The sequence below is a fragment of the Rhodococcus sp. JCM 9793 genome, assembly GCF_055380405.1.
This window is the reverse complement of record NZ_AP043721.1, coordinates 5,455,555-5,512,443: the sequence shown is the minus strand read 5'-3', so window position 1 is coordinate 5,512,443 and position 56,889 is coordinate 5,455,555. Positions and strand designations below refer to the sequence as shown.

At 65.3% G+C, this 56,889-nt stretch carries 52 protein-coding genes (1 of these 52 only partly in view); 33 read left to right on the top strand and 19 right to left on the bottom strand.

The window, feature by feature from the left end; genetic code table 11:
• Together ACZ46K_RS27620 and ACZ46K_RS27615 are read left to right on the top strand one after the other, a co-directional pair.
• Positions 1–1,335, top strand: the 3' portion of a protein-coding gene (locus ACZ46K_RS27620; RefSeq protein WP_054810060.1) for an AAA family ATPase. 108 nt of this gene lie to the left of the window's left edge; 1,335 of the gene's 1,443 nt are visible here — the last part of the coding sequence; its start codon lies beyond the left edge, outside the window; its stop codon occupies positions 1,333–1,335.
• Between the two features lie 53 nt (positions 1,336–1,388).
• Positions 1,389–2,111, top strand: a complete 723-nt coding sequence (locus ACZ46K_RS27615) for a VIT1/CCC1 transporter family protein (protein WP_054806154.1) — start codon at positions 1,389–1,391, stop codon at positions 2,109–2,111.
• 69 nt (positions 2,112–2,180) lie between these two features.
• Here the strand turns inward: ACZ46K_RS27615 and ACZ46K_RS27610 are convergent, their stop codons facing one another.
• Both ACZ46K_RS27610 and ACZ46K_RS27605 read right to left on the bottom strand, forming a co-directional pair.
• Positions 2,181–3,074, bottom strand: a complete 894-nt coding sequence (locus tag ACZ46K_RS27610) for a universal stress protein (RefSeq protein WP_464745899.1) — start codon at positions 3,072–3,074, stop codon at positions 2,181–2,183.
• Positions 3,075–3,207: 133 nt separating this feature from the next.
• Complete coding sequence (locus ACZ46K_RS27605; protein ID WP_464745897.1) at positions 3,208–4,734, bottom strand: CYTH and CHAD domain-containing protein; 1,527 nt, start codon at positions 4,732–4,734, stop codon at positions 3,208–3,210.
• A gap of 186 nt (positions 4,735–4,920) precedes the next feature.
• Here ACZ46K_RS27605 and ACZ46K_RS27600 point away from each other — a divergent pair, with 186 nt between their 5' ends.
• Positions 4,921–5,445 carry a flavodoxin domain-containing protein gene (locus tag ACZ46K_RS27600; protein WP_054806151.1) on the top strand — a complete coding sequence of 175 codons (525 nt, stop codon included), beginning with the start codon at positions 4,921–4,923 and terminating at the stop codon, positions 5,443–5,445.
• An 18-nt stretch (positions 5,446–5,463) separates the two neighbouring features.
• Here ACZ46K_RS27600 and ACZ46K_RS27595 read toward each other — a convergent pair whose 3' ends face one another.
• Together ACZ46K_RS27595 and ACZ46K_RS27590 are read right to left on the bottom strand one after the other, a co-directional pair.
• Positions 5,464–5,970: an SRPBCC family protein gene (locus ACZ46K_RS27595; RefSeq protein WP_054806150.1), complete on the bottom strand. Its 507-nt coding sequence runs from the start codon at positions 5,968–5,970 to the stop codon at positions 5,464–5,466.
• Between the two features lie 38 nt (positions 5,971–6,008).
• Positions 6,009–6,920: a pseudouridine synthase gene (locus ACZ46K_RS27590; protein WP_464745895.1), complete on the bottom strand. Its 912-nt coding sequence runs from the start codon at positions 6,918–6,920 to the stop codon at positions 6,009–6,011.
• A 145-nt stretch (positions 6,921–7,065) separates the two neighbouring features.
• On the opposite strand from ACZ46K_RS27590, the gene ACZ46K_RS27585 reads away from it, so the two are divergent.
• Both ACZ46K_RS27585 and ACZ46K_RS27580 read left to right on the top strand, forming a co-directional pair.
• Positions 7,066–8,058: an alpha/beta hydrolase gene (locus ACZ46K_RS27585; RefSeq protein WP_464745893.1), complete on the top strand. Its 993-nt coding sequence runs from the start codon at positions 7,066–7,068 to the stop codon at positions 8,056–8,058.
• Positions 8,048–8,917 (top strand): oxidoreductase, encoded by an 870-nt coding sequence (locus tag ACZ46K_RS27580; protein WP_464745891.1) that lies wholly within the window; start codon positions 8,048–8,050, stop codon positions 8,915–8,917. Before ACZ46K_RS27585 ends, ACZ46K_RS27580 begins: the two co-directional genes overlap by 11 nt.
• Before the next feature lie 13 nt (positions 8,918–8,930).
• Here the strand turns inward: ACZ46K_RS27580 and ACZ46K_RS27575 are convergent, their stop codons facing one another.
• From ACZ46K_RS27575 to ACZ46K_RS27565, 3 genes are all read right to left on the bottom strand, one after another.
• A complete protein-coding gene (locus tag ACZ46K_RS27575) occupies positions 8,931–10,067 on the bottom strand; it encodes an RNA polymerase sigma factor (RefSeq protein ID WP_464745889.1) in 1,137 nt (378 codons plus the stop codon).
• Positions 10,068–10,164: 97 nt separating this feature from the next.
• Positions 10,165–10,800 carry a response regulator gene (locus ACZ46K_RS27570; protein WP_464745887.1) on the bottom strand — a complete coding sequence of 212 codons (636 nt, stop codon included), beginning with the start codon at positions 10,798–10,800 and terminating at the stop codon, positions 10,165–10,167.
• Positions 10,797–11,990 carry a histidine kinase gene (locus tag ACZ46K_RS27565; protein ID WP_054810630.1) on the bottom strand — a complete coding sequence of 398 codons (1,194 nt, stop codon included), beginning with the start codon at positions 11,988–11,990 and terminating at the stop codon, positions 10,797–10,799. Before ACZ46K_RS27565 ends, ACZ46K_RS27570 begins: the two co-directional genes overlap by 4 nt.
• A gap of 178 nt (positions 11,991–12,168) precedes the next feature.
• Here ACZ46K_RS27565 and ACZ46K_RS27560 point away from each other — a divergent pair, with 178 nt between their 5' ends.
• The 4 genes from ACZ46K_RS27560 (at position 12,169) to ACZ46K_RS27545 (ending at position 15,968) form a co-directional block, all read left to right on the top strand.
• Positions 12,169–13,212 (top strand): ABC transporter permease, encoded by a 1,044-nt coding sequence (locus ACZ46K_RS27560; protein WP_054807554.1) that lies wholly within the window; start codon positions 12,169–12,171, stop codon positions 13,210–13,212.
• Positions 13,209–13,892: an ABC transporter ATP-binding protein gene (locus ACZ46K_RS27555; protein WP_054807553.1), complete on the top strand. Its 684-nt coding sequence runs from the start codon at positions 13,209–13,211 to the stop codon at positions 13,890–13,892. Before ACZ46K_RS27560 ends, ACZ46K_RS27555 begins: the two co-directional genes overlap by 4 nt.
• A 74-nt stretch (positions 13,893–13,966) precedes the next feature.
• Positions 13,967–15,016 (top strand): YeiH family protein, encoded by a 1,050-nt coding sequence (locus ACZ46K_RS27550; protein WP_464745885.1) that lies wholly within the window; start codon positions 13,967–13,969, stop codon positions 15,014–15,016.
• A 61-nt stretch (positions 15,017–15,077) separates the two neighbouring features.
• The gene (locus ACZ46K_RS27545; RefSeq protein WP_054810629.1) at positions 15,078–15,968 is read left to right on the top strand and encodes an oxidoreductase; all 891 of its coding nucleotides are present in this window, start codon (positions 15,078–15,080) and stop codon (positions 15,966–15,968) included.
• A gap of 14 nt (positions 15,969–15,982) precedes the next feature.
• On the opposite strand, the gene ACZ46K_RS27540 is transcribed toward ACZ46K_RS27545, so the two are convergent.
• The gene (locus ACZ46K_RS27540; RefSeq protein ID WP_464745883.1) at positions 15,983–18,280 is read right to left on the bottom strand and encodes a DEAD/DEAH box helicase; all 2,298 of its coding nucleotides are present in this window, start codon (positions 18,278–18,280) and stop codon (positions 15,983–15,985) included.
• A 129-nt stretch (positions 18,281–18,409) separates the two neighbouring features.
• Here ACZ46K_RS27540 and ACZ46K_RS27535 point away from each other — a divergent pair, with 129 nt between their 5' ends.
• The 8 genes from ACZ46K_RS27535 (at position 18,410) to ACZ46K_RS27500 (ending at position 28,541) form a co-directional block, all read left to right on the top strand.
• Positions 18,410–20,836, top strand: a complete 2,427-nt coding sequence (locus tag ACZ46K_RS27535) for an ATP-dependent Clp protease ATP-binding subunit (protein WP_464745881.1) — start codon at positions 18,410–18,412, stop codon at positions 20,834–20,836.
• A 93-nt stretch (positions 20,837–20,929) separates the two neighbouring features.
• Positions 20,930–21,811, top strand: a complete 882-nt coding sequence (locus tag ACZ46K_RS27530) for a glycosyltransferase (protein ID WP_054807342.1) — start codon at positions 20,930–20,932, stop codon at positions 21,809–21,811.
• A gap of 293 nt (positions 21,812–22,104) precedes the next feature.
• A complete protein-coding gene (locus tag ACZ46K_RS27525) occupies positions 22,105–23,289 on the top strand; it encodes an acyl-CoA dehydrogenase family protein (RefSeq protein ID WP_464745879.1) in 1,185 nt (394 codons plus the stop codon).
• Positions 23,280–24,635, top strand: coding sequence for a phosphotransferase (locus ACZ46K_RS27520; protein ID WP_464745877.1), 1,356 nt, complete (start codon positions 23,280–23,282; stop codon positions 24,633–24,635). Before ACZ46K_RS27525 ends, ACZ46K_RS27520 begins: the two co-directional genes overlap by 10 nt.
• 99 nt (positions 24,636–24,734) lie before the next feature.
• Positions 24,735–25,448 carry a siderophore-interacting protein gene (locus ACZ46K_RS27515; RefSeq protein ID WP_054807893.1) on the top strand — a complete coding sequence of 238 codons (714 nt, stop codon included), beginning with the start codon at positions 24,735–24,737 and terminating at the stop codon, positions 25,446–25,448.
• Positions 25,449–25,712: 264 nt separating this feature from the next.
• On the top strand, positions 25,713–26,798 hold the full coding sequence (locus ACZ46K_RS27510) for a 3-deoxy-7-phosphoheptulonate synthase (RefSeq protein WP_464745875.1): 1,086 nt from the start codon (positions 25,713–25,715) through the stop codon (positions 26,796–26,798).
• 52 nt (positions 26,799–26,850) lie between these two features.
• Entirely contained in the window at positions 26,851–27,684 is an 834-nt protein-coding gene (locus ACZ46K_RS27505; protein ID WP_054809800.1) for a MerR family transcriptional regulator, read from the top strand.
• A complete protein-coding gene (locus tag ACZ46K_RS27500; RefSeq protein WP_464745873.1) occupies positions 27,681–28,541 on the top strand; it encodes a hypothetical protein in 861 nt (286 codons plus the stop codon). Before ACZ46K_RS27505 ends, ACZ46K_RS27500 begins: the two co-directional genes overlap by 4 nt.
• Here the strand turns inward: ACZ46K_RS27500 and thpD are convergent.
• Entirely contained in the window at positions 28,525–29,412 is an 888-nt protein-coding gene (thpD, locus tag ACZ46K_RS27495; protein ID WP_464745871.1) for an ectoine hydroxylase, read from the bottom strand. The genes ACZ46K_RS27500 and thpD overlap by 17 nt on opposite strands.
• 167 nt (positions 29,413–29,579) lie before the next feature.
• On the opposite strand from thpD, the gene ACZ46K_RS27490 reads away from it, so the two are divergent.
• Positions 29,580–30,005: a VOC family protein gene (locus tag ACZ46K_RS27490; RefSeq protein ID WP_464745868.1), complete on the top strand. Its 426-nt coding sequence runs from the start codon at positions 29,580–29,582 to the stop codon at positions 30,003–30,005.
• 23 nt (positions 30,006–30,028) lie between these two features.
• Here ACZ46K_RS27490 and ACZ46K_RS27485 read toward each other — a convergent pair whose 3' ends face one another.
• Entirely contained in the window at positions 30,029–31,033 is a 1,005-nt protein-coding gene (locus ACZ46K_RS27485; RefSeq protein ID WP_464745866.1) for an AraC family transcriptional regulator, read from the bottom strand.
• 2 nt (positions 31,034–31,035) lie between these two features.
• The gene (locus tag ACZ46K_RS27480; RefSeq protein ID WP_054806306.1) at positions 31,036–32,247 is read right to left on the bottom strand and encodes a pyridoxal phosphate-dependent aminotransferase; all 1,212 of its coding nucleotides are present in this window, start codon (positions 32,245–32,247) and stop codon (positions 31,036–31,038) included.
• Between the two features lie 112 nt (positions 32,248–32,359).
• Here ACZ46K_RS27480 and ACZ46K_RS27475 point away from each other — a divergent pair, with 112 nt between their 5' ends.
• On the top strand, positions 32,360–32,950 hold the full coding sequence (locus ACZ46K_RS27475) for a carboxymuconolactone decarboxylase family protein (protein WP_464749493.1): 591 nt from the start codon (positions 32,360–32,362) through the stop codon (positions 32,948–32,950).
• Between the two features lie 23 nt (positions 32,951–32,973).
• Here the strand turns inward: ACZ46K_RS27475 and ACZ46K_RS27470 are convergent, their stop codons facing one another.
• Positions 32,974–33,897: a sigma-70 family RNA polymerase sigma factor gene (locus ACZ46K_RS27470; protein ID WP_464745864.1), complete on the bottom strand. Its 924-nt coding sequence runs from the start codon at positions 33,895–33,897 to the stop codon at positions 32,974–32,976.
• A gap of 96 nt (positions 33,898–33,993) precedes the next feature.
• On the opposite strand from ACZ46K_RS27470, the gene ACZ46K_RS27465 reads away from it, so the two are divergent.
• Together ACZ46K_RS27465 and ACZ46K_RS27460 are read left to right on the top strand one after the other, a co-directional pair.
• Positions 33,994–34,611, top strand: coding sequence for a GyrI-like domain-containing protein (locus ACZ46K_RS27465; protein ID WP_464745862.1), 618 nt, complete (start codon positions 33,994–33,996; stop codon positions 34,609–34,611).
• Positions 34,608–35,099: an NUDIX hydrolase gene (locus ACZ46K_RS27460; protein WP_054806307.1), complete on the top strand. Its 492-nt coding sequence runs from the start codon at positions 34,608–34,610 to the stop codon at positions 35,097–35,099. The genes ACZ46K_RS27465 and ACZ46K_RS27460 overlap by 4 nt, the downstream gene beginning before the upstream one ends.
• Positions 35,100–35,135: 36 nt before the next feature.
• Here ACZ46K_RS27460 and ACZ46K_RS27455 read toward each other — a convergent pair whose 3' ends face one another.
• The 3 genes from ACZ46K_RS27455 to ACZ46K_RS27445 are packed head-to-tail and all read right to left on the bottom strand — an operon-like array spanning position 35,136 to position 38,608.
• Positions 35,136–36,149, bottom strand: coding sequence for an MBL fold metallo-hydrolase (locus ACZ46K_RS27455; RefSeq protein ID WP_054809795.1), 1,014 nt, complete (start codon positions 36,147–36,149; stop codon positions 35,136–35,138).
• A gap of 7 nt (positions 36,150–36,156) precedes the next feature.
• Entirely contained in the window at positions 36,157–36,939 is a 783-nt protein-coding gene (locus ACZ46K_RS27450) for an enoyl-CoA hydratase/isomerase family protein (protein WP_054809794.1), read from the bottom strand.
• Positions 36,940–36,985: 46 nt separating this feature from the next.
• The gene (locus ACZ46K_RS27445; RefSeq protein ID WP_464745859.1) at positions 36,986–38,608 is read right to left on the bottom strand and encodes an AMP-binding protein; all 1,623 of its coding nucleotides are present in this window, start codon (positions 38,606–38,608) and stop codon (positions 36,986–36,988) included.
• 165 nt (positions 38,609–38,773) lie between these two features.
• Here ACZ46K_RS27445 and ACZ46K_RS27440 point away from each other — a divergent pair, with 165 nt between their 5' ends.
• The 4 genes from ACZ46K_RS27440 (at position 38,774) to ACZ46K_RS27425 (ending at position 43,010) form a co-directional block, all read left to right on the top strand.
• The gene (locus ACZ46K_RS27440; protein ID WP_464745857.1) at positions 38,774–39,631 is read left to right on the top strand and encodes a helix-turn-helix transcriptional regulator; all 858 of its coding nucleotides are present in this window, start codon (positions 38,774–38,776) and stop codon (positions 39,629–39,631) included.
• A gap of 143 nt (positions 39,632–39,774) precedes the next feature.
• On the top strand, positions 39,775–41,136 hold the full coding sequence (locus ACZ46K_RS27435; RefSeq protein ID WP_054809792.1) for an MFS transporter: 1,362 nt from the start codon (positions 39,775–39,777) through the stop codon (positions 41,134–41,136).
• 45 nt (positions 41,137–41,181) lie between these two features.
• Entirely contained in the window at positions 41,182–42,006 is an 825-nt protein-coding gene (locus ACZ46K_RS27430; protein WP_464745855.1) for an amidohydrolase family protein, read from the top strand.
• 23 nt (positions 42,007–42,029) lie between these two features.
• Complete coding sequence (locus ACZ46K_RS27425) at positions 42,030–43,010, top strand: NAD(P)H-dependent flavin oxidoreductase (RefSeq protein ID WP_464745853.1); 981 nt, start codon at positions 42,030–42,032, stop codon at positions 43,008–43,010.
• 673 nt (positions 43,011–43,683) lie between these two features.
• Here ACZ46K_RS27425 and ACZ46K_RS27420 read toward each other — a convergent pair.
• On the bottom strand, positions 43,684–44,097 hold the full coding sequence (locus tag ACZ46K_RS27420; RefSeq protein WP_054806160.1) for a VOC family protein: 414 nt from the start codon (positions 44,095–44,097) through the stop codon (positions 43,684–43,686).
• A gap of 286 nt (positions 44,098–44,383) precedes the next feature.
• Here ACZ46K_RS27420 and ACZ46K_RS27415 point away from each other — a divergent pair, with 286 nt between their 5' ends.
• Genes ACZ46K_RS27415 through ACZ46K_RS27395 form a run of 5 tightly spaced genes read left to right on the top strand, consistent with a single transcriptional unit; the run spans position 44,384 to position 49,605 of the window.
• The gene (locus tag ACZ46K_RS27415; protein ID WP_054809803.1) at positions 44,384–45,475 is read left to right on the top strand and encodes an ABC transporter substrate-binding protein; all 1,092 of its coding nucleotides are present in this window, start codon (positions 44,384–44,386) and stop codon (positions 45,473–45,475) included.
• Entirely contained in the window at positions 45,472–46,326 is an 855-nt protein-coding gene (locus ACZ46K_RS27410; RefSeq protein WP_054806161.1) for an ABC transporter ATP-binding protein, read from the top strand. The genes ACZ46K_RS27415 and ACZ46K_RS27410 overlap by 4 nt, the downstream gene beginning before the upstream one ends.
• A complete protein-coding gene (locus ACZ46K_RS27405) occupies positions 46,313–47,185 on the top strand; it encodes an ABC transporter permease (protein WP_464745851.1) in 873 nt (290 codons plus the stop codon). Before ACZ46K_RS27410 ends, ACZ46K_RS27405 begins: the two co-directional genes overlap by 14 nt.
• 46 nt (positions 47,186–47,231) lie before the next feature.
• Positions 47,232–48,578 carry an LLM class flavin-dependent oxidoreductase gene (locus ACZ46K_RS27400; protein WP_464745849.1) on the top strand — a complete coding sequence of 449 codons (1,347 nt, stop codon included), beginning with the start codon at positions 47,232–47,234 and terminating at the stop codon, positions 48,576–48,578.
• A 40-nt stretch (positions 48,579–48,618) separates the two neighbouring features.
• On the top strand, positions 48,619–49,605 hold the full coding sequence (locus ACZ46K_RS27395; protein ID WP_054806162.1) for an LLM class F420-dependent oxidoreductase: 987 nt from the start codon (positions 48,619–48,621) through the stop codon (positions 49,603–49,605).
• A gap of 21 nt (positions 49,606–49,626) precedes the next feature.
• Here ACZ46K_RS27395 and ACZ46K_RS27390 read toward each other — a convergent pair whose 3' ends face one another.
• Together ACZ46K_RS27390 and ACZ46K_RS27385 are read right to left on the bottom strand one after the other, a co-directional pair.
• Entirely contained in the window at positions 49,627–50,190 is a 564-nt protein-coding gene (locus ACZ46K_RS27390; protein ID WP_464745846.1) for a GNAT family N-acetyltransferase, read from the bottom strand.
• 17 nt (positions 50,191–50,207) lie between these two features.
• Entirely contained in the window at positions 50,208–50,876 is a 669-nt protein-coding gene (locus ACZ46K_RS27385; protein WP_464745844.1) for a DUF3239 domain-containing protein, read from the bottom strand.
• A 231-nt stretch (positions 50,877–51,107) separates the two neighbouring features.
• Here ACZ46K_RS27385 and ACZ46K_RS27380 point away from each other — a divergent pair, with 231 nt between their 5' ends.
• Genes ACZ46K_RS27380 through ACZ46K_RS27370 form a run of 3 tightly spaced genes read left to right on the top strand, consistent with a single transcriptional unit; the run spans position 51,108 to position 54,884 of the window.
• Positions 51,108–52,499 carry a CitMHS family transporter gene (locus tag ACZ46K_RS27380; protein WP_464749491.1) on the top strand — a complete coding sequence of 464 codons (1,392 nt, stop codon included), beginning with the start codon at positions 51,108–51,110 and terminating at the stop codon, positions 52,497–52,499.
• A 49-nt stretch (positions 52,500–52,548) separates the two neighbouring features.
• The gene (locus ACZ46K_RS27375) at positions 52,549–54,219 is read left to right on the top strand and encodes an ATP-binding protein (RefSeq protein WP_054806163.1); all 1,671 of its coding nucleotides are present in this window, start codon (positions 52,549–52,551) and stop codon (positions 54,217–54,219) included.
• The gene (locus ACZ46K_RS27370; RefSeq protein WP_054806164.1) at positions 54,201–54,884 is read left to right on the top strand and encodes a response regulator transcription factor; all 684 of its coding nucleotides are present in this window, start codon (positions 54,201–54,203) and stop codon (positions 54,882–54,884) included. Before ACZ46K_RS27375 ends, ACZ46K_RS27370 begins: the two co-directional genes overlap by 19 nt.
• 10 nt (positions 54,885–54,894) lie before the next feature.
• On the opposite strand, the gene ACZ46K_RS27365 is transcribed toward ACZ46K_RS27370, so the two are convergent.
• Entirely contained in the window at positions 54,895–56,553 is a 1,659-nt protein-coding gene (locus ACZ46K_RS27365) for a DNA repair helicase XPB (protein ID WP_054810714.1), read from the bottom strand.
• Positions 56,554–56,889 lie beyond the last annotated feature (336 nt).

The following is a 56,889-nucleotide window of genomic DNA, read 5'->3' as shown; positions in this document are numbered from 1 at the left end:
GAGTGGATCTGTCACCGGGAGGTGGAACTCAACCGGCGTCTTGCCCCGGACGTGTACCTCGGCGTCGCCGACATGCACGATCCGGGCGGCGAGGTCTGTGAGCACTTCGTCGTCATGACGAGGCTTCCCGATGATCGGCGTATGGCCGCGTTGATCGAACGGGGCGAAGACATCGGTGCCTCCGTCGAAGATGTGGCGCGGCAGGTTTCGGCGTTGCACGCTGCGTCGCCGCTCGACCCCGACATCGATCGGTGCGCGACTGCAGAATTCGTAGCCCAACTGTGGCAGCTGAGCCTCGATCATCTCGACCGACTTCGGATCGGTCGGGAGGCCGGAGCTGCTCTGGCCCGGATCCGCAGCGCGTCCGAGCGTTATCTGCAGGGACGCACGGCGTTGTTCGACGAGCGCGTCGCGGCCGGCCGGGCGGTGGACGGGCACGGAGACATGCTCTGCGACGACATCTTCTGTATGGATGACGGCACCCGCATCATCGACTGCCTCGAATTCGACGACGAACTGCGCTACGGAGATGCTGTCCTCGACCTTGCTTTTCTGGCAATGGATTTAGAACGCCTGGGGGTACTCGATGCGGCACGCACATTGCTCGATGCGTACGCCGTCCATGCGCACGATCACCCTCCCGTGTCGCTGGTGCACCATTACATCGCCTACCGAGCATTGGTGCGCGCCAAGGTGACTGCGCTACGTCACGAACAGGGCGACGCTGACTCACGCGCCGCCGCCCTCGGCTTCCTTGCGCAGGTCGAGCGCAATCTCGACCGTGGACGGGTGCGGCTCGTCCTCGTCGGTGGTGTTGCTGCAACCGGGAAGTCGACGTTGTCGCGGGCTGTCGGGCGCCATCTCGGGGCGACCGTCCTGCGAAGTGACGTGATCCGCAAAGAACTCGCCGGGATGGCCCCGACCGAACGTACCGGGGACGGAGTGGGCTCGGGTCTGTACTCCGCGGAGAGTACCGAGGTCACATATCGGGAACTGTGCCGGCGTGCCGCCGAGTTGCTTGCACGGGGTGAATCGGTAGTGCTCGACGCGACGTGGCTGGCGGAGGAGCATCGTGGCGCTGCGCGGGAGGTCGCGGCTTCGACGACTGCAGATCTGATCGAGGTCGAATGCACAGCCGACCGGGAGGTGCTGGTGCAGCGCATCGAATCTCGTACCGCACGCGGAGACGACGCCTCGGATGCGACTCACGCGGTGCTCGACGAACAACTGCGCCGACGCAACGACTGGCCGGATGCTGTGGTCGTCGACACGACCGAGGGTTCCCCAATCGGTACCGACTGGCTGGAAAGGGAACTCGGCCACGCGCCGTGGTGAGGTGAGCCTGACCGTGCTATCGGAAGCTCTCTGCGAGTTCTACTGTGGAGATCATGTCGATACCGGAGTCAGTGTCCGATCATGCCGCGGAGCCGCACACCAGTGGTCTCGCCACCAAACTGAACTGGTTGCGGGCCGGGGTGCTCGGCGCGAACGACGGAATCGTCTCCACGGCGGGCCTCGTCGTCGGCATTGCCGCAGCCACCACAGACCGGTCGACGATTCTCGTTGCCGGTGTGGCAGGGCTGGCCGCGGGCGCGGTCTCGATGGCGTTGGGGGAGTATGTGTCGGTGAGTGCGCAGCGCGACACCGAACGAGCCGCGTTGCGGACCGAACGCCGTGAGCTCGAGGCGATGCCCGAAGCGGAACTCGAAGAACTGACCGGCTTGCTCGAGAGCAAGGGGCTGTCGAGAGCTACTGCGCATTCGGCTGCGGAGGAACTGACCGCCCGCAACGCCCTGCGCGCCCACGCGGAGATCGAGCTGGGAATCGATCCGACCGAGCTCGCGAACCCATGGGTTGCGGCTCTGTCGTCTGCGGTTGCGTTCACAACGGGTGCGTTGGCACCTCTTCTGATGATCGTGTTCGTGGCCGAATCTGTCCGGATCCCAGTGACATTCGTTGCGGTGTTGCTCGCGCTCGCCGCGACCGGCTCGGTGGGTGCCTGGCTGGGAGGCGCGCGACCGGGACGTGCGGTGGTACGCGTCGTGCTCGGGGGTGCACTCGCCATGGCGGTGACGTACGGACTCGGCGCAGTATTCGGCGTTGCACTCTGAACGACTCGCGTATCAGGCCCACGTCCCGCAGTGGGGCGTGGGCCTGATCGCCTTCGGTTCGATGCTCGGTCAGGGCCTGCGTGCGACCAGAACGGGGCAGGGCGCGTTGTGCAGAAGGTTCTGGCTGGTGGAACCCAGCAGGGCGGCGGCGAACTGGCCCCGACCGTGGCTGCCGACGACGGCGAGCTGCGCGTCCTGCAGGTGGTTCAGCAGTACCTTCGCGGCCGGCCCGCGATCGATGACACGGCTGACCTCGACGTCCGGATACTTCTCATGCAGTCCCGCGAGGGACTCGGCGAGTACGGCCGTCTCCGACTCCGCGACGGAATCCCAGTCGACCAGCGCGGCGGTGGCGCCGACGCCGAGTGCGGCGTCGCCGATCCACGAATGCACGGCCGTGAGCGGTGCTCCGAGGGTCTGTGCGTACTCGAACGCGTATTCCACTGCTGCAGCGGAGAGTTCGCTGCCGTCCACGCCCACGACGATGGGTTCGGTGCTGGGGAGCGGGTTGGTGGTGTCGCCTCGCCACACCACGACCGGGCACGATGCGTGGTTGGAGACGCGTACGACTGTCGAGCCGAGCAGGAAGTTCTCGACCTTGCCTGCGCCCGTGGCGCCGAGGACGATGACGCGAGCGTCTTCGGCGGCCTCGAGCAGGGAGGTGGCGGCGGGCCCGGGACCGATGAAGCTCTGCACCTCGAGGCCGGGGTTGTCGGCGCGAACGAGCTCGGCGACGTCGGAGAGGACCTGCTTACCGTCCTTCTCGAGCTGTTCGACCATCTGGGACTGGATCAGGACAGCAGCTTCGCTGTAGAAGATCCCTTCGCTGGGCAGAGAATGAACGAGATGAAGGGGCGCCTCGAGGCGCGCGGCGAGGGCGCCTGCCCACCGTGCAGCTGCCGCTGCGGTCTCGGAACCGTCGACGCCTGCAACGACGGGCTTGCGGGTACTCGATGTGCTCATCGATGTCTCCTTCATTTGTACGGCGACCTGCGGGGACGGGCGATCGATCGGCTACGGATGTCACGTTACGCCATACGAATCCAGCGCATACTCGGGAATGTCGGCGCGTCGTGACAGGGCCGAAGGTCCCGATTCAGCGCCACAACGTTCGGGCGGACTTGTATGCCTTCTTCCATGCCGACTCGAGGTGTACGGCCTGTTGTGTGCCGATCTCGGCCTCGAGCTGGTGCAGAACACCGAGTCCGAAACTGGACTCGGCGGAGTGCCCTTGCTCGGACGCGAGATCGAGTAGATGGTCGCGGGCGACCACGGAGTCCTGGAACTCGCCCAGCAGATCCTGGAACTCGTCGAACCTGTCGAGTGCGTGCTCGGCGCGCTTCGGGTGCAGTGGCGCGATCACCTCGATCGCGTAGCGCAGCCGCTTCGACCCCTTGCGTGCGCGATGCATCCGTTCGTCGCGCTCGGCATCGCCGGGCGCGTCGGCCACCCGGTCCACACGCTTCGACACCTTCTTGGCGAGGTGCTCGATCGATTCGGCGAGTTTCGCGGGTTTGGGACGGTGCTGTTTGTCCCGTTTCTCCGGCGTGGCAGACAGTTCGCCGATCAGCGTGTCGAGGCTGTCGATCAGCGCCAGATACCGATCGGAATCGAGGGTCGTGATCGCTTCGGCGCGCGCAGCAGTCGACTTGGCCGTGAAGTACTCGTCGATGCGTGCCCGTGTGGCCTCGCGATACTGCTCGACGTCGATGTCCGCGACCCGATCGACGAGTCGTTCGTGTTGAACTTCGAGATCGCGAGAGGGGCTCAAACATCTTCCGAGCCAGCGCAGTTCCTCGACGAGTGTGGTGTCGATGGCAAAATCGTCGGCGTAGGTCTGCAGGGCGCTGCGGATTCGGCGGGCAGCCTTGCGCATGGTGTGCACGGCATCGGGTGCGTCGCGGCGCACGGCGATGTCGGACATCAGCAGTGTCTGTCGTTCATGGGCGAGATAGTCGCGCAGATAGCCCGCGGTACCGCGAAGGTGTCGGGGTGCCGGGATGAGATCGCCGAGTACCCGGTGCACCTTCGATGGGCTCGGGGAGCGCGTGATGCCCTCCGCTACGAGGAGCTCCTCGACGGAATCGAGGATCGAGGGGTCGGCGCCCGGCCCGAGTTCGACCTCGATCTCCCGCCATTGCGGTTCGGCGTCGTCGATGCTGCGGATCGCGGTCACGTCGTCGACGACCACTTCGGCGAGCAACGCACCGTCGGTCCCGCGGAGCCGATGCCGACGGCGTCGGGTGTTCAGAAGTGCGGCGAGAGCCACCGTGCGGTTCCGTCGGACGCCGCGGAGCAGCCCGAGCAGTGCATCAGGCACCACATCGGTGGGGCCGTCGGTCGTGAACGGGTGCAGCAGCTCGGTCCGGGTGTCGCCGCCGGAGGGGAGCTTCGAGTGCCAGCCGGCGTCTTCGCCGCCTTCACGACGGCGAAGAGTGACCTTCGACTGCAGTAATTGCAGGTCGGCAGTGTCGAAGTACTGGGCGGACAGATCGACCGTGTCGACGTCGATCGACGTGACTCCCGCGACTCCCGATAGATCGGGCAGCTCCTGGTCGGGTGTCGCCGTGTACTTGCGTTCGGTCTCTTCGGACGTCGATGTGGTCGATCTCGCCGGTGTCATGGTCCTCCTGTCCGGTGGGTGTGCACCGAGTGCTCCCTGGAGTGCAACTGTGCCATCGAGTTCCCGATATGTCGCGAGTGCGGGATGTGAACTACAACAGAAGTTCACGAGAAGGGCACTTGGGCTCTGGTCTTATGCCGATTTCCGGGTGATCATGGGGAAACGCGGGGCCTCCGGAGGGTGAGAATGAGGATTTTGGTGGCGGTGGCGAGCAAGCATGGCTCCACTGCGGAACTCGCAACGGCCTTGGCTGCGGGCCTGCGTCATCACGGCGCCGACGTCGATGTCCGCACGCCGGGCGCAGTATCGAGCGTCGCCGGTTACGACGTCGTGATCGTGGGTAGCGCTGTCTACCGCAACCGGTGGTTGCGCGCGGCCCGAGATTTCCTCGACGGGCACTCCGGGGCGCTGCGAAGTCGGGAGGTCTTCCTCTTCTCGTCCGGCCCGATCGCCGAACAGGGGCGTCCCGTGAACAATCATTACGATGTCGCGCCCGCGATGGCACGTACGGGCGCCCGTGAACACCGGACGTTCGCCGGCAAGATAGATCCCGCCGTACTCAACGCCGGTGAGCGTGTGGTCGTCCGGATGACAGGGGCTCAGCTCGGCGACTTCCGGGATTGGGATGAGATCGGTTCGTGGGCGTCGAAGATCGTCGCCCAGGTGTCCGACCGCACCGGCGTGCGCATGCCCACCGAGCACACCCGATAGCCCGGCCATCGGTCCGCTTCAGCTGTCCGGGTTGCGGTAGTGCTCCGCGAGTTCCTCTGCGCGGTCCCACATCGACCAATCGATCGCTCTGCCGTCGAGCTGGGCTTCGACGACCTCGAACCCGGCATGCCAACCCGCGCCGTGCGCGTATGCGTCGTCCTCGGTGTCCGTCGTGTGGGTGAGGGTGAGCCAGCAACCGCCGGATCCGTCGGGTGTCAGCTCCCAATGCAGGACATCGGAATCCCACATCAATTCGAGTATCTGCCCGGGGTGTACGACGAGAACCGAACCGCTCGCGGTGTGACCGGGAGGAAGACCGAAGCGGCTCACCTGTTCGTCGGTTGTGCGGAACTGTAGTTGCGCACCCGGAGTGAGGTCCCAATCGACGGCCGCAGGGAACCAGGCGTCGAGGTACTCGGGATCGGTGATGACGCCCCAGACCTTCTCCGGAGCGTGGGGGAAAGCGCGTTCGAAGCGCAAGGCCACTCGGCCGTCATAAGTACGAGAAACGCTGCCGAGACTCATGGATCCTCCAAGACGAGAAGCCCGCGCTGTCAACGGGGTCAAGAGGTGTTGTGATCCCATGCTGCCAGGTTTCTGCGGCTTGTGAAGCGAGTCCACCGACCCGTGATCGGATCGTCGAATTCGATCGCGCGAGCGAGTAGCTGGAGTGGTGACGAATAGTCGTCACGTGCAACGTCGTACACGTGCGGATAGAGAGGATCGCCCACGATGGGAATGCCGGTGGAGTTCATGTGTACGCGCAATTGATGTGTCTTCCCGGTTCTCGGTAACAGTCGGTACAACGCATGTTCGCCGTCGACACCGTGCACGTCGATGCGGGTGACGGCGTTGACCTCGCCCGGAACTTCACGAGCCTGGAGGACCCCGCGTTCCTTCACGATGCGGCTGTGCATGTCGAAGGGGAACCGGAGGTGCGGCGCGGCGGGTGCGACCGCTTCGTACTCCTTCTCGACCGCCCGGGTCTCGAAGAGCATCTGATACGCGCGGCGTGCCTCGCGGCGAACCGTGAAGACCAGTACTCCCGCGGTGAGGCGGTCGAGTCGGTGCGCAGGTGTGAGTTCAGGGAGGTCGAGTTCGCGGCGTAGTCGCACGAGTGCGGTTTCCGCGACCCACGAGCCCCGTGGAGTGATGGGAAGAAAGTGAGGTTTGTCGACGACGAGCAGATTGTCGTCACGGTAGAGAATGTCGATTTCGAACGGTATGCGTGTCTCGATCGGCGGATCGCGATAGAGGAACACGAACGTGCGAGGGACATACGGACTTGTCCGTGAGATCACAGTTCCATCACCGGCGAAAACCTCACCGGAGTCGATCTTCTCCTCGATCCGCGCGGCGTCGTCGGGGAAGCGGGCGCACAGAAACTCCGCAACCGTATCTGACATGCAGTTTTCCGGAAGTCGAAGGCGGGTCGGATTCAGCCCGTCTCGGACGGGCAGGGGAGCATCGGGCATGTGACGACACGGTAGCCGCCGAGACATCGGTTTCGGTTTCGGCTTTGCAGGATAACGATTGTGTGCAAGCCTGCTTAAGTCTCGCTCCCACTTATATCGTGTGACGAGAGTGATTCCTGGGGAAAAAGTTTAAGGAGAGCTTGGTGTGACGAATTCGTCCGAAAACGGAACGCGGCGGGGAGCGCGCGCCCTGGTGCGGCTTCTCGTGGCAGCGATCGTGGTTCCGCTCGCGCTCGTATTCGCAGGTATCGGCGCGGGTACCGCGTCGGCAGATCCGTACACCCGATTCTCCGAGGACTGGGTTGCCGCACCCGGCGGCGTCGGACAGATCAAGGTTCGCATCTGGCACGCGAACAACGGCAGCAACAAGGCCGTGTATCTGCTCGACGGCCTGCGCGCCACCGACGATGTCAGCGGCTGGGAGCACGAGACCAACGCCGCATGGCTCGCCGACAACGGCATCAACGTCGTGATGCCGGTGGGTGGACAGTCGAGTTTCTACGCCGATTGGTACTCGCCGAGCAACTTCAACGGCCAGCAGTACACCTACAAGTGGGAATCGTTCCTCACACAGAACCTGCCCGATCATCTCGCGGCCGCATACGGCATCTCCCGCAGCAACAACGCGGTCGTCGGGCTGTCGATGGGCGGGAACGCCGCCCTGATCCTGGCGGCCTACCACCGCGACCAGTTCGGCTTCGCCGGCTCCCTGTCCGGGTACCTGAACCTGTCCGCACCAGGTATGCGCGAAGCTATCCGAATCGCCATGCTCGATGCCGGCGGATTCAACTCCGACGCCATGTGGGGCCCCCCGTGGAACTCTGCGTGGCTGCGCCACGACCCGTTCGTCGCGGCACCGAACATGCGCGGTCTGCCGATGTGGATCGCCGCCTCGAGTGGTCTTCCCGGCGAACACGACCGCCCGAATTCCGCGATCGGCGTGTTCAACACCGCCAACGCCATGGGCCTCGAAGCGCTCGCACTTGCACAGAACCGCGCATTCCAGGTTCGCCTGGCCACGCTCGGTGTCGACACCGCACACTTCTCCTTCCCCTCCACCGGCACCCACACGTGGGGCTACTGGCAGGACGAACTCTGGGAGATGCTCCCGATGATGAAGGCGTCGATTGGCGCCTGAGCCCGCAGCACCACTGGTAGCGCCGGTCACCGTCTTGGTGACCGGCGCTACCAGTGGTGTGGGGGAGGCAACCGCTCGTGCACTCGGCGCGGCCGGGGCCACGGTCCTGCTCGCCGGACGCAACACGGCCAAGGGCGAACGGATCGCATCGGAGATCGGCCCCGATGCGTCGATGCACCGGCTCGATCTGGCCGACCTCGGTTCGATCCACGAGTTCTCCGACAACCTCGGCAAGCGCACGATCGACGTACTGGTCAACAACGCGGGCGTCATGGCGTTGCCACTGTCTCGGACCCCGGACGGGTTCGAGACACAGTTCGGTACGAATCACCTGGGGCATTTCGCATTGACCGGGTTGTTGCTCGACCGCATCACCACGCGCGTCGTCACCGTGTCCAGCGCCGCCTACCTCCTCGGCCGGTTGGATCTCGACGACCTCAACTGGGAGCACCGCCGCTACAGCAGGGCGGGCGCCTACGCACAGTCCAAGCTCGCGAACCTCATGTTCAGCCTGGAACTCGAGCGGCGCCTCGCGGAGACCCGTTCGTCGTTGCGTGCGATCGCAGCCCACCCCGGGTACGCCGCGACGGAGGTCGGGAGCAACACCGGCACCTGGTTCGACGGCCTTTTCGGTTTCGGCAAGAAGGTCCTGCAGCGCACCCCCGCGCAGGGCGCCGAATCGGTGGTGTGCGCGGCGGCGGATCCGTCGATGACCGGTGGCCTGATCGGACCGGGCATGCTCCTGTACGGCTCACCGCACCAGGCCCGGATCGCGCGCAGGGCGCGCGACCGTGACGCCGCACGCAGGCTGTGGGAGCTGTCGGAGAAGTTCACCGGAGTGACATTCCCCCTGCAGTGACACCCCCTCCGATCTATTCGTTCGACAGGCCGGAGGGCACCCCGGGTTCGAACGTGAACAGCGGGGGTGCCGTTGTCGTCGAACCACCGCCGTTCCCGCCACCACTGCTTCCATCTGTTTCCGAGCGCTCGGATTCGTCGTCGGAGTCGTTGTCGCGGGATCGGTCGCGTCGAGACGTCCACCCGGTCTCGGTGGTCGTGGGGGAGGCCTCGCTCATGGGCGACGGGTCGGGGGTGGTCTCCGTCGCGGATGTCTCCGTCACCGCCTCGGTTGTCGTTGCCGGGACCGGGGGAGCGCTCGTCGTGCTCGTCTCCGGCGCCGTGGTGGTCGGTGTAATCGTGGCCGGAGTGGTGCTCTGCGGGTAGTCTCCGAGGTCCAGGCGCAGGGTCGCGCCGCTCGGACTCGGGGCACTCTGTTCGGCGGGCGCACGATCGGCGAACGCGAACACCGCGACGGCGACCAATGCTGCGACCGCGGCTCCGGACGCGCCCCACGCGACGATCGCGCGTCGTGGTTGCCCGGGCGCGGGAAACCCTGCGCGATCGACAGGATCGATCCGCCGCCCCATGCTGGTGCGTTCCGCGGCGGAGGGCGGCGCGGTGAGCATCCGGTTGCGCAGGTATGGCGGTGGCGGTGTCGTCGGCAGTCGAGCGAGTTGTCCGGCCGGGTCGGTGGAGGCAGCGCTTGCACGCTCGAGCGCGGCGCCGACATCGAACCCCCTGCCGATGATCCCGGCGACCTGGTGGCCGGTGAACCCGTGCCGAACGGTGAGGTCCACCGCTTCGAGATCTGTGGGATCCAACGCGTGCACCGGAGCGAGGACAGTGGTCTCACCGTCGACGTCCGCTTCGGGGCCGGCGGGGACGTAACCCAGCGCGGAGCCGCTGGAGGCGCGCACGCACTCCGCCCGCGCGATCGCATACAACCATGGCCGGAACGTGTCGGGATCACGCAGCGTCCGGATCCGTTCGATCGCGATCCACACCGCATCGTGCACCACATCGGAGGCGGTGGACGGATCCACGAACCCGCGCACATACCCGTACAGCGTCGCGGCGTGCAGGTCGTAGACGTCAGCGGCACCGTCGCCGACCTGTGTACGCAGCGCCGAGACGAGCGAACGATCTGTCTCCCCCGAATGCCGGCTCAATCGTCGAACCTTCCGCATGTTGGATCGGTCGTGTCGTTCGGCGCAGTCTACGAGGAAACCTGCGCGTCGGTCGCCCGGACCTCCACAGGGGATCTGTTCAGCGGCGGATGTATCCGAGTTCGGTCGCTGCCGCGACTGCGGAGGTGCGGGAATCGACACCGAGCTTGGTATAGATGTGCGCGAGGTGCGATTTGACGGTGCCCTCGGTGAGGTGCAGCCGACGCCCGATCCTCTGGTTGGACAAACCCTCTGCGACAAGGGAGAGGACTTCGACCTCACGTCGGGTCAGCGCTGTGCCCGGGTTGCGCAACCGGGTGACGAGCCGATCGGCAACGGTCGGCGCCAGCGTCGTGCGTCCGGCCGCAGCCGTCCGGATTCCGGCGGCGAGGTCTTCGGGAGCTGCGTCTTTGAGGAGATAGCCAGTCGCGCCGGCCTCGATCGCAGGCAGCGTGTCGGCGTCGGTGCCGTACGTCGTCACGACGAGGATCCGCGGTGCGTCGGGGCGCGCGGTGATCGCCGCGGTGGCCTCTGCGCCGGTCATTCCGCCGCCGAACTGAAGGTCCATGACGACGACGTCGATGTCGCCCTCGGCCGCGCGGGCGACCGCGTCCTCGGCCGTTGCGGCCTCGGCCACCACCGTCATGCCCGGTTCGGTGTCGAGCACCGCGCGTAATCCGGCGCGCACGACCGGATGATCGTCGGCGAGCAGCAGTCGGATCGGTTCGTCGTTCACGAATTCACCTCGATCGTGGGGAGCGGAAGACACGCGGCGAGAGCAGTGCCGGTCCCAGGTTCGGATTCGACCGTGAATGTGCCCCGAAGATCGAGTATCCGTGCCCGCATCGCAGCCAGCCCGAAACCGTCCCCGTCCGGCCCCGGAGGGGGTACCGCACCGGGATCGAATCCGATGCCGTCGTCGACGATGTCCACAGCGACCTGGTCGTCGAGGAAACTGAGGGTGATCTTCACGGCCGTGGCGTCGGCGTGGCTCACGATGTTCGCGAGCGCGGACTGCGCGACACGCAGCAACGCCACCTCGTGGGCGGTGGGCAGGGGCACGTAGGTCCCGGTCAGGGCGAACCGGGCATCGAGACCGTGCCGCGCCGATGTGGTCGCGCAGAGGCGATCGAGTGCATCGGCGAGAGTCGTGTTCTCCAGTGCCGGGGGAGTCAGGGCAGCGACGAACCGTCGAGCCTCTGCCAGGTTGTCCACAGCGGCGGTCCGGGCCTGCACAACGAGGTCGGCAGCGGTATCGGTGCGATCCGGCAGCGCACGTTCGGCGGCGCGCAGCAGCAGTTGGATGCTCGACAGCCCCTGAGCGAGAGTGTCGTGGATTTCGCGCGCCAGCCGTTCACGCTCCTGGAGAACACCCGCGCGGTGCTGCGCGGCCGCCAGGTCGGCTCGGGTTGCGGTGAGCTCGTCGATCAGTATCCGTCGCTGCTCGCTCTCGCGGTACAGGGTCCGGTAGCCCCACACGACCGCGACGGCGACCGCGGCGCCGAGCGCCGGACCGATCACAGCAGCGGGTGTCACCGAGTCCTGATGGACGGCGAACCCGGCGACGGCGGCAACTGCGGTGAGGACCACAGCCACCAGCCCGGCGCGGCGCGGCAAGAGGTGGAGTTGCACGAAGTACAGGGGGAAGGCCAGCCATACACCTTCTGCGGACTGTGTCAGCAGAACCAGCCACACGGCACCGACAGCGGTGAGCCAGAGCGCAGCCGCGCGCGGCGACCGGGCGACGACCGGCAGCATCGGACCGATGGCGTACGTCGACGCGAGGACGACGGCCAGTGTCGCCACTGCGCCCGCATCGGGGTCGTTCCCTGCCACCGCGCGCACGACCGTCAGCGCGAGCAGACCGATCACGAGCAGATGCAAGCACCAGGCCAGGACTCTGGTGGTGGTCGTCGAGGTGTTCACTGTCGTGCCAGTTTACGGATCTCGGGCGTGCGTGGGCATCTGTCGAAAGGTGGAGGCACAAGGCTGTCGTTCGACCCGGAAACCCACCACTGAGGCCGGATGTCTGTGGGCAGTGCGACGACGACAGTGGACGGCATCGACATTTCGACATCATTCGACCGAGGAGAATGGCCGCACCGTGTTCGTTGCCTGGAGAGACCTGAGATTCGCCAAGGGCCGATTCGCACTGATGGGGGCAGTCATCGTCCTGATCACCCTCCTGGTCGGGTTGCTGTCCGGCCTCACGGCCGGTCTTGCCCGGCAGAACATCTCCGCGATCACGGATCTGAATGCCGACCGCATCGTCTTCTCGGATCCCGGCGGCGACGATCTGTCGTTCTCGACTTCCGCCCTCACCCGTGAGCAGTGGCAGCGGTGGTCCGACGCGCCGGGAGTGACGGGCGCCGAACCTCTCGGCATCTCCACTGCGCGGGCAACGGCCGGAGCGTCGAGAGCCGCGGTGTCCGTGTTCGCCGTCGGGAGCGGTTCGACGCTCGTGCCGGGTGGTGAACCGATCTCCGCCGGAACCGCGGTGTTGTCGGAGACGGCCGCCGAAGATCTGGACGCAGGTCCCGGAGACCCTGTTTCGGTGAACGGAGAGGACCTGACGGTGACGGCAGTCCGTGGCGACGACTCCTTCGGCCATACACCCGTCGTGTGGACCACCCTCACCGAACCGGCTGCCACAGTGATCGCGCTGACCACCGCAGACGGATTCGACGGCGCCGCCACGGATCGGCTCGTCGGTACGAAGACCGTCTCGAAGGGCGACTCGCTGTCCGCGATCGGCTCGTACACCTCGGAGAACGGTTCGCTGCAGTTGATGCGGGGGTTCCTGTTCGTCATCTCCGCGCTCGTCATCGGTGCGTTCTTCACCGTGTGGACCGTTCAGCGCAGCGGCGATATCGCAGTGCTGAAAGCTTTGGGAGCTCCCACGTCCTTCCTGCTGCGTGACGCACTCGGGCAGGCGGTGGCCCTGCTGACCGTCTGCACCCTCGTGGGCACCGGTCTCGCCGCGACGCTCGGCGCGCTGATCTCCGGTTCCGTCCCCTTCGACCTGTCGTTCTCGACAGTCCTGATTCCCGCCGTGGTGATGATCGCTCTGGGTGCCGTCGGTGCAGCCCTCGCGGTCCGCCGCGTCACCTCCGTCGACCCTCTGATCGCCCTGGGAAGTGCCCGATGAGCCTGAACCTGACCGATATCACACTCACCTATCCTGACGGCGACGATCGTCTTGTTGCGCTCGATCGCGTCACCCTCGACGTAGAGGCCGGAAACATCACGGCGGTCGTCGGCCCGTCGGGTTCCGGGAAATCGAGCCTGCTCGCCGTCGCCGCGACCTTGATCGCACCGGATTCCGGCACGGTCACCGTCGCTGGGACGTCCACGACCGGTATGTCCCGAGGCGCGCTGGCAGATCTGCGGCGCAAGAGAATCGGCATCGTGTTCCAGCAGCCCAATCTTCTGCCCTCGCTGACCGCCGTCGAACAACTCCAGGTCACCGCTGCGATCGACGGACGGTCTGTATCCGCGGCCCGCGGCCGGGCTCTGGCTCTCCTCGACGCGGTGGGGTTGGCCGGTTACGCGGAACGGCGCCCGCATCAGCTCTCCGGAGGACAGCGCCAACGCATCAATATTGCGCGCGCGTTGATGAACGAGCCCCCGATTCTCCTCGTCGACGAGCCGACAAGTGCTCTCGATCACGAACGCGGCGCCGAGATCGTCGACCTCATCGTCGGGCTCACCCGTCGGCAGGGCACTGCGACCGTCCTGGTCACCCATGATCGTGCCCATCTCGTCGGGGTCGACGAAGTCGTGGAGGTAGCGGACGGTCATGTTGTAGGTGCATGCCCGCGAACATAGACATATCAGTTCGATATGCACACATGCTCGAGTGACGTCTATCGGCGTGCGCCGATGCAGCGCAGAGTCGACGTATGCAGACATCCACGGCCACCGTGCCCTCATCCGAGGCTCCGACCCGACTCTCGAGCCGGGTATCGGCGGCGACCGACCTCGCACCCGGGCTTGCGCTGTGCGCGGCGGCGACGGCGGCGGCAATGGGAATCAACGCGTTCATCCCGACCGTGAGCCCGCTGCTGATCGCGATCGTTCTCGGCGCGGTCGTTGCGAACGTGGTCGACCTTCCCCAGCGTGTGCGTCCGGGTCTGAGCTTCTCGGCCAAGCGCCTGCTGCGTGTGGGCATCGCACTGCTCGGCCTGCAGTTGCTCCTCGCCGACGTCCTCGGACTCGGCTGGAAGGTCATCGTCGTGGTGATCGCCGTCGTCGCCCTCGGAATCTCGGGAACGATGTTCGTCGGCGGACTACTCGGGCTCACCTGGACCCAGCGCGTCCTGATCGCGTGTGGATTCTCGATCTGCGGTGCGGCAGCCGTGGCGGCTGTGGACGGTGTGGTCGACGCAAAAGAAGAAGAGGTGCTCACGGCCGTCGCGCTCGTGGTGATCTTCGGAACGTTGATGATCCCCGCGATCCCCCTGCTGTCGCAGGTCCTCGGCCTGTCCGACGAGGCTGCCGGCGTGTGGGCGGGAGGTTCGATCCACGAGGTCGCTCAGGTTGTTGCGGCAGGCGGCGTGATCGGCGGTGCTGCGTTGGGGGTTGCCGCGGTGACGAAGCTGGCCCGCGTACTCATGCTGGCCCCGGTGATCGCGGTGCTCGGCGTGCGTCGTCGGCTCACCGAGTCCGGAGCCGACGCGCGTCGTCCTCCGCTGGTGCCGCTGTTCGTTGCAGCGTTTCTCGTGTGCGTTGCGGTGCGAGCAACCGGGCTCATCCCGGACGGTGTACTCGACGCCGCGTCTTCCGTGCAGACAGCGTTGCTCACTGCGGCCATGTTCGCGCTCGGCGCCGGTGTGCATGTGGCGACGATCAAGAAGGTGGGTGCACGCCCCTTCGTCCTGGCTGCGATCTCGACAGTGTGGGTCGCGTCGATCGCGCTGGCCGGGGTGTTCCTCGCAGGTGTCGGGTCCTGAAACCTGTTCCGACAGCCCTGAACCCTGTTCCGACAGCACAGTCACCCGTACGCTGACCAGCATGGTGGCATGGACTTCGCAGGACATCCCCGATCAAACGGGCCGGACGTTCGTCGTGACGGGCGCGAACAGTGGACTCGGCGCTGAAACGTCACGGGCTCTCGCCGCAGCGGGTGCGCGCGTGGTGCTCGCGTGCCGCGATGTTGCGAAGGGCGAGAAGGTCGCGGCCGAACTCGGTGACCGCGTTCAGGTTCGTCGACTGGACCTGGCCGATCTGGATTCGGTGCGCGAGTTCGTCGAGGGGCTCGCGGAGTCGCATGAGGTGATCGACGTCCTGATCAACAATGCGGGGGTGATGGCAGTTCCGCTGCGGCGGACCGCAAACGGCTTCGAAATGCAGATCGGTACCAACCACCTCGGGCATTTCGCGCTCACCGCATTGCTTCTCGGGCGCATCACCGACCGGGTCGTGACGGTGAGCAGCGCGATGCATCGGATCGGGCGGATCGATCTCGACGACCTCAACTGGGAGCACCGCCGATACGACCGCTGGCTCGCATACGGACAGTCGAAGCTGGCCAATCTGTTGTTCGCCTACGAACTGCAACGACGCCTGACCGATCGCGAGTCGCCGGTGCGCTCGCTGGTCGTGCATCCGGGATACTCGTCGACCAATCTGCAGTTCCGCAGCGAGACCCTGTACGGCAAGATCATGGAACTCTCGACCCCGATCATCGGGCAGTCACCCGCAATGGGTGCGCTGCCGTCGCTGTATGCGGCGACGGTTCCCGACGTCGAACCGGGAGGTTTCTACGGTCCCGACTCGTTCTTCGAGATGCGCGGGCATCCGAAGCGGGTGCAGTCGAGCGCCCGCTCCAAGGACGAAACCGTGGCGTCGGGGCTGTGGTCACTGTCGGAGCAACTGTGCGGGGTCGAGATGCTGTCCCGCTGAAATCGGCGGGCCGTTCACAGCAGTGTGGACGCAACCGGTGGTAGTGCATCCCGCCGGCACAGCCGGGTCTGGTCGACCAGGTCGAGGGTCCGCAGGTAGTGGCGGACCAGATCTCCACCCGACTGCCCTGAATCGGAGGCCACCTGCAGTGCCGCGGCGAGTCCGTCGCCGCGCGCCAATCGGTGGATCGCAGCCACCGGCGCCGGATCGGGCTCCGGGCTCACCGTCAGGCCGTGTCGTTCCTCGGCGGCGGCGAGTTCGCCCCACAACCGGACCGTCGCGCGCAGTGCCTCGTCGACCGCGGGTGTCATCCGTCCTGCGGTTGCGGCTGTGCGACGGCGATTTTCGCCGAGCACGCTCGACGCGACCGCGGCCAACTCGGCCGGCTCGAGTCCTGACCAGGCGCCGGTGCGCAGGCACTCCGATACGAGAAGATCACTGCTGCAATAGATCCGGCTGAGCCGATGGCCGTCGTCGGTGACGTGTGCGTGCCCGCTGGCCGGGTCGAGTAGTACGTGGCCGCGCTCGTCGAGCAGCACAAGAGTGCGATCGAACGTCTCGATCAGCCGTCCCGAAACCGCGTGTACCTGTCCTCGTAGCAATTCGGTGTCCGCGTGCAGGGCACTGCGCCGGCCGGCGAGCGTCAACAGGTGGTCGCGGTCGCCACGACGATGACCCGGGTGAGACCGGATCGCCCGCGCAAGGATGGTGACGGTGTCGGACGGTGCGGTGTTGCGGGCATCGGCCAGTCGGTCGTACAGGCTTCGGTATTCGGCGAATCCGTCGGCCTCGCCGAGTTCTGCGTCGAGCGTGGCGAGTGTCGCCGTGTTGACCCGGGCGGCCGCTGCCAGCGCGGCGACCGAGTTCTCCGCCTGGAACTGAGCGAACGAGCGACCGAGCAGCGCGCGGGCACCGTCCACGTCGAGATCGTCGACGAGGTTGACCGCCGTGTTGTATCCGACGCGCAGTGAACTGTGCAGGGGGTAGGTGCGGGTGGAGGCGAGTCCGGCGACTGTTGAGGGGGAGATGTCGGGACTCCACAGCACCACGGCGTGTCCCTGTTCGTCGATGCCACGCCGACCGGCACGTCCGGTCAGTTGGGTGTACTCGCCGGCAGTCAGCCGTACCGGTCCGTCGGCCGTCGGTTTGTCGAGGCGTTCCAGCACGACCGTCCGGGCAGGCATGTTGACGCCCACCGCGAGTGTCCCTGTCGCGAAGACCATTTTCACCAGGTTGTGGGCGAAGAGTTCTTCCACGGTGTGCCGGAATGCGGGGACCAGGCCCGCGTGGTGCGCGGCGAATCCGCGTTCGAGCCCGTCGATCCAGTCTGCGTAGTCCAACGCATCGAGATCGGAGGGAGGCAGTGCCGCGGTGTGTTTCTCCGCGATGGACCGGATGGCGGACAAGTCGGATCCGTCGGTGAGCCGCACCGAGGCCTCGAGGCATTCGGTGACCGCGGCGTCGCACCCGGCGCGGCTGAAACGGAACCAGATGGCGGGCAGGAGTTGTTCGGATTCCAGGCGTGCGACGATCTCGGGTCGGCCGGCGCCGGCGGGTACTGGTCGGTGGCTGCGTCGTCGCCGTCCGCGTCCGGGGCTCGGTGGCGGGGCGGCCTCGACGAGTCGTCGATGCGCGATGTAGCGGTCGAGGGTGTCGTCGATGGCTCCGTCGACCGGCGACAACAGATCGAACAGGCGGCCTCCCGCGAGCATGTGCTGGGTGAGCGGCACCGGTCGGGTCTCCTCGACCACCACGGTCGTGTCGCCGCGGACGCGGGCGATCCACTCGCCGAACTCCTCGGCGTTGCTCACCGTCGCCGAGAGACTCGCGAGCCGCACCGATGCCGGGAGGTGCAGTATCGATTCCTCCCACACCGCGCCGCGCTCGTTGTCGGCGAGATAGTGCACCTCGTCCATGACGACGTGGGTCAGACCGGTCAGTAGCGGAGAGTGGCCGTGCAGCATGTTCCGCAAGACCTCGGTGGTCATGACGACCACGGGTGCGTCCGGATTGTGCGTGACATCGCCGGTGAGCAGGCCGACCCGATCGTCGCCGAATCGTGCCGTGAAGTCATGGAACTTCTGATTGCTCAGCGCCTTGATCGGTGTGGTGTAGAAACACGTCCCGTTCGACCCGAGGGCGAGATGGGCTGCGAACTCGCCCACGATCGTCTTCCCGGCTCCGGTGGGCGCGCAGACCAGGACATCGCGGTCGTTCTCGAGTGCGCGGCAGGCGCGAATCTGGAATTCGTCGAGAGCGAAGTCGAGCTCGGCCGCGAACAGTGTGAGCTGCGGCCCGTACTGCGTGTGCACGTGTCCACGTTACGCGGACCCCCTGGTCCATGCGGGGTGTGTCATGGATCACTCTGTGTCGGGAATTGATCGCGAGGTATGCACGTTAGTTGAGTACGTATGACTCAAGTTCAACAGAAAGGCTTCGGAATGCCGTCATTCTTCGGGCCTGGTGGCCCCGGCCGCATCGACATCTCGCGCTTCATGAGCCGCGGAACGCAGGAGCTCATGGCTGCTGCCGCCCGTTTCGCAGCGGAACGCGGCGACGCGGATCTCGATGCGCTGCACGTTCTGCGTGCAATGGCTGAGCAGGACCCGGCCCGGACGGTCATGACCCGCTCCGGTGCTGATCCCGCCGATGTGATCGAGGCCGTCGAGCAACGACTCCCGCAGGACAGCCCCGGGAGCGGCGTGACCGCGCCCGCCCTCAGTGGCACGGTGAAGACCGCGCTGCTCGAGGCTCACCAGCTCTCACGTGCACTCGGCTCCACATACATCGACCCGGAACATCTGTTCTTCACGCTCGCGGCAGACCAGACCCGCGCGCCGGGTCGTCTGCTCGCGTCGCTGGGTGTCACCCCGCAGGCGCTGCAGACAGCACTCCAGTCGGCTCCCGCATCGTCTGCGGAGGCCGAATCCTCGACACCGACCCTCGACAAGTACGGCGTCGACCTCACCGACCGTGCTCGAAACGGCGGGGTGGACCCCGTCATCGGCCGTGCCGACGAGATCGAGCAGACCGTCGAAATCCTCTCGCGTCGCACCAAGAACAATCCGGTGCTCGTGGGCGAGGCCGGCGTCGGCAAGACTGCGATCGTCGAGGGCCTGGCCCAGCGCATCGTGGACGGCGATGTCCCGGACACTCTGCGCGACAAGCGCATCGTCCAGCTGGACCTGACCTCGATGGTGGCCGGTACCCGCTATCGCGGCGACTTCGAGGAGCGCCTCACCTCGGTGCTCGACGAGATCACCGCGCAGGACGGCGCGCTGATCGTCTTCATCGACGAACTGCACACCGTCGTCGGTGCAGGTGGCGGCGGCAGCGAGGGTTCGATGGATGCGAGCAACATCCTCAAGCCCAAGCTTGCCCGCGGCGAACTGCACATCGTCGGTGCGACCACGCTCGACGAATACCGCAAGCACATCGAGAAGGATCCGGCGCTCGAGCGGCGATTCCAGCCCGTCACGGTGGGTGAGCCGTCGCACGGCGATGCCGTGACCATCCTGCGCGGACTCCGCGACCGGTACGCAGAGTTCCACGGCGTGCGGTATGCCGACGAGGCGATCGAGGCGGCGGTGGACCTGTCGGTGCGGTATCTGCCCGACCGTCACCTTCCCGACAAGGCCATCGACCTGATCGACCAGGCCGGAGCGCGGCTGCGGCTGCGCACCCCGCGGGACGACGCCGATGCGCTCCGAGAGCAGATTGTGTCGCTCGAGGCGGAGAAGGACGCTGCCGTTGCGGCCGAAGACTACGAGGAGGCGTCGCGGATCCGCGACGGGATCGTGAAGGTGCAGGCCCGGATCGATTCGGGCGCACCTGCGAGTGACGATGCGGAGGTTCCCGTGGTCGACACGGAGCTGATCGCCGAGATCGTCTCCCGTGCAACGGGTATTCCCGTCACCCGGATGACGAGTGGCGAGAAGGACCGGCTCCGGAACCTGGAGAGCGAGCTGCACGAACGTGTCGTCGGGCAGGACGAAGCCGTCCGCGCGGTGGCCCGCGCGGTCCGGCGTAGTCGCTCGGGGATGAGCGATCCGGGCCGACCGGTGGGCAGCTTCCTGTTCCTCGGGCCGACCGGAGTCGGTAAGACCGAACTGGCGAAAGCCTTGGCAGAGGTGTTGTTCGGAGACGATCGGTCGATGCTGCGCATCGACATGAGCGAGTTCGGTGAGCGGCACACGGTCAGCCGGCTCGTCGGCGCCCCGCCCGGGTACGTCGGGTACGGCGAAGCCGGCCAGCTCACGGAGAAGGTGCGCCGCAACCCGTATTCGGTGGTGCTGCTCGACGAGATCGAGAAGGCGCACCCGGATGTGTTCAACACACTCCTCCAGGTCCTCGACGACGGTCGCCTGACCGATGGCGAAGGCCGCACGGTCGACTTCAGCAACACCGTGGTGATCATGACGAGCAATCTCGGATCGGACATCATCTCGAGCCGCGGTGGCGCGCTCGGATTCACCACCGGTGACGCCGAGGCTGCCGAGAAGCCGTTGCGCGACAGGGTGATGGCTCGGTTGCGCGAGACGATGCGACCCGAGTTCCTCAACAGGATCGACGAGATCGTGCTGTTCCGCAAGCTCGACGACGAACAGTTGCGACGCATCACCGATCTGCTGCTCGACGACACTCGGAAGAAGCTGGCAGACAAGGGTATCGACCTCGACATCGATGGTGTGGCCGTAGACTGGCTCGCCGATCGTGGACACCAGCCCGAGTTCGGTGCGCGTCCGCTGCGTCGCGCGATTCAGCGTGAGGTCGATGATCGCATCGCCGATCTGCTGCTCGACGACGAACTCGTCGAAGGCGGTGCGGTGACCGTAGTGGTCGAGGACGGAGAGCTGGTCGTCAGGTGACCGGAAACGGTTGGTAAAGAAATGCTTCGGCCCGCCCCGGGTGGCAACACCTGAGGCGGGCCGTGTGCTGTGTGGGCAGTAGCATCGAGCGTCATGGTCACACGCCCCGGACTGTCCGTCATCGTTCCCGTTCACAACGAGGAGGTATACATCGGGCCGTGCCTCGATGCGTTGATCGAGCAACAGGGCGACCTTCTCGAAATCATCGTGGTCGACAACAACTGCACGGATGCCACCGTCGATGTTGTGCGGCGTGCGCAGGAGAGATGCGCGAAGATCACACTGGTGGAGGAGGCGAAACCTGGTGTCGCGCATGCGAGAAATGCCGGATTCGACGCGGCCGCCGGCGACATTCTCGGGCGGGTCGATGCGGATACGCGAGTCCGTCCGAATTGGGCTCGGGTGGTGTGCGACTACTTCGGCAGGGGTGACACCGAGGAGGTCGGTGCCATCAGCGGACTGAACAATTCGTACGATTCGCCGTATCGGTCGCTCAAGCGGTGGTACGTCGAAAAGCAGGTCCAGCGTGGAATTTTCGGTGGAGAACGCCCATACCGGAATCTGCACGGAGCCAACATGGCGATTCGGCGAACCGCGTGGGAGCGGGTTCGTGAAGACGTGAGCGTGGCTCCGGATATCCACGAGGACCTCGACCTCGCCCTGTGTCTCGGTGCGGCGGAGGTCCCGATCGTCCAGCTCAGCGACATGCGGGTGGATATCTCGCCAAGGCGGGCGTTGACCCCGCCGCGGGAGTTCGGGTCCTATATCGAATCCGGTGTGAAGACCTTCGAGCTGCACGGGCGGATGACGCCGGAGATCCGCCGTGCCCTGGTGCTGCACGAGAGGTTCCACGTCCTCGTCTACCTCGCCTACAGGCCGTACGACCCGGAGCTCGGCCGGTTCTCGCTGCGGGCGCTGCTCGGGAAACCGCAGGCTCGCACGATGCCGGTGAGTGAGGTAGGCGAAGCACGATAGTGCGGGATGCGCGCTGTGTGAAGGTGGGGAGACGAAACCGGCGGGCCCCGCGCTCGAAAGCGACGGGACCCGCCGTAGGCGGGGACCGGGAGTTCGCTGCAGCCCACAGCTCTCCGCTCAGTCCTCAACAGGCCCACTGATGAATATAGGTTAGGCAATCCTTATGTGCAAGGGGTAGGTTTCGAAGTCGTCGATCAGGCGCTGGATCGAACCCGGCCGGCAGGAGCGCACACGCTGACCCGCAGCGATCGAAACGCATGTGAACGCATGTGTGTGCCGATAGATTGTCAGCCATGACAGCGAACCGGCCGGAGGGGCGGGTGGCAGAGCTGTGCACCCGCATGCGCTCCTTCATCGACGACGAGGTCGTCCCCCTCGAGCCCGTCCTCTCGCGGCATGACGACGAAGCGGCCGCGGCACTCACCCGACTGAAATCCCGCGCGAAAGACCTCGGGTTGTGGGCGCTCGGGCATCCCCAGGAGATCGGCGGGGGAGGAGTGCCGTTCCTCGACTTCGTCTATCTCAACGAGATCATCGGCCGCTCCGAGTTCGGGCAACTTGCCGTGGGTTCGGTGTCGATGCAGGACGCGCTGATGCTGCATCGCCACGGCACCGACGAACAACGCCGCCGCTGGGTCCCCGGACTCGTGTCGGGAGAGGTCCTCCCGTCCGTCGGAATGACTGAACCCGAGGTAGCCGGATCCGATCCGATTCTGGTCCGGACCACCGCAACCCTCGACGGAGATCACTGGATCATCAATGGACACAAGTGGTTCACCACTGGAGCCCGGGAGGCCGGCTACTGCACGGTGTTCGCCCGCACCGAACCCGACTCGACAGCGTTGCACCGCAGCATCAGCGCGATCATCGTCCCCACCGACACTCCTGGCTTCGAGATCGTCCGCTCCATTCCGACGATGGGTCACGATCCCAGCGACCACTACGAGGTCCGCTACACCGATGTGCGGGTACCAGCGACGAACCTGCTCGGCGCGCGCGGCAACGGATTCGTCGTCGCACAGGACAGACTCGGGCCGGGCCGGATCTTCCATTCCATGCGCTGGCTCGGGCAGGCGCAACGTGCGTTCGAGATGATGTGTGCGCGCGCCAACGAACGATTCGCCCACGGCTCGTTGCTGTCCGAGAAGGGCGAGATCCAAAGGTATGTAGCCGAATCGGCCGCGGAGATCCACGCGTCGAGGCTGATGACGCTCGACGCCGCCCGGGTCATGGATTCCGGCGAGGACGCGCGAGTGCAGATCGGGCTCGTGAAGTTCTGGGGAGCTCGGATGCTCCACAACGTCATCGACCGGGCTATCCAGGTGCACGGCGCACTCGGGCTGACGGCCGACACGCCGCTCGAAAGGATGTATCGCCAGGCCCGTTACGCGCGGATCTACGACGGGCCCGACGAGGTGCACCGCATGTCCACCGCGCGACGACTCCTGCGTGACGGGGAGACGGCGCCGTGGAAGTAGCGGCGGACATCGCCGACATCCTGTCGGCGCACTGGGGAGCGACGGTGTCGGTGACGGACCTGCGCCGGCTCACCGGCGGTGCCAGCCGACAGATCTGGTCGTTCGACGTGGTCCGCAGTGAGGGCGCGGGCGGTTACGTGTTGCGCCGCGACCCGCCCGGCCACGGCGACGCACCGCGGATGCGCGCGGAAGCTGCATGCCTACGCGCGGCACGCGCGGCGGGAGTACCCGTGCCGGAGGTCGTCGTCGCGGCCGACGCCGCACCGGGACTGGACGCCCCCTTCCTCATCATGGAACGCGTAGCGGGCGAGAGCATTCCGAGGAGGATTCACCGGGACGAGACGCTCTCCGAAGCGCGGGCGGGACTGGCCGAGGAACTGGGCGGGATACTCGCCCGTATCCATGCCGTGCCCGTCTCCGAGGTTGCGATGCTCGGCGCCGACGACCCTTTCGACGTGATTCGGGACCTCTACCGCTCGTTCGACGAGCCGCGACCCGTCGTCGAGATCGCCCTGCGGTGGCTCGATCGGCATCGTCCGCCGATGCGTGGTAAAGCACTGGTGCACGGTGATTTCAGGCTCGGGAACCTACTGATCGGACCCGGCGGCACCGAAGCCGTTCTCGATTGGGAACTCGCACATGTCGGAGATCCGGTCGAGGATCTGGGGTGGCTGTGCGTGCGCGCCTGGCGTTTCGGTGGTGACGCGCCGGTGGCCGGGATCGGTACACGTGACGACCTGCTCGACGGATACGAGCGTGTCGCCGGGTGGCGTCCCGACCCGGAGGATCTGCACTGGTGGGAGGTCTTCGGCACGCTGCGTTGGCTCGTGCTCGGCCGGTTCCAGGCGCATAAGCACATCTCGGGAGCAGAGCCCTCTGCCGAGTTCGCGGCAATCGGTAGGCGGGTGTGCGAATCCGAATGGGACGTGCTTCGCATCCTGGGGCTGGTCGACGGCGCGGTGCTGCCCCCGGACCCGGTGCCTGAGACCGAACCCCATGGCGACCTGCACGGGCTTCCCGGCGTCTCCGATCTGCTCGATGCGGTGATCGAGGAACTCGGCGGTGGTATCGCTCCGTCGCTCACCGATCCCGGTGCGGCGTATCGCCTGAAGATCTGCACGAGTCTCCTGCAGGTCGCGCGGAGGGAACAACAGCTCGGCTCCGGCCAGCGGGCAGTGCACGCCGGGCGTCTTCTTCGTGTGGGCTGTCGCAACGAAGCGGAGTTGGCTCTTCGCCTTCGAAGCGGGATGCTCGATGTCTCCGATCGAGATGTGCACTCCGCGGTGATCGGTGCGGTCGTCCAGCGACTGCGTGTCGCGAACCCGAGGCACCTCCCCCGACCTTGATCGGTGCGAAGTTATGTAAGGCAAACCTATCGTCGCTGCGTTAGGATCGGTCGACGATTCCGGTGGGGGATCGTCGACCGATGATGGATAGGTGGCGGTATGGCCGAGAAGTCTCGCGGATGGCAAGGTGCGGTTCTCAAGCTGCTCCGCGCCGACGACTACGAGCTGACCGTCACGAGCCGCACCGAGATCACCGAGCACTATCTGCGGATCGGATTCACCGACGGCGGCCTGCTCGCGGAACACCCGGTGCACCCCACCATGTGGATCCGCATGTGGTTTCCCGACGGGGACAAGGTGCACCAACGGGGCTACACCCTCGTCGACATCGACGTCGACGCGGGGACCTTCGACATCGACTTCGCGATACACGACGGATCCGCTGCGAGGTGGGCGCAGACGGTGGCGCCCGGCGAGAAGATCGGCGCCACCGTGATGGGATCGAAGTTCGAGGTACCCGACGTGACGCCTGCGGGTTACCTCGTCGCCGGCGACATCGCCTCACTGCCCGCCATCAATTCTCTGCTCGCCTCGATCGGTGACGTACCCGCGACGGTGTGGATCGAATGGGTGCACGAGAAAGACCGCACTCTCCCACTCGACGCAGGTCCGAACGTCACGGTGAAGTGGATCCAGCGCGCGAACGAGGGAAGGAGTCTCGCCGACGCGGTGAAGGCCGAGACCTTCGATGCGCACGACCACTTCGGTTGGGTTGCGGCGGAAGCGAAGTGGACGCGCGCGATCGCCTCCGCGTTCAAAGGCGAGTTCAAGATCCCCAAGAAGCACGTCAAGTCACAGGCCTACTGGATGTAGCGGACGTCGGATCTCCACACGCACACGATCGGCGCGGCCGGGTCCTGTGAGGGTGAGGCGGCCGTCACAACCTCTCGTTGGAACCTTCTGTTACGCTCGTCGTCATGCAGCGCGCATATTTCTGGTTTAGCAGGCCGGCCCTGGGTGGGCCGGTCGGCGTTACCACGCGCTGACTTCTTCCACCTACGAGCCGGATTACAGACCGGCTCGCTGGGTATCACAGCTTCCTCGAGGGTCGGCCTGAGAACAGGAACCGAAAACCCGATGAGCACTCGAACCAACAGCATCTCCACCGCAAATCTCGACGATCAGCGCACCGTGCGGATCAGCCCGCTTGCGGCGCCGTCCGTGGTGCGTGCTGAGCATGCACCCGACGAGGTTGCCGCCGCGACCGTGCGTTCGGGCCGTGCTGCCACCGTCGACATCCTGGACGGCACCGATGACCGTCTCGCCGTCATCGTGGGCCCGTGCTCGGTGCACGACCCGGCCGCCGCGATGGACTACGCCCGCAAGCTCGCCGCGAAGGCCGACGAACTGCGCGATGACCTGCACATCGTGATGCGCGTGTACTTCGAGAAGCCCCGCACGACGCTGGGCTGGAAGGGTCTGCTCAACGACCCGCACCTCGACGGTACGTACGACATCAACACGGGTCTGCGCATCGGCCGCAAGCTGCTCCTCGACGTGTCGAGCCTCGGTCTGCCCGTCGGCTGCGAGTTCCTCGACCCGATCCTCCCGCAGTACTACGCCGACCTGGTCACCTACGGCGCAATCGGTGCCCGCACCGCCGCCAGCCAGGTGCATCGCCAGCTGTGCAGCGCCCTGTCGATGCCGGTCGGCATCAAGAACTCCACCGAAGGTGACGTGCAGGTCGCGGTCGACGGCACGCGTGCCGCCGGTGCGAGCCACGTGTTCCCCGGAACCGATCTCGACGGCCAGGCTGCGCTGATCGAGACGGTCGGCAACCCCGACTGTCACGTCATCCTTCGCGGCGGCAGTGCGGGACCGAACTACGATGCGGAGACCGTCGCCGACACGATGGCTCGCCTGCGCAAGTCGGGATTGCCCGAGCGCGTGGTCATCGATGCGAGCCACGGCAACAGCAGCAAGAACCACGAGAAGCAGGTCGACGTCGTCGCCGACATCTCTGAGCGCATCGTCGCAGGTGAGAAGCGCATCGTCGGCGTCATGCTCGAGAGTTTCATCGAAGCGGGTCGTCAGGATCTGACGCTCGGGAAGTCGGAGGAGCTCGAGTACGGCAAGTCGATCACCGACGCGTGCATCGACTGGGCGACCACCGTCGATCAGCTCGACCGTCTCGCAGAAGCGGTGCGCGCTCGTCGGGCCTAGCAAGTCGCAGCACACTTGACCCCGACGTAACGTCAGGGTTGATGCTGGGGTCATGAGAATCGGCGAACTGGCCGCAGCCGCAGACACGACCGTACGCACGATCCGGCACTACCACCGGCTCGGGTTACTGCCGGAGCCACCGAGGTCCTCCAACGGGTACCGCGTGTACTCGGTGGAGGACCTCGTGCGTCTGATGCGTATCCGCTGGCTCGCCGGTGCCGGAGTTCCGCTCGGCGCGATCCCGACGGTGATCGGCGCAGCGGGATACAGCGCAGGGGCCGACGGTGAAGCGCGGGACGATCTCACCGCAGATCTCGAAGCGTTGATCGCCGACCTCGACGCCCAGCTGCATGCACTGGAAGGGAAACGGCACGCGTTGACAACGATGCTCGACGGACATCGTCGCGGCCAAGCCATCTCACCACTTCCCGAACCACTCATACGGGCCTTCGACGAGCTCATCAGCGGTGAAGACGATCCCCGGACGCGGAAGGTCTTCGAACACGAGCGTGACAGCTGGGAACTCGTCGCCCTGTCCGGACAGGCGCCGCAGGAATTCCTCGATGCCGTGACCGGGATCCTCACCGACCCGGCCCAACGGGAAGCCGTGATCGCCATGTATCGCAGATTCGGCGCGCTGGCGGGCCATCGGCCCGACGATGTCTCGGGCGAGATCGAGGCGGTTGCCGAAGGGATGGCCGAGTTCCTGACCGTGTTCACCGATCAGAGAGATCGTGGCATTTTCGGGGAATGGGTTGCGACAGCTGCCACCTTCGCAGCACACGGTGAGGCGATGATGTCCGAAGTGCTGCCCGATCCCGCGCAGCGGGCGGTTGCGATGCGGGTCATCACCCGGGTCGCCGAAGCGGTGGGAGCACCACGATGACCAGGTCTGGAGCACGTCGACTGCACCTGGTGACGGTAGTGATCACGATCCTGGTGGGTATCGTCAACGCGGGGCTTGCGACGCTCGGGATTCTGAGCCCCGGAGCAGCGTTCGGGCTGTGGCTGGCAGTTGAGATTCCGCTCGGTGTCGTAGTCGGCATCATCACCGTGCTGCGCATCCGATCCCTGCGACGCGAGGGACTCGGGTGGAACGCGATTCTCGACGAGGTCACCGGGAAGATCGCAGCCGACCTCATTCGGTTCGAGGTACGCGGCTACCGTGCGATATGGCTCTTCGTGCGCCGGCGTTACGACGGCGGAGGACCCGGGGTGGTACCGCTCGGATATACGAAGGGCACGTTGGGTATCCCGATGGCGTTCCTCATCGCATGCGTCATCGAAGCCGTGGTCGTTCACGTGCTGGTGCCGTGGCCGGCGATCCGCGACACGCTGCTCCTACTCTCGATCTGGGGTCTCATCCAGATATTCGGGATCCTCGCAGGTCGGATCACGCACCCGCATCTGCTGACGGACAGTCGGCTGACGATCCGGGCGGGACATCAGGTGATCGTGGAACTGGACCGGCGGGATGTCGCTCGGGCTCTCGAGCGACGGCGGTGGGAGCACACGTCTCCGATCGTCGACGATGACGCGCTGTATCTTCCGGGGCCGGATGGCACCTGTCTGGATCTGGTGCTGACCGAAGCCGTCGACGTCACGCTCCCGGCCTTCTTCGAACACAAGCGCGCCACCGCCTCGGTATCGCGCCTGTCGTTGCAGGTCGACGATCCCGAGGCGGTCGTAGCGCAATTCAGGGCAGCACGGCTCCGGCCGGAGCAGTTCAGGACAGAGGCGTGAAGTCCCTGCTGCCGAGGTACGACGGACGCGGCTTGCCTGCAGCAAACGGCTCGACAGGCGTGTTCTCGATGCTGTTGAACACCACGAACAGATTGGATCGGGGAAGCGGTGTGATGTTCCCGTTCGATCCGTGCATGCAGTTCGAGTCGAAAACTGTTGCTGAACCTGCAGATCCGCGGAACGTAGTGATGCCGAACTCGGCGCACATCCGGGTCAGAGTGTCTTCATCGGGCGAGCCCGTCTGCGGAACGTGGGTCACGAGCGACTCTCGGTAGTAGTCGTCCGGAGTCTCGCCGGCGCACGAGACGAACGTCTTGTGCGAACCCGGCATGATCATCAATCCGCCGTTGTACCCATAGTTTTCGGTCAACGCGATCGAGATGCTCAGCGCGCGAGGGGTCGGCATGCCGTCCTCCGCGTGCCAGGTCTCGAAGTCCGAGTGCCAATAGAACGGGCCACCGCGGAATCCCGGCTTCACGTTGAGTCGGGACTGGTGGATGTAGACGTCGGAACCGAGCAATTGCCGTGCGATACCCGCAATTCCAGGGCGTCGGATGATCGAATCGACCAGGTCGCTCAGGCGATGTACATCGAAGATGGAACGTACATCGCCGCTCGCGTGCTCACGGACCACACGTTCGTCGTTGCCGAGTTCACGCCCGAGTCGGGATGTCTCTTCCAAAAGGTTGCCGACATCATTTGCGGCGAGAAGTGCTTCTGTAGTGTGGAATCCGCGCGTTTCATACGTGTCGACCGCCGAAGGATCCAGTGGCCCGGGAGATGAACCCCAGACGACAGGATCCATTCGCACGATGGATTCCGGAACAATTCGGTTGCGAGTCGGATAATCATCCTTCACGACCGTGTACATATTTTCCGAATCACCCTCTCGAGGATAGACGATGGTTCTATCCGACCGTCTCAGAACCGGGCCGTATTTGCAACCTGGCAAATAGGGTGCGCGCCGGGAAACGCCCTGCTCGTCGCCTCGGGGATCGAACGCGGGACCCTGTCGGAGATGCGCAGTAGGGTCGCGACATGGGATACGAATTTCAGGTCACGGTCGATTGCAACGACCCACACACTCAGGCGCGATGGTGGGCCGAAGCGCTCGAATGGCGCGTCGAACCCAGCGACGAGAATTTCATTCGCGGCCTCGTGGAGGCCGGTCACGCACGAGAAGAAGATACCGAGATCTTCGACGGCACGCTCGTGTGGCGCGCGGGGTCTGCGATCACCGACCCCGACCACCCACTCCGACCCAGAATGTTGTTCCAGAGGGTCCCGGAGGGAAAGACCGTGAAGAACCGAGTGCACCTGGACATCCAGGCGGGAGACAACCGTGAGGCGGTGGCCGAGCGTCTGGTCGCTGCCGGCGCCACGATGCTGCATCGCGGCAGTCAGGGTCCCTACGAGTGGATTACGATGGCCGACCCGGAAGGCAACGAGTTCTGCCTCTGTTGACAGCGGTGCTCAGTCCGAGACGCTCAGTCGCGCGCGCGGTAGGCGCGCGGCGTGTTCCCCGTCCACCGCTTGAATGCGCGGCGGAACGCACTCGGCTCGGAGAAACCGAGACGCGCCGACAGATCGTCCACCGGTTCGCCCCGCCGTAGTCCGGCGATTGCGAGGTCGCACAGTACTTCCTCGCGGAGCCGGCCGAGGGAGGTGCCCTCCTGGCGCAGCAGTCGCCGCAGATGTGGTGGGCTCACCGCGAGCATGTCGGCGATCTCGTCGGTGGTTGCAGTGCGACCCTGGATGCCCGACTCGAAGATCCTCCGCACCTGGCTGGAGACCGTCGATTCGTAGTCGCGTTCCGACAACATGAGATTCGGGGAATCTCGGAGATACTCTTCGAGCGACTCTTCGGTCCGGATGATCGGCGACCGCATGGCCGAATTGTCCATCTCGAGCGCTGCGCGTCCTGCATCGAAGGTGACGGGAATTCCGAAAATCGCATCGTAACTGCGGGCGAGGATCGGATCGGGCTCCGCGTAGGGCAGCGACACCGACACCAGCGGCACCCGGCCGCCGACGAGCCACGCTGCGAAACGGTGCAGGAGCATCAACAGGAAATCGACTGTCACACGGGTCTTTTCCGTTACCTCATCGGGAAGGTCCACATCCAGGTGGGTGCTCGTCTCGCCGATGGTCAGACTCAGTGTCGGAAGTCCCTGAAGGACCCGGTTGACCTCGATCATGCGCGTGAGGGCATGCGCGAGATCCGGACAGTGGATCAGCGTCAGCGTCATGATCCGGAACGACCCGCGCGGCACAGGACCTGCGCCGAGACCGAACAACTCGTCGCCGGTGATCTGCCATACCGCACGGGTGAACAGGCTGACCTGTTCTGGAGTCAGCCGCGCATGCGGCTGGGCGAGGACCGCTCGGCTGATCCTGCCTGCGCCGAGCGCAGGGGTGAGGTCGATGCCGTCGGCCGCCGCCACACTCACCGCTCGACTGACGAAATCGGAGGGGATCGTCGGTGCCGACACGCCTATGGAGCCTTTCCGATGTTGTGGACTCGCCGGACGTCGTGCAGTCGCTGGGCTGCTTCGGTGAGAACGTCGTCGCGTTTGCAGAAGGCGAAGCGCACCAGATGATTCCATGAAACAGGGTCGTCGACGAACACACTCACCGGCACCGCAGCGACACCCACCTTCTCCGGCAGCATCCGGCAGAACTCCACACCGTCGCGGAAGCCGAGCGGTGTGATGTCCGCGCAGACGAAGTACGTTCCCGCAGAATCGAGCACGTCGAATCCGGCCTCGGCGAGCGCACCCGACAACAGGGTCCGCTTGCGCTGCAGATCGTCACGCATCGAGGCCACCCATGATTGTTCGTGGGTCAGAGCGTGCGCGATCGCCGGTTGGAAGGGCGCGCCGCCGACGAACGTCATGAACTGTTTCGCCGCGCGCACCCCGTCGATCAATGCGCGGGGGCCGATCGCCCACCCGATCTTCCAGCCGGTGACGTTGAAGGTCTTCGCGGCGCTCGACACCGTGATCGTGCGCTCCGCCATTCCCGGGAGTGATGCGAGAGGAGTATGACGACGTCCGTCGAAGACCAGGTGCTCGTACACCTCGTCGGACAAGACCAGCAGATCCCGGTCGCACGCGAGTTCGGCGATCGCCGCCAGGCTGCCGTCGTCGAACACGGTGCCGGTCGGGTTGTGTGGGGTGTTGACGACGAGCATGCGTGTGCGGTCGGTGACCGCCGACCTGAGGGCATCGACGTCGAGGACGAATTCGTTGCCCGAGCGGGTCAACGGCACGGTCCGCCGGGTCGCGCCGGCCAATGCCACAGCGGCCGCGTAGGAGTCGTAGTAGGGCTCGGTGAGCAGCACTTCGTCGCCGGGTTCGACGAGACCGAGCAGCGCAGCGCTGATGGCCTCGGTAGCGCCGACGGTCACGAGCACCTCGGTGTCGGGATCGCATTCGAGGCCGTACCGTGCCGACCGGTCGGCGGAGATCGCTGCCCGCAGCGTCGGGATCCCGGACCCGGGCGGGTACTGGTTGACCCCGTCGGCGATTGCTCGTCGGGCCACCTCGAGCATCTCGGGTGGTCCGTCGGTGTCGGGGAAGCCCTGCCCGAGGTTGATCGCACCGTGCTCGACGGCGAGCGAGGTCATCTCGGCGAAGATCGTGGAGGCGAACGGTCGCAGCCGGGCGACGGTACGGGCCTGTCGCGAGTTCGACGATTCTGGCATTTCTGCAGGGTAGCCGGTGCGTGTATGCCGTGTTCGCTACCGTGTCACATCTCGGTGCGCTGTCTCGTCCAACAAGTGCAGGATGACAACGGCAAGGCCGAGGAGGCAGATGATGACGCGGATACCACCGTTGACCCCCGAGCAGGCGGGATTGACGACGAAGGCGATGTACAAGGTTGCGGGTCGCATGTTCGATCAGATCCCCGAGCCGTTCACCGTGGTGGCCTACCACCCCGGATTGCTACGTGCGAGCGGTCTGCACGAAATGCTCGCCGATCGAGCATCGAAGGTGCTGCCGAAGAACGTGCGGGAGATCGCGGTATATCGCACCGCGTGGACCGTGGGTTGTTCGTGGTGCGTGGATTTCGGGACGATGCTGCAGCGACTCGACGGTCTCGACACCGATCGGCTCCGGCACATCGCCGAGTACGCGACCTCGGACCTCTACAGCGACGACGAGAAAGCTGCAATCGCGTATGCGGATGCGATGACCGGTGACGTGGCGAACGACGTGACCGACGAGCAGGTCGCCGATCTCGAGCGGCGGTTCGGGCGTGCGGGTGTTGTGGAACTGACGTACCAGATCGGGCTCGAGAACATGCGTGCCCGTATGAACTCGGCGCTCGGTATCCACGACCAGGGCTTCAGCACGGATGCGTGCCGTGTGCCGTGGGCGGATGAGCCGTCGGGATCTGCTGAATAACCTGTGCGGCCGACCATTCACCTTCATCCCCGCGGCTCGGTGGGCAGCCGCACGCCACCGAGTTTTGCGGGGTTGGCCATGTCGTAGGCGGCCCACACACGACCGTCGCGGACAGTGACGCCGAGTACGCGACCGGGGAAGCCCTGATGGGTGTCGTCGCCGGCCGAACCGTGATTGAGGAAACCCAGTTCGCCGTTGACGAGGGCCGGCTTCAGCGACGTGAGTGCATGCTCGCCGTAGAGATGGACGAGCCCCAGGAAGAACCGGGCGAACTTGTCGGGGCCCGCGATGACGTTGATCGCTGTGCGGGTGGTGCCGCCCGCATCGCCGATCATACGAGCGTCCGGGTGGAGGGCTGCGATCACCGTGTCGACATCGCCGGTGGCGATGGCTGCCATGAGCTGCTGTACCGCGTCTTCGTGTTCGCTCGCGGATGGGGGCGGCGGGGCGTCGGCGGCGGCACGCCGACCACGCGATGCGAGTTGCCTTGCTGCAGGAACTTCGATGTCGAGAATGCGTGCTACCTCGTCGAATGGGACACCGAACCCGTCGTGCAGCACGAATGCGATCCGCTGTGTGGGTGTGAGGGTATCGAGCACGACCAGTGCGGCCAGGCGATTGTCCTCATTGCGCACCACCTGCTCCAGCGGATCGGGAGGCGTCGCGCCCGCGATCGGTGTGACGATCGGCTCGGGCAGCCACTGCCCCACGTACTTCTCACGGCGAACCGCGGCCGATTTCAGTTTGTCGAGGCAGAGGTGCCCGACCACGGTGGTCAACCATGCCCGCAGATCATCGATGCTGTCGGCGTCTGCGCCGTCGAGCCGAAGCCATGCATCCTGCACCGCGTCCTCGGCATCGGCAATGCTCCCGGTGAGCCGGTACGCGACCGACAACAGGTGGCCGCGGTGTTCCTCGAACGATTCCGCCAGGGCAGGTGCGCGCATATCCTCGATGCTACGACTCAGCGGACGCGGAACGTGAGACTCGATCGGGCACGGGACGTGGCAAGACGGGGCGAGCGACATCGGACGAGGGGATGCATGGAGAAATACGACGTCAAGCGCGCACACAAGAAGTTGTATTTGCCGTCGACCAAGGAGTTTACAGAGGTCGACGTACCCGAGTTCCGGTATCTCGCGATCGAGGGGATCGGCGACCCGAACCGGAGCACGGCGTACGGGGAGGCTGTCGAGGCTCTGTACAGCGTGTCGTATGCCGTCAAGTTCGCGTCGAAGCGGGACCTCGGACGTGATGCAGTCGTGGGTCCGTTGGAAGGCCTGTGGTGGGCAGACGACATGTCGACCTTCGTCACCCGCGACAAGCAGGCCTGGAAGTGGACGATGATGATCAGCCAGCCTCCGTGGATCACCGACGAGATGATCGAATCGGCGAAGTCTGCTGTGGCCGCGAAGCGGAATCCGGTGGCGTTGCCGAAGTTGTATTCGATGAGGTGGACCGAGGGAAGGTGCGTGCAGATCCTGCATATCGGATCGTACGACGATGAAGGACCGACTCTCGAAACGCTCCATCATCGTGTGATTCCCGAGCGGGGCCTGGTCTTCAACGGAAAGCATCACGAAATCTATCTGAGTGATCCACGGAGGGTCGCGCCGGAGAAGCTGAAAACCGTTCTTCGTCAACCGGTTACCAGCGCATGACGGTCATGAGCGCGGGTCTGCTGCTGTATCGCATCGACGACACGGGCCTGCTGGAAGTGTGGCTCGTGCATCCGGGTGGGCCCTATTGGGCCGGCAAGGACGACGCCGCGTGGTCGGTACCCAAAGGCGAGTACGGCGACGAAGAGGAACCGCGCGACGTCGCCCTGCGTGAGTTCGAAGAAGAGTGTGGATTCGCCGCGCCCGACGTGCCGTTGACTCTGCTCGGCCGCTACAAGCAGCCGTCGGGGAAGGTCGTGAGCGTCTACACCGGCGAGACCACGACCGACCTGCAGTTCGTCTCCAGCAACATGTTCGACCTCGAATGGCCCCCGAAATCGGGAGCTGTTCAGCAGTTCCCGGAGGTCGACGCCGCGCAGTGGTGGTCGCTCCCCGAGGCCGAGGTGAAGCTCCACAAAGGGCAACGTCCGCTCCTCGAGGGGCTGCGGGCACACCTCGACAATGTCGGCAGCCGCTATCGCACGGAATGACCGGAGTTCTCGGGGTGGTGCTTCTGGTCGAGTGGCTCATCGCCTGAGGCTCTGCTCCGGACCTCCGGGGTCGCCGGTGGGCTGCGGCCAGAATCGTGGGAACGGAGTTCGAGCCGATCCCGGTGCCACGAAAGAGTGCTCGGCAGCGGCGTGCACACGGCCGTTCCGCACAACTATCGCACCGCTGCCGACCATCGTGGCGATGAGTTCGCCGGACAGAGTCTCCGGATCTGTGCGCAAGAGCCGGGCAGCATCCGTCAGCCATGCCCGAGCGTGAAGGTACGGCTCGATCCCGTCGGTGTCGATGCCGTTCCGAATCATCAATGAGTAGGCAAGGATTCTCCGAATCCCGTACCAGACGGCGCTATCCGGATCGTCGACGAGTCGCCCTGCGCGACGTAGCGCGTGCGTGAAAGCGGCGGCCGGATCAGCAGGAATCGGTCCGTGCGCAGGCAGCACGACACGTGGTGCAAGGTACGCGAGCCGTTGGAGTGACGCCAACGCAGTCGCGGCGGCACCTGGGCCATCGAGGGCGACATTGACCCAGCCGACATCGTAGTCGGACAATGCATCTCCGACTGCGAGCAGCCCTTCGTCGGGTTGCCACAAGGCGAGGTGCCCCGGTGTGTGCCCCGGAGTATGGATCACCTCCCAGTCGGTGTCCCCGAGGCGGAGTATCCGGCCGTCGTTCAGAGCCTCGTCGACGGTGTACTGCGCGACCGGCTGGTCGAGATACTCCGCCAGGCAACATCCCGGATCCCGGCGGGCGAGGGCCGCAGCGTCCGGGACGCTGGCGGCGATGCCGGCGCCCCGTTGCTGCAGTAGAGCATTGCCTCCGACGTGGTCGGCGTGCCAGTGGGTGTTGACAACGCGATGCAGACCTCGGGTGTGAGCATCGACCCAGGTGGCGGTGTCGTGTGCGTGTCCGACGAAGCCGCTGTCGATCAGCGCGGGCTCGCGCCCGGTGATCAGAAGTAGGTTGGAGTCAGGGAATGGTCGTTGCTGCCAGATCACCCAGTCGGGCAGTAGTTCATGTGCGCTACCGGTCATCGGTCGATCACCAGTCTGCGGGACGGCCCTTGAGCTGCTCCCAGTACCGGCGGTGGGCGCGGCGCGACGCCTCGCTCGTCATTCCGGCGGCGAGCTCCTTTTTGTCGAGCGGGTCGGAGAGTTCGGCGATGTCGCGCAGGGCAGGGGCCTGCAAGGCGCGTTTGGTGTAGGCATAGTCGTCGAGGCAATCGTCGGGGGTGAGGTCGGCGATCGCCACGGCCCGGTCGACTACTTCTTCCGCCGGCACGACCTCGTGCAGAATTCCCATGGCGTGGGCTTCGTCAACGGTGAAGATCTCGCCCTGCAGGCAGGTTCGGGAGGCCACCGGCTGCCCCCAGGCGTAGGTGAGCATACGCAGATAGACGGCCGGCATCGGGATGCCGATATTGACCTCGTTGATCCCGAATCGTGCATCTCCGGCCGCGCCGACGGTGCGATCGCACACTGCGGCAGTGATCAGACCGCCCGCAAACGCGTGCCCATTGACCGCGGCGACAGTCGGACGGGGATAGGTGAACAACCGCATGTTGGTGGCACGGTAGTCCTGGAACCACTCGGCGACCTTGCCGGTGTCGCCGGCGAAAAGCCGGAAATGCTCACCGAGGTCGAGACCGGCAGAGAAGCGGGCGCCGACCCCGGTCAATACGACAGGGCACTCAGCGTGGTCGCGTTCGAGGCGGTCGAATGCGTCGTGCAGGTCGGCGAAGAACGCACGGTTCTGCGCGTTGACCGGGTTGGTGTTCATGGTGACGACGGCGACGCGTCCGCGGCGTTCGATGGTCCAGCTCATGAAAACTCCTTCGTAGGGCACGTGAATGTTGCACGGGGTGTGGGTGTCAGGGTGTGAGACCGAGCATGTCGACTGCGTGTTCTCGCATCTCCACTTTGCGGATCTTTCCGCTGGCGGTCATAGGGAATCGGTCGACGCAGTGCACGTACCGCGGGATTTTGTAATGCGCGAGCCGGTCCTTGCAGAAAGCGCGCACTGCCGCCGCGTCCAGGGGTGCGGCGCCGTCGCGCAGTCGCAGCCACGCCATCAGCTCCTCGCCGTACTTGGCGTCGGGTACCCCGATGACCTGGGCGTCGAGGACGTCGGGGTGGGTGTAGAGGAACTCTTCGATCTCCCGCGGGTGGATGTTCTCACCACCGCGGATGACCATGTCCTTGATTCGTCCGGTCAGGGCCACGTAGCCTTCCTCGTCCATTATCGCCAGGTCACCGGAGTGAATCCAGCCGTCGGGATCGACGGTCTCGGCTGTCTTGTCCGGCTGGTTCCAGTAGCCGAGCATCACCGAATAGCCACGGACATAGAGTTCGCCGGACGCGCCGCGAGGCACGGTGTCGCCCGTGACCGGGTCGACGATCTTGAGCTCGACGTGGGGGTGGGCTCGGCCGACGGTCGATACCCGACGGTCGAGCGGGTCGTGCGCCCGGGTTTGGGTCGAGGCCGGCGAGGTCTCGGTCATGCCGTAGGCGATGGCAACCTCCGGGGCCCACGCGGTGACCTGTTTCATCACTTCCACCGGGCACGGGGAGCCGGCCATGGCTCCGGTGCGGATCGAGGACAGGTCGTAGGAGTCGACATGGGGGACGTTGAGGATGCTGATGAACATAGTGGGCACGCCGTACAGGGAGGTACAGCGTTCCTCGGCGCAGGCGCGAAGGGTGGCGACCGGATCGAATGCCGGGGCCGGGATGACGACGCATGCGCCGTGTGTGACCGAACCGAGGTTGCCCATGACCATGCCGAAACAGTGGTAGAACGGCACCGGCACGCAGATCCGGTCGTGTTCCGTGTAGCCGAGCAACTCGCCCACGAAGTACCCGTTGTTGAGGATGTTGCGGTGCGAGAGGGTCACCCCCTTGGGGAATCCTGTGGTGCCCGAGGTGTATTGGATGTTGATCGGGTCCTCGGGCGTCAATCCTGTCGTAGCCTCGGCCAGACGGTCCGGCGTGATCTGGCTTCCGCGGCGGAGCAGGGCCCCCCACTGCTCCTCGTCGAGATAGACCACCGTCTCGAGGGCGCGGCAGTGGGGCGCGACCTCGGCGACCATCGCCGCATGGTCGGACGATTTGAAGGATGAGAGGGCGAACAACAGCCGGATTCCGGACTGGGTGAGCACATACTCGAGTTCGTGGGAACGATAGGCCGGATTGAGGGTGACCAGGATCGCGCCGATCTTCGCCGTGGCGAACTGCACGATGGCCCATTCGGCACAGTTCGGGGCCCAGACCCCGACCCGGTCGCCGGGGATGATGCCGTCCTCGAGCAATGCCTGCGCCACGGCGTCGACGTCGGCCCGCAGTTCGGTGTAGGTCCACCGTCGTCCGGTGGCGACCTCGACCAATGCCTCGCGGTTGGGGAATCTCGCGACGGTGTGATCGAGGTTCTCGCCGATCGTCATGTCGAGCAATGGCCGGTCGGTCGGGCCAGCGGCGTGACTGAGCGTGGTGTCCATGTTCATCCTCCGTTTCTCGAGGATGAATGTGGACCTTCGGGCCCGATGAACAGAACCTCCGAAGGTAGGTCCGCCGCTGCAGTACCTACCTTGGTGGGTATGGCATTGCCGCCCTGTGACGACACTCACTAGCCTCGGGGTAGAGATGTCCAGTGGAGGCCGACAATGACCTTGTCATTCGAATCAGAATCGCCGATCGAACGGCGTGTCCTCGCCCGCTCGCTCGAGACGCTCCGCAAGCACGCACGCATGGACATGGTGTTCGGTGGGCCGGTGCATCATGGGGCGGCGGCGATGGAGATCACCGATCTCACGGGGGTTCGCACGCGATCGGCGGTCAACCTGGTGGTGCGCAGCGGTGAGGGACTCGGCGGTAAAGCGCTGATGCTCGGTCGACCGGTGTCGGTGGCCCGCTACTTCTCGTCCGAGGGCATCACCCACGTCTACGACCATGCCGTACGACCGGAAGCGATCGAGACGCTGGCCGCGCTCCCGATCGTGGTCGATCGCGTACCCCGCATCCTGGTGTATCTGGCGACACGCACCCAGGTCGCCCTGGGTGATCGCTGGTACGACAGCTTCACCCCACTCGTCCGGCGGCTCGAACGCGACATCGCGGTCGAAGACGAAGTCCGCCGCCGGATCGCGCTCATGAACGCGCACACCGAACCCGAGCAGGTGGGGCTCAGCCGCGCTGACCTGCACGACATCGCGCTGGAACTGGCCGATCTCGCCGGTCAGATCGAGGACGAGACGTTGCGCGCGAAGATCGAGGCTGTCGGAACGCGGGTCGCTCCGGCCCAGCTGACACGGGCAGGCGTCCCAGCTCCGGAGCTGCGGCCCCGCGAGATCGACGTACTGCGTGAGGTGGCGCGAGGGCTGAGCAACCGCGAAGTCGCCGACACGCTCGGACTGTTACCCAACACGGTCAAGTCGTACCTCAAGAGCGCTATGCGCACGCTGCACGCGAGCAACCGCGTCCAGGCGATCCTCGCCGCGCGCGAACACGGCCTCATTCGCTGACGTCTGCGCGCCTACCTCCGAAAGTAGTCACCGGTGAACGGGACCCACTTCGGAGGGTCCCGCAGCGGCTGTAACGACGCTCACACTGCTCGTCGTACCCATCCCCTCTCGATCGTGAGAGGCCCCTCGAGCAGGAGATCACGATGTCCCGAACCGTCGATCCGGTGAGCAGTCCGTCACCCACCACACCGATGCGCCGCGTAGCCATAGCGAGCTGCACCGGCACCACAATCGAGTTCTACGACTTCTTCATCTACGGCACGGCGGCGGCACTGGTCTTCCCGGAGGTGTTCTTCCCCGCCCTCGGTGCGGTTGCAGGCACTGTCGCGTCCTTCGCGACCTTCGCCGTCGCGTTCGTCGCTCGTCCACTCGGTGCCGCGCTGTTCGGTCACTTCGGTGACCGGATCGGTCGCAAGAAGACGCTGATCACGACTCTGCTGCTCATGGGTATCGCCACCGTGCTCATCGGTCTGCTCCCGACCGCAGCTCAGATCGGTGTGTTCGCCCCCATAGCCCTGGTCGTGCTCCGGATCGCGCAGGGTCTGGCAGTAGGCGGTGAATGGGCAGGTGCGACGCTGCTCGCCACCGAATACGCACCCACCGGCAAAAGGGGGTTGTATGCCCTGTTCCCCCAGTTGGGGCCGTCGTTGGCGTTCGCGTTGTCGAGCGGCACCTTCCTGGTGGTCAACTTGTTCATCGGTGAAACCTCGGACGCGTTCCTCGACTACGGCTGGCGCATACCCTTCCTCGCCAGCGCCCTTCTCGTGGCGATCGGCCTCTACGTGCGGCTCGAGGTCGAAGAGACCCCGATGTTCACCCGTCAGACCCCGCATGCCCGCTCCGGTGCCGGACCGCTCATCGGGGTGTTCAAGAACCAGCCTCGTGAACTCCTGCTCGCCTCCGGCGCTCTGGCGATGATGTTCGCGTTTTTCTACATCGGCACCGCCTATCTGACCGCATACGGCACCGCGGCCGTCGGCCTGAACCGCTCGACGGTGCTGTCCCTGGGTTTGCTGGCAGCACTGGTCTTCGCGGTGTCGACAGCCTTTGCCGCCGCCTACTCCGACCGCATCGGCCGACGCAAGATGGTCCTGGGCTCCTGCGTTCTGGCCATCCCCGGCGGACTGGTGCTCTTTCCGCTGGTCGATCTCGGCTCACCGCTCGCGTTCTTCGCCGGCTTGACTCTGGCCCTGGTGATCATGGGCATCTCCTATGGTCCGGCGGGCGCCCTGCTGCCCGAGATGTTCCGGACCGAATACCGCTACACCGGCGCCGGTATGGCCTACGCGATCGCCGGTGTGATCGGCGGTGGCACCGCCCCGACCTTGGCGGCCGAACTCGCCGGACGGTACGGCGGCGGCGCCGTCGGCTGGATGCTCGCCGCCTTCGGTGTCCTGAGCTTGCTGTGCGCCCTCGCGCTACCGGAAACCCGCCATCGCGATATGGAACGGTCCGAGCGCGACTCCTCCGACGAGGTGCCCCGCCCGGTGTCGGAAACCGCCTGATCCACCTACCTCGCCTGTCGTCACAACCGACTCCGAAAGGACGAAATGTCAACCGGAACAATCGATGCCTGGATGCAGCACCCCACCCAGCGGTGGCTCGACATGCCGTTTCTCGACTCATTGCGGCGCTGGTCGAAAAGCGCCATCCCTGAGATCGAGCCCCCAGTGTCGTGGACCCTCGACCGCATGGACGAAGCCGGTGTCACGATGGGCATGCTCGCGGCGTGGCACAGCCCGGCAGGACCGTTGATCAGCAACGATGAGGTCGGCGACCTCACCAAGGCGCATCCGGACCGATTCGCCATGGTCGCCTCGGTCGATCTGCGCCGACCGATGGATGCGGTCCGGGAACTCCGGCGATGCGTCGAGGAATTCGGTGCCGTCGCATTGCGGGTCCTGCCGTGGCTGTGGGATCTGCCGCCGGATGATCGTCGCTACTACCCGCTCTATGCGGCGTGCTGCGATCTCGATATTGCCTTCTGCACCCAGATCGGGCATACGGGGCCCCTGTGTCCTTCGGAGCCGGGTCGCCCCATCCCGTACCTCGACCACGTTGCTCTCGAGTTTCCAGAGCTTCGAATCATTGCCGGGCACATCGGCGTTCCATGGACGGGTGAAGCTATCTCCCTGGCCACGAAATACCCGAACGTCTACATCGATACCTCGGCCTACAAGACCTCACGCTATCCGACGGAGATCGTCGAATACCTCCGCGGCCACGGCCGACACAAAGTGCTCTTCGGATCCAATCACCCAGCGTGGCCGGCACCCGACTGCCTAGCGGGGTTGGACCGTCTCGAACTCGACGAACCCATCAGATCAGCGTTCTTGCGTGAGAACGCCATTCGTGCCTTCACGCTCCCGTCCTGACAGAAAACCAGATCGAGGAACAGATGTTCACCAACCACTTCACCCGGACCTTCGGGATCGAACACCCTATTGTGTGCGGCGGCATGACCGCCGTCGGCACTGCAGACCTGATCAGCGCTGTCGCCAACGCCGGCGCCCTGGGGTTTATCACTGCGCTGACGCAGCCCACCCCCGAAGCGTTGGTCAAGGAGATTGCTCGGTGCCGTGATCTGACCGACAAGCCTTTCGGCGTCAACCTGACCATCCTGCCCACCCTCAACCCCGTGCCATACGACGATTACCGCGACGCGATCATCGACTGTGGTATCACCATCGTCGAAACAGCGGGTGGTAATCCACAACCACATTTGCCCTCGTTCGAGGCAGCCGGCGTGAAGGTCATCCACAAAGCGGTCTCTGTCCGTCACGCCCTCAAAGCAGAACAAGTCGGAGTCGACGCCGTCAGTATCGACGGATTCGAATGCGCCGGGCACCCTGGCGACGATGACGTTCCGGGGCTGGTCCTCATCGCGGCTGCGGCCAAGGCACTGTCGATTCCCGTCATCGCCAGCGGCGGTATCGCCACCGGATCAGGGCTGGTCGCCGCCTTGGCGTTGGGGGCATCCGCGGTCAACATGGGCACCCGCTTCATGGCGACCACTGAGGCTCCGATTCACGCCAACGTCAAACAGCGGATCGTCGACAACAGCGAGCGCGACACCGTCCTCGTCTTCCGTGAGTTCCGCAACACCGCCCGCGTGGCACGAAACTCGATATCCGAGGAGATTGCGGAGATCTCACGCCGCCCAGGCGCGACCTTCGACGACGTCGCACATCTGGCCAGCGGGGTCCGCGGCCGTGAACGGGTCTACGGCAACGGCGACGTCGAGGGTGGATTGTGGTGGGCCGGCCAGGCCCAAGGTCTGATCGACAACATCGCCGACTGCCAGGATGTCGTCGACACGATCATTGCCGAGGCACGTCGCATCATCACTGACACACTGCCCGACCAGCTCACTCGCTGAACATCTGGAAGTAGACTGCTCGTCCGTGCGGCGGCCACTGCGCGGACGAGCATTTCTATGAGCGCGCGGCTCGGCGGCGAGAGCACTTTCGTGCCCGCTGCTCTGGGCAAATCGCTGGCCTGGCCAACTCTCCCGGCAACTGGAAGTCGCACTATCGGTCCGGTTCGCGGTGATCGGCCGCGTCCGCTCGATGCGCGCAACGAACTAAAGGTCGGTCCGGCGCCTCCACGCCGGAAAAGCCGAGTAACTCCGTCGGGTAACCCGAGGTCTTGGATCGGAGATCTCCGCAACGGCCGCAAATCAATTCGACGACTTCCATGGGCGGAACTGCACTGACACAGAACGCGTGTTGTGGAGCATGGTCCGTATCATTCGATGTTGCCTGAGACTCCCAGGCCTGTGCACACGCGGCGCAGGCCAGGGGCACTGCGGCGAGCATCCTGCCACAGTGAGCAGGCTGCGTCGACTCATGTTGATTCCGTCGACTTTTGCCATCGATCGCCTTTCCGCGCATCAACTTGCGCGTGGATCGAGAGGACCGAATCAGAGGTGGGTGCATAGCGCATCGGGTTCGATGCACGCTTACGTGTGGGCGGTATCGACGTCCCCTGTGATTCGATGTGCGGATTCTATGAGAGACGTCTTCATCGGCTCATCCACCGAGCGGGAGACATCAACGCGTTGCTGCCGATTCGGTGCGGGAGTTGAATACGAGTTCCCAGAGGTGCCCGTCGGGATCGCTGAAATATCCGGTGTAAGCGCCGTCGAGTGTGGCGGCGGGTCGGGCAACCGATCCACCTGCGGCTGCAGCGCGACCGAGGGTGTAGTCCAGTTCGTCCCTGGCACCGATCGCGCACGAGATGACCACTGCACCGGGGGCCGAAGGGGGTCGTGTGAGTCCCGCGCGTTCGATGTATCGCGCGTACTCGCGGCGCTCGATCAGGAACAACGACAGGTTCGGCAGTTCGAAGGCGACGATGCCGTCCTCGACGCCGGTGGTCGACAATTCCAGTCCGTCTCGGTAGAAGCGGAGTGATCGTTCGGGATCCTCGACGGGGAGACACACGACCACTGCCACAGGTTGCACGGGCGTGATGTTATCGGAGCCGACCCAGCCAGATCGTGGAAACGAGAAAACCGCAGTTCGATTGTGCATGCGCCCTTCTGCTCACCGTGCGTCGAACCATTGTCGGATGGGCCTCCGGTCGCGATGCTTGCCTGGTTGTCATCGAGCTGAGCTGTCATCGAACAGGAAGGGAATTCGTCGTGCGTAGCTGTCCGTGTTGTCGCTGAAACGTTGTCGCCGAAATCGCAACCGCATTCTCGAAACCGGCGCCCGCACATGCGGGCCGACACAAGGACACTTCGACACGATGTCTCACTCCACGCTGCGCCGACGCCTCACGACCGCCGTTGCCGCAGCCGCAGCACTTCTCACACTCACCTCCGTCACTGCCGCGTGCTCCTCGGGCTCGGATTCGACCGTGACCGCCGACGGCAAGACCGTCCTGCGGTACGAAGGCTCGCAGGCACAGGTCGGCTTCCCCGAGCTGGCCGAATCGCTCGGCTACTACGAAGACGTCGAGCTCGAATGGATCGGCGACAACGGCAACGGACCTCAGTCGCTGCAGAACACGGCGACCAACCAGATCGAGTTCGGGGCGGCGTTCAACGGTGCCGTCATCAAAGCGCAGACCGGAGGTGCCCCACTGACCGGAGTGCTGGCCTCCTACGGCTCGGACAAGGCGAGCTTCACCGGGTACTACGTGCTCGAAGACAGCCCGATCCGTACCGCGCGCGACCTGATCGGCAAGAAGGTCGGCATGAACACTCTCGGCGCACACCATGAGTTCCTGACGCGCGAATGGCTCGCACAGGAGGGGCTGACACCCGAGGAGATCGCACAGGTCCAGCTCACCGTGGTGCCCCCCGTCAACACCGAGCAGGCTTTGCGCGAAGGCCAGATCGACGTCGGGACGCTCGGGAGCATCTTCCGCGAGACCGCCCTCGAGCGCGGCGGAATCCGGCCGCTGTTCACCGACGAGTCGCTCTTCGGGTCCTTCAGTTACGGCACCTACGTGTTCCGCGACGACTTCATTGCGAAGAACCACGACGCCGTCGAGGACTTCGTGCAAGGCACCGCCCGCGCGATCCGCTGGACACAGACCACTCCTCGCGACGAAGTGGTCGCCAAGTTCGAAGAAATCATCAACGCCCGCGGTCGGAACGAGAACACCGAACTCGTGGGGTATTGGAAGAGCCCCGGAATCGCAGGCCCCGGTGGTGTGGTCACCGAGCAGGAAATCCAGACCTGGCTGGACTGGCTCACCCGCAACGGTGAGCTCGAGGAGGGCACGTTCACGACCTCCGACGTCTACACCAACGAATTCAATCCCTACGCCAACGGCACCTACGACCCGAACAGCGGCCCGAACGGTGAACCCGTCGAGGAGGCAGTGCAGTGACGACCCCGCAGACGACCCCGAAGCTCCGACTGGAGCACGTGACAAAACAGTTCGACATCCGCGGCACCAACGACCGATTCACCGCGATCGACGACATCAGCATCGATCTCGCCGAGGGCGAATTCCTCGTCCTCGTCGGCCCCAGCGGTTGCGGCAAGTCGACGTTGCTCGACCTTCTCGGCGGGCTCAGCGAACCGACGTCGGGGCGGATCCTTCTGGACGGACGCGAGATCTCGGGTCCGGGATTGGACCGGGGCATCGTCTTCCAGCAGTACGCGCTGCTGCCGTGGCGCACCGCCCGCTCGAACATCGAATTCGGTCTCGAAGCCAAGGGCCTCCCGAAGAAGACGCGACGTGAACTCGCCGAGCACTACCTCGAACTCGTCGGCCTGCACGGCTTCGGCGACCGCTATCCGCACGAACTCTCCGGCGGCATGAAGCAGCGTGTCGCCATCGCGCGCAGCCTCGCTTTCGACCCCGAAGTGCTGCTCATGGACGAACCGTTCGCCGCGCTCGACGCGCAGACCCGCGAATCCTTGCAGGACGAGCTCCTGAGGATCTGGCGGGAAACCGGAAAGACGATCCTGTTCATCACCCACGGGATAGACGAAGCCGTCTATCTCGGGCAGCGCGTCGCGGTGCTGACGTCGCGACCCGGACGGATCAAGACGATCGTCGACATCGAGATCGACCGCACTGTCGACGACGTCAGGTCCGGCGACGCATTCCGTCGTCACCGCCATGACATCTGGAGTGAACTGCACTCCGAGGTGGAGCGCGGGCAGGCAATAGACGCGGCGGCAGTAGTACCGACCATCACAACGGAGAAGGTGAAGCATGTCCAGCACTAGTGCCACACTGACCAGGCCGGTCGAATCACCCGCGCCCGCCGTTGAGCTGAAGGTGGACACGCCGAACGTCGCCTCCACCCCGAACGCGCTCGGTCACGTCCGTGCAGTGTCCTGGAGAATTTTCAAGCCGGCCGTCGCCATCGTTGCATTCTTTGCGCTGTGGGAGATCGCGCCCCGCGTGGGTTTGGTGGACGAGGTTTTCCTTCCTCCGCTCACCACCGTGCTGGAGGCGTTCCGGGAGTTGGTCGTCAACGGTCAGCTCGCAGAGCATCTGGGGGCGAGCTTGTCTCGGGCGGTCACCGGATTCGTGATCGCGCTCGTGGTGGCGGTTCCGCTGGGTGTCGCGATCGGCTGGTACAAGCCGGTCGCGGAGTCGCTCAATCCGATTCTCGAGATCTTCCGCAACACAGCAGCACTCGCGTTGTTGCCGGTGTTCATCCTGATCCTCGGGATCGGTGAGACCTCGAAGATCGCATTGGTGATCTATGCCAGCACTTTTCCGATCCTGCTCAACACGATCTCCGGTGTCCGTACGGTGGATCCGCTGCTGGTCAAATCCGCACGGTCGCTCGGTCTTCCTTCGTACCGGCTGTTCCAGAAGGTGATCCTTCCGGCGGCGGTGCCGACAATCTTCACGGGTATCCGCATGGCGGCGGCCTCGTCGATCCTCGTGCTCATCGCCGCTGAGATGGTCGGTGCCAAGGCCGGTCTGGGATACTTGATCACTGCGTCGCAGCTCAACTTCCAGATTCCGAACATGTATGCCGGGATCATTGCGATCTCCATCGTCGGTCTCGTCTTCAACGGCATCCTGGTCACAATCGAGCGCCGACTCTCGCGCTGGCGTGTCTCGCAGTAGTGATCGTGCCATCGTCCGTTCCGTTCTCGTCATCGGTTAGGTAGTCATGACCCAGTCTCCGAAGCAACTCAACCTCAACGCATTCCTGATGGGAGTCGGACACCACGAAGCGGCGTGGCGGCACCCGCGCACCGAGGCCCACCGGGTCCTCGATGTGACGCACTTCCAGGAACTCGCGCAGATCGCCGAACGCGGCAAGCTCGACTCGGTGTTCTTCGCCGACGGTCTCGCGATCGGGCCCCGTGTCGAACACAACATCCAGGCGATCTTCGAGCCCATCACCCTGCTGACCGCGATGGCTGTGGTGACCGAGCACGTCGGGCTCATCGCAACTGCCTCCACCGGATACAACGAGCCGTACAACCTGGCTCGGAAATTCGCGTCGCTCGATCACATCAGTGGCGGTCGTGCCGGCTGGAACATCGTCACTTCGGGTGGAGAGGACGAAGCCCGCAACTTCGGCTACGACGAGACCCCCGACCATGCCGGACGATACGACCGCGCATCGGAGTTCGTCGACGTCGCGGTGTCGCTGTGGGACAGCTGGGAGGATGATGCGATCGAACTCGATTCCGCGACCGGACGTTTCGCCGATCCGTCGAAGGTCCACACGGTCGATCACGAGGGTGAACGATTCCGGGTCCGGGGTCCGCTCAACTCGCCGCGTTCGGCGCAGGGTCGTCCGGTGCTGGTGCAGGCGGGGTCGTCGGAGAGCGGGAAGAACTTCGCCGCCGCGTACGCGGAGGCGGTGTTCACCGCGCAGCGCACCCTGGCGGAGGGACAGGCGTTCTACCGCGATCTGAAGGCCCGCGTGATCAAGGCGGGCCGCGACCCGCAGTCGCTGAAGATCCTTCCTGGCATCGTCCCGTTCATCGGCGAGACGGAAGACGAGGCGAAGGCACTCGAGCAGGAATTCACCGACCTCATCTCGCCCGCGTACTCCCTGCGCCAACTCTCCCGGATGGTCGGCGTCGACCTCACGGAACACTCGCTCGACGCTCCGCTGCCGCCGCTGCCTCCGATCGACGAGATCCAGGGCAACAAGAGCCGCTACCAGCTGGTCAAGGATCTCGCGGAGAACGAGGGGCTCACCGTGCGGCAGCTGATCGCCAAGCTCGGTGGTGGCCGCGGACACCGCACCTTCGCGGGGACACCCGAGCAGATCGCCGACGAGATCCAGCTCTGGTTCGAGAACGATGCGGCAGACGGGTTCAATGTGATGCCCCCGTACCTGCCCGGCGGACTCGAGGATTTCACCGCGCTGGTCGTGCCGATCCTGCAGGAACGAGGCCTGTTCCGCACCGACTACACCGCGACGACACTGCGCGGACACTACGGGCTCGATCGCCCGGAAAGTCGGTACGCTGATCGTCGGCACGCAGTAACTGCCTGACCGGGCTGCGCCGCACCGATCATCGTCGGAGAGGATTTTCATGCGCTTCGGATACTTCGTTCCACAGGGCTGGCGACTCGACCTCGTCGGTATCGATCCCGCCGACCAATGGCAGGTCATGCGCGACCTCGCGCAGCGAGCCGACAATGGTCCGTGGGAGTCGATCTGGGTGTACGACCACTTCCACACCGTGCCGGCACCGTCGGAGGAGGCGACCCATGAGGCGTGGTCGCTCGTATCGGCGTTCGCGGCGGTGACAGAACGCGTACGCATCGGACAGATGTGCACGGCCATGGCCTACCGCAACCCGGCGTACCTCGCGAAGGTCGCGGCCACTGCCGACATCATCTCCGGTGGTCGTATCGAGATGGGTATCGGAGGCGGTTGGTACGAGCACGAGTGGCGCGCCTACGGCTACGGGTTCCCGTCCGCGGGGGAGCGGCTCGGGCGTCTCGACGAAGGCATACAGATCTTCAAGCAGGCGTGGACCGACGGCATCGCGACCCTCGACGGCAAGTACTACCAGGTCGATGGAGCAATCTGTCGCCCACTTCCGTTGCAGAAGAGTGGTATCCCGCTATGGATCGCAGGAGGCGGCGAGAAGGTGACGTTGAAGATCGCCGCGAAGTACGCGCAGTACACCAACTTCGACGGCACACCCGACGGGTTCGCACACAAGTCGGAGATCCTGCGTAAACACTGCGTGGACGTGGGCACCGACTTCGGCGCGATCGTGCGTTCGGCGAACTACAACGTCGCGATCGGCCGGACGGAGAGGGAAGTCCAGGACCGGCTCGAACGACTTCGGAGCCGCCTCGAACCGATCGTCGGCGCGGAGAAAGCCGACGGCGCGCTCAACGCATTCCGGGGAATGCCCGCGGTGGGCACCCCCGAGCAGATCGTCGAGAACCTCACGGCCCTGAAGAAGCAGGGGCTCGAGTACGCGATCTTCTACGTGCCCGAAGCTGCGTACGACACATCGGGTCTCGAACTGCTCGAGAAGGAAGTACTTCCGCATCTCGCGTGATACTGCTTCGTGGCGATCGGTTCAGATCGGCCAGGCTCCGGTAGGCGTGCGAGGGTCGTCGGGCAACAGTCCGGCGACCCACACGTCGCGAGGGGTGCCCCGCTGAATCAGCCCGTGTCGCGCGACACCCTCGAACCGGAATCCGGAACGTCGAGCAACCGACGCCGACGGCCTATTGCCGACGAATGCGCGCCACTCGATCCGCCACGCGCCCATGCCCTCCGGGCTGAACGCGAAGTCGCACGCGAGCCGCACTGCGGCGGCCGCCAGCCCCCGCTGTCGTGCGTCAGGTGCCACCCAATATCCGATCTCGGGTCCGGCATCGCCACGGTCGACGAAACCGACCATGCCGCACAGGCGTCCGCCATCAGTCGTTCGGATCGCCCAATCCGGATATCCGCGCGCCCATTTCGCAGGGACGATGTCGCCGACGAATCGGACGGCATCGGACCGCGCGTACGGAGCGGGCATGGTCGTCCACTCAGTGATCGCGGGATCCTGACAGGCCTCGGTGATGGTGTCGACGTCTTCCGGGACAGGCGTCGACAGCGTCACGCCACCGTCGGTGAGGACTCGGGTTTCCATGTCGGCTCCCACTACCGTCAGCGCAGTTCCGGCGGTAGATCCTTGCTCTCGAGCTCCATGCGACGCTCGTTCGTGGCGTTGACGTCGTCGGCGAGCTTCAGCTTGTTCGCGAGCAGGCGCCATTCGGCATGGTCGATCGCGCCCGCCGCGTCCGCGAGAACATTCGTGTCGCGGGTACCCCATGCGATGGGCATCGGGCTCGCCATCTGCCACACATCCGTCTTGTTGTTCGTCGTGCGGTCGGACAGCACCGCGACGGACGGCACCTGCTCGCCGACGCGTGCGCGGTGTCCGGGGATCGCCTGGACGTCGCGGGTGACCAGCGCGTAGTGGTGGGCGCCGGCCTCCGGTTTCGCGATGTCGATGAGGGCGAGCAGAGTCATTCCGCGGGCGCGCGTGGTCGCGACGACCGCCGGGACCAGCGGGCTGTCGTGGTAGAGCTCCTCGATGGTGCCGATCTTGCGCGGCGCCCAGAGTGCCACCCACAGCGACGTGAGTGCTGCGACGACCAGCACCGCACCCACCACGTATGACCATGGCCTGGCGAGCAGGAACAGCCACACGGCTCCCGCGGCGCACAGTACCGCGACGATCACACCGGAGCGCTGCAGGCTGCGGACTTCGGAGAGCGTCTGGTTCACGCTCTTGGCATGGGGCAGGTCGACGGGGAACTCGAATCGGCGCACCCACCCAGCTTATGGGACGCGGGTAGACCCCGACTCGAGCACAATGCGCACAACGGGACTATCGCACTCAAACGTGACTGCCTTGCGTGACGCACCCCACACTTACTCCAGTTGATGTCACAACCGGATGGTTGCTCGGGTTCCCGAGACCCGCACCCCGCCCCGATCGCGCAGGCGCTCACGGGCGGCGTGTGCCCACCGCATCCGGATCGCAAGAAAGTGGTGCTGTCGATGCTGGTAGGCCTCGGCTTCCTCATGGTCGCCGTCTTCATGTATCTCGTTCTGTCGAAACGAGCGACTCCCGTCGTCGGTCTGATCCTTGTTCCCGTCGCGTTCGGCCTGATCGCCGGGGCCGGAACCGATATCGGCGACATGATCGTGGGAGGAGTCGAATCCCTCGCCCCGACCGCGGCCCTGTTGTTCTTCGCGATCATCTTCTTCGGCATCATGATCGACGTCGGACTGTTCGATCCGCTCGTGCGGCTCATCCTCAGTCTGGTGCGGGATGATCCAGCGCGGCTCGTCGTGGGCACCGCCGTACTCGCGATGGTGGTGTCGCTCGATGGCGATGGCTCCACGACGTTCATCATCACCGTGTCCGCAATGCTTCCCCTGTACATGAAACTGAAGGTGAGCCCCGTCGTACTCACTGTGGTTGCGGGTCTGGCGAATGCCACGATGAACATCATTCCGTGGGGAGGACCGACCGTGCGTGCCGCGAGTGCGCTGGGACTGTCGCCGTCGGATGTGTTCGTGCCCATGATCCCGTCGCTCGTGGTGGGTCTGATCGTCGTGCTGGGCTTCGCGTTCCACCTCGGACTCATGGAGCGGCGTCGGATCGGCACACTCGTCCTCACCTCCGACCGGATCCCGACGCGAGTCGGATCGGGAGGTTCCGGTGGTTCCGGTGGTTCCGGTGGTTCCGGTGGTTCCGGTGGCAGTGACGATGCCACCGGAGGCGCAGACGGATTCGTGGACGGTCTCGACCCGAAGCGACCTATCCTTCGCCCGCGGCTGCTGCCGTTCAACGCGGCCCTCACCGTGGCCCTGCTCGTAGTGCTCGGCCTGGACATCCTGCCCATTCCTGTGCTGTTCATGATCGCCGCGGGCATCGCGTTGGCCGTGAACTTCCCCCGGATCGCCGATCAGTCCGCAGCGATCGTGCGGCATTCGTCGAGCATCGTGTCGGTGGTCGCCATGGTGTTCGCCGCGGCCGTCCTTACCGGCGTGTTCCAGGGCACCGGCATGGTCGAGGAGATGGCGTTGTGGCTGACCGGCGTGATCCCGGATTCGCTCGGCCCGTTCCTCGCCGTCATCACCGGTGTACTGAGCATTCCGATGACCTTCTTCATGACCAACGACGCGTTCTACTTCGGTGTGCTGCCGGTTCTCGCTGAAACCGCGGCCCAGTACGGGATCGAGCCCGTCGAGATGGCACGTGCGTCGATCACCGGCCAGCCCGTGCACATGCAGAGCCCGCTGGTCCCGGCGATCCTGCTCCTCGTCACCCTCGCAGGAGTGCAGCTCGCCGACCACCACAAGAAGGTGCTGTGGCGCGCGGTGCTGGTGTCGCTCGCGATGCTGGTGACCGGAGTGCTCATCGGGCAGATTCCGTTCGGCTGAGCCGCGCCACGGTCCACACTGGGCATGTGCTGAAGGATCCGAGGACACTGTGAAACTTCGCACGCAGGTGCTGCTGCTCCAATCCGCGGTCGTGGCGGTCACACTCGGCATCGGATTCGCGGTGTTCGCCACGACCACGGAGAACCGGGTCACCGACGAACACGGACAGCGGGCGCTTGCGATCGCGAGGACCGTCGCCGCCGAGGAAGCCGTGCGCAGCGAGGTGGCGAGGCTTGCGGCGGCCGACGACGGGGTCGTCGGCCCCGACAACCCGGAACTCGCCGGAGGGGACCTGCAGAAAGATGCCGAATCCGTACGGGCCGCGACCGGGGCACTGTTCGTGGTGATCACCGACGAGATGGGACTTCGGCTCGCGCATCCGGACCCGGGACTGCTCGGCCTGCGAGTGAGTACGGATCCGGCCGAGGCGCTGGCCGGACGTGAGGTGGTGGTCAGCGAGTCCGGAACTCTCGGGCAGTCCGTCCGGGCGAAGGTGCCGGTGATGGACCCCGCCTCGGACCGTGTCGTCGGGGAGGTGAGCGTGGGGATCTCCACCGACCGTGTCCGATCCGATCTGCGCAGCGATCTCGGCTATGCCGCGCTCGTCGCACTCGGAGCCTTGGCATTCGGGACCGTCGGATCGATTCTGCTCGCCAACAGATGGAAGACGCTCACACTCGGTCTCGAACCCGATCAGCTGGCCGAGCTCGTCCGCGAGCAGGAAGTGGTGCTGCGTGGCATCTCCGACGGAGTGGTGGCCACGGACACGAGTGGCACTGTCACCGTGGTCAACGCCGAAGCGCGCCGGTTGCTGAATCTGCACGGAGGAGCCGGAGATCCCGTCGACGCGATCGGGATCAGTCCGCGCTTGTTGGACATCCTGTACGAGGCGCAGAGCGCGCCGATCGCTGCGACCGCCGGGGACAGGGTCGTAGTCGCCGTGGCGAGGCGGGTGGTGCGTGACCGGAAGGATCTCGGCACCGTGATGTCGGTGCGCGACCGCACCGACATCGAGAACCTCACGCGTGAACTGGGTGCAGTGCAGTCCCTCACCACGGCCCTGCGCGCCCAACGGCACGAGTTCGCCAATCGGCTGCACCTTCTGAACGGGCTCCTTCAGCAGGGTCGTTCCGAGCAGGCCGCCGACTTCATCGACCAGGTCATCGGGTCAGGCCCACTGGGACAGCAACTCGAGGGCGTCGACGCCGTGGCCGACCCCTATCTGCACACGTTCCTCACCGCGAAGGCGGCCCACGCTCGTGAGAGCGGCGTCCGCCTGGTCCTGGGGGAGAACACGTGGGTGCACGGTGCGCTGAACCTCCCCGTCGACGTCACGACCATCCTCGGGAACCTGCTCGACAATGCGATCGAGGCGGCCAAGGAGAGCGGTCGTCGTCCGGCAGAAGTGGAAGTGGAACTCGTCGAGGACGGCCAGGATCTGCACATCACGGTCGCCGACACCGGAAACGGTGTTGCCGAAGAGATTTCCGACGTGTTCGTGGAGGGAGTCACCACCCATACCGACAGCGGAGTGCCGGGCGGACGGGGTATGGGACTGGCCCTGGCTCGGCAGATCGCGCGTGATCACGGCGGAGATGTGCTCCTCGTCGATCGCGGTGGACACCGCACCCCGGACAACCCGACAGGAGGCGCGGTGTTCCTCGCTACCCTCGTCGGAGTTCTCGACGAAGGAGACACGCGGTGGGCGGACCAGATCTGACGGTGCTCGTCGTCGACGACGATTTCAGGGTCGCGGAACTGCACGCACAGGTGGTGTCGAGCGTCATCGGCTTCGCTGTCGCGGACGTGGTGGGTAGCGTCGCTGCCGCGCGGGACGTGGTCCGTGAGACTCCGGTCGATCTGGCACTCGTCGACGTGTATCTACCGGACGGGTCGGGGATCGATCTGATCCGTGAACTGGACTGTGACAGTTTCGTCCTGGGTGCGGCCGGTGAGGGCGGCACGGTGCGGCGCGCCATGGCCGCCGGGACACTGGTTTATCTCGTCAAACCGTTCGCCAACACCGAATTGGCGCGCAGGCTCGCCGCATACGCACAGTACCGACGCATCGTAGAGTCCCCGGAGCTCACCCAGACCGAGATCGACACGGCGCTGGCAGCATTGCGACCCGTGTTGCCGACCTCCGGCGCCACCGCGCCTGCCGCACGGTCGGTCACCAAAGAGCTTGTGATGACCGCACTTCGGGAGTCGGAGCAACCGATGTCGGCGGGTGAGGTCGCGATGGCGACCGGGGTGTCGCGCGCGACTGCGCAGCGCTACCTGGCAGCCCTCGTTGCGAAAGGGCAACTGCGGATGCAGCTGAGATACGGAAACACCGGTCGTCCCGAACAGGAATATCGACTCGTACGGACCAGCGGAACCTGACGCTGTGGAGTCAGCCGATCTGCGGCCCCAGCAGGTCGTCGGCGTCGGTGATCCGATACGCATAGCCCTGCTCGGCCAGGAAGCGCTGACGGTGCGCGGCGTACTCGGCGTCGAGGGTGTCGCGGGAGACCACCGAGTAGAAGTGCGCCTGACCACCGTCCTGCTTCGGGCGCAGCAACCGTCCGAGCCGCTGGGCCTCTTCCTGTCGCGACCCGAACGTGCCCGACACCTGCACCGCGACCGACGCCTCCGGCAGGTCGATCGAGAAGTTCGCGACCTTCGACACGACGAGGACCTCGAGCTCACCGTTGCGGAAGCGGTCGAACAACACCTCGCGTTCCTTGCTGCGCGTCGAACCCTTGATGACCGGGGCATCGAGGGCCTCACCGAGCTCGTCGAGCTGGTCGAGGTAGGCACCGATGACGAGAGTGGGGGCGTTGGGGTGACGCGCGAGGATCGATTTGACCACTGCGTTCTTGGTGCGTGCCGTCGAACACAACTTGTAGCGTTCCTCCGGCTCGGCCACCGCGTACGCCATCCGCTCGGCGTCGGTGAGCGTCACACGCACCTCCACACAGTCGGCCGGGGCGATCCAACCCTGCGCCTCGATGTCCTTCCACGGCGCGTCGTACCGCTTGGGGCCGATGAGTGAGAACACGTCGCCTTCGCGTCCGTCCTCGCGCACCAGCGTGGCAGTGAGGCCGAGACGACGCCGGGACTGCAGGTCGGCGGTCATCCGGAAGACGGGGGCCGGAAGCAGATGCACCTCGTCGTAGATCATGAGTCCCCAGTCGCGGGAGTCGAACAGCTCGAGGTGGCGGTACTCGCCCTTCGTCTTACGGGTGACCACCTGATAGGTGGCGATGGTGACCGGGCGGATCTCCTTCTTCTCCCCGGAGTACTCGCCGATCTCCTCTTCGGTGAGGGAGGTGCGGGCGATCAGCTCGCGCTTCCACTGCCGCCCGGCGACGGTGTTCGTGACGAGGATCAAAGTGGTGGCACCTGCCTTCGCCATCGCGGCCGCGCCCACCATCGTCTTACCGGCACCGCAAGGAAGCACGACGACACCCGAACCGCCGTCCCAGAAGGAGCTCGCAGCCATCTCCTGGTAGTCGCGCAGATGCCACGGATGCGTCTCGAAGTCGAGGGCGATGCTGTGTGCCTCGCCGTCGACGTATCCGGCGAGGTCTTCGGCAGGCCAGCCGACCTTGAGCAGCATCTGCTTGAGGCGACCGCGTTCGCTGGGATGCACGAGCACGGTGTCATCGTCGATGCGTGCGCCGAGCATGGGCGCGATCTTCTTGTTGCGCATCACCTCGGCGAGCACCGCATTGTCGAAGCTGACGAGCGTGAGTCCGTGAGCGGGATTCTTCACCAGTTGCAGGCGGCCGTACCGGCCCATGGTGTCGACGATGTCGACGAGCAGCGGCTGCGGCACGGCGAAGCGGGAATAGGTGACCAGCGCGTCGACGACCTGCTCGGCGTCGTGGCCGGCTGCGCGTGCGTTCCACAGCGCCAACGGAGTGACCCGGTAGGTGTGGACGTGCTCGGGCGCACGTTCGAGTTCCGCGAAGGGAGCGATGGCCTGCCGGGCTGCATTCGCCTGCTCGTGGTCGACCTCGAGCAGCAGGGTCTTGTCGGACTGGACGATGAGCGGTCCGTCGGCCACGAAGCCTCCTGGTGAGAGAAAGTAGAACTCTTCCATTGTCCAGATGCGGAGGGCGGCGCGCCACCTGCGCGCCGCCCATGCGTCCGGACATCACCAGTTCCGACCACGGCAGTGTCGATTCACCGCTCGGTCAGCTCGTCAGCGATCGGCGCACCTCCATCACGCACACGAGTGCCTCAGAAATTCCGGAGCGATATCCGACTTCTTTTTCCGAGGAGACCGTTACGGAATCCAATTCCCCTTCGAGCCTTTCCTGAATTCTGTCCAGGGCATGCAGCGTCCTTTTCACTTCGATACCGTCTTCTTATCTCATGCCGGTGTTCTTATGACTCCGGC

What these genes read in the sequence shown, in the direction of transcription:
- ACZ46K_RS27615 (WP_054806154.1), top strand. Translation starts at nt 1,389, where the DNA reads ATGTCGATACCGGAGTCAGTGTCCGATCATGCCGCGGAGCCGCACACC.
- ACZ46K_RS27610 (WP_464745899.1), bottom strand. Translation starts at nt 3,074, where the DNA reads ATGAGCACATCGAGTACCCGCAAGCCCGTCGTTGCAGGCGTCGACGGT.
- ACZ46K_RS27605 (WP_464745897.1), bottom strand. Translation starts at nt 4,734, where the DNA reads ATGACACCGGCGAGATCGACCACATCGACGTCCGAAGAGACCGAACGC.
- ACZ46K_RS27600 (WP_054806151.1), top strand. Translation starts at nt 4,921, where the DNA reads ATGAGGATTTTGGTGGCGGTGGCGAGCAAGCATGGCTCCACTGCGGAA.
- ACZ46K_RS27595 (WP_054806150.1), bottom strand. Translation starts at nt 5,970, where the DNA reads ATGAGTCTCGGCAGCGTTTCTCGTACTTATGACGGCCGAGTGGCCTTG.
- ACZ46K_RS27590 (WP_464745895.1), bottom strand. Translation starts at nt 6,920, where the DNA reads ATGCCCGATGCTCCCCTGCCCGTCCGAGACGGGCTGAATCCGACCCGC.
- ACZ46K_RS27555 (WP_054807553.1), top strand. Translation starts at nt 13,209, where the DNA reads ATGAGCCTGAACCTGACCGATATCACACTCACCTATCCTGACGGCGAC.
- ACZ46K_RS27550 (WP_464745885.1), top strand. Translation starts at nt 13,967, where the DNA reads ATGCAGACATCCACGGCCACCGTGCCCTCATCCGAGGCTCCGACCCGA.
- ACZ46K_RS27545 (WP_054810629.1), top strand. Translation starts at nt 15,078, where the DNA reads ATGGTGGCATGGACTTCGCAGGACATCCCCGATCAAACGGGCCGGACG.
- ACZ46K_RS27535 (WP_464745881.1), top strand. Translation starts at nt 18,410, where the DNA reads ATGCCGTCATTCTTCGGGCCTGGTGGCCCCGGCCGCATCGACATCTCG.
- ACZ46K_RS27530 (WP_054807342.1), top strand. Translation starts at nt 20,930, where the DNA reads ATGGTCACACGCCCCGGACTGTCCGTCATCGTTCCCGTTCACAACGAG.
- ACZ46K_RS27525 (WP_464745879.1), top strand. Translation starts at nt 22,105, where the DNA reads ATGACAGCGAACCGGCCGGAGGGGCGGGTGGCAGAGCTGTGCACCCGC.
- ACZ46K_RS27515 (WP_054807893.1), top strand. Translation starts at nt 24,735, where the DNA reads ATGGCCGAGAAGTCTCGCGGATGGCAAGGTGCGGTTCTCAAGCTGCTC.
- ACZ46K_RS27510 (WP_464745875.1), top strand. Translation starts at nt 25,713, where the DNA reads ATGAGCACTCGAACCAACAGCATCTCCACCGCAAATCTCGACGATCAG.
- ACZ46K_RS27505 (WP_054809800.1), top strand. Translation starts at nt 26,851, where the DNA reads ATGAGAATCGGCGAACTGGCCGCAGCCGCAGACACGACCGTACGCACG.
- ACZ46K_RS27500 (WP_464745873.1), top strand. Translation starts at nt 27,681, where the DNA reads ATGACCAGGTCTGGAGCACGTCGACTGCACCTGGTGACGGTAGTGATC.
- thpD (WP_464745871.1), bottom strand. Translation starts at nt 29,412, where the DNA reads ATGTACACGGTCGTGAAGGATGATTATCCGACTCGCAACCGAATTGTT.
- ACZ46K_RS27490 (WP_464745868.1), top strand. Translation starts at nt 29,580, where the DNA reads ATGGGATACGAATTTCAGGTCACGGTCGATTGCAACGACCCACACACT.
- ACZ46K_RS27480 (WP_054806306.1), bottom strand. Translation starts at nt 32,247, where the DNA reads ATGCCAGAATCGTCGAACTCGCGACAGGCCCGTACCGTCGCCCGGCTG.
- ACZ46K_RS27475 (WP_464749493.1), top strand. Translation starts at nt 32,360, where the DNA reads ATGACGCGGATACCACCGTTGACCCCCGAGCAGGCGGGATTGACGACG.
- ACZ46K_RS27470 (WP_464745864.1), bottom strand. Translation starts at nt 33,897, where the DNA reads ATGCGCGCACCTGCCCTGGCGGAATCGTTCGAGGAACACCGCGGCCAC.
- ACZ46K_RS27465 (WP_464745862.1), top strand. Translation starts at nt 33,994, where the DNA reads ATGGAGAAATACGACGTCAAGCGCGCACACAAGAAGTTGTATTTGCCG.
- ACZ46K_RS27460 (WP_054806307.1), top strand. Translation starts at nt 34,608, where the DNA reads ATGACGGTCATGAGCGCGGGTCTGCTGCTGTATCGCATCGACGACACG.
- ACZ46K_RS27455 (WP_054809795.1), bottom strand. Translation starts at nt 36,149, where the DNA reads ATGACCGGTAGCGCACATGAACTACTGCCCGACTGGGTGATCTGGCAG.
- ACZ46K_RS27450 (WP_054809794.1), bottom strand. Translation starts at nt 36,939, where the DNA reads ATGAGCTGGACCATCGAACGCCGCGGACGCGTCGCCGTCGTCACCATG.
- ACZ46K_RS27445 (WP_464745859.1), bottom strand. Translation starts at nt 38,608, where the DNA reads ATGGACACCACGCTCAGTCACGCCGCTGGCCCGACCGACCGGCCATTG.
- ACZ46K_RS27440 (WP_464745857.1), top strand. Translation starts at nt 38,774, where the DNA reads ATGACCTTGTCATTCGAATCAGAATCGCCGATCGAACGGCGTGTCCTC.
- ACZ46K_RS27435 (WP_054809792.1), top strand. Translation starts at nt 39,775, where the DNA reads ATGTCCCGAACCGTCGATCCGGTGAGCAGTCCGTCACCCACCACACCG.
- ACZ46K_RS27430 (WP_464745855.1), top strand. Translation starts at nt 41,182, where the DNA reads ATGTCAACCGGAACAATCGATGCCTGGATGCAGCACCCCACCCAGCGG.
- ACZ46K_RS27425 (WP_464745853.1), top strand. Translation starts at nt 42,030, where the DNA reads ATGTTCACCAACCACTTCACCCGGACCTTCGGGATCGAACACCCTATT.
- ACZ46K_RS27415 (WP_054809803.1), top strand. Translation starts at nt 44,384, where the DNA reads ATGTCTCACTCCACGCTGCGCCGACGCCTCACGACCGCCGTTGCCGCA.
- ACZ46K_RS27405 (WP_464745851.1), top strand. Translation starts at nt 46,313, where the DNA reads ATGTCCAGCACTAGTGCCACACTGACCAGGCCGGTCGAATCACCCGCG.
- ACZ46K_RS27400 (WP_464745849.1), top strand. Translation starts at nt 47,232, where the DNA reads ATGACCCAGTCTCCGAAGCAACTCAACCTCAACGCATTCCTGATGGGA.
- ACZ46K_RS27395 (WP_054806162.1), top strand. Translation starts at nt 48,619, where the DNA reads ATGCGCTTCGGATACTTCGTTCCACAGGGCTGGCGACTCGACCTCGTC.
- ACZ46K_RS27390 (WP_464745846.1), bottom strand. Translation starts at nt 50,190, where the DNA reads ATGGAAACCCGAGTCCTCACCGACGGTGGCGTGACGCTGTCGACGCCT.
- ACZ46K_RS27380 (WP_464749491.1), top strand. Translation starts at nt 51,108, where the DNA reads ATGCTGGTAGGCCTCGGCTTCCTCATGGTCGCCGTCTTCATGTATCTC.